Below are 56,818 nucleotides of genomic sequence, written 5' to 3'. Positions count from 1 at the left end.
GCCATGTACGGGGACAAGGCGGCAGGCGTGGCAAAGGGTTCGTCGCTATAGCGGATTTTTTCGTATACATCATCAGCCATCACCCAGACATGCGGATGGCGCAACAGCACTTGCTCCAACGCTTCCAGTTCCTGACGTGAATACACGGCACCACTGGGATTGGATGGAGAATTGAGCATCAGCCATTTGGTACGGGGGGTGATGGCGCGTTCAAGCTGATCGGCTTGCAGCTTGAAACCGGCTTGTGCACTGCAACGCACAATGACCGGCTGGCCACCTGCCAACAAGACCATTTCAGGATAGGAAACCCAGGCAGGGGTAGGGATAATGACCTCATCCCCGTCCTGCACCGTGGCCTGCAAGGCGTTATACAAGGCTTGCTTGGCCCCACAGCCCACCTGGATCTGATCGGGGCTGAAGTGCAGGCCATTGTCACGCTCGAACTTGCGCACCACGGCCTCACGCAGGGCCAGGGTGCCAGCGACCTCGGTATAGCGGGACTCATTACGATCAATTGCTTCTTTAGCCGCCTGACGCACATGCTCGGGGGTCGCAAAGTCCGGCTCGCCTTGACTGAGGGTAATCACAGACTGCCCCTGTTGCCGCATTTGATTGGCCAGACGCGTCATCTCTTTGGTGGCCGATGCCTTGGCTCCCAACACGCGCTGGGCTAGCGCGATCTCTTCCTGACATTGCACAGAGCTCATTGTGTCCATCCTACTTTTACTTTGAAAATGAAACGGGTCAGCAGCAACGGCAAAAATATCGCCATCAACAGCACCAGGCTATATGCACTGGCCTGCGCCAAACGCCCACTGTCCACCAATTGAAAAACCTCGATAGGCAGGGTGCTCATCCCGCCAAAATACAGAACCACCGTGGCGGATAATTCCGACAGAGTCGTGATCCACATCAACACCGTGGCGGCAATTACGGCAGGCCATACCACCGGCAAAACGACCTTCGCAAAGGTTGGCATCGGCGCTACGCCCAGGCTGATGGAAGCCTCTTCGATGGAGCTACGCAAGTTATGTAAAGGTCCCATGGCTGCACGCACACTGGTGGGCACCCGGCGTAAAAAGTAAGCCAGCGCCATAATGACCCAACTGCCGGTCAGCACCAGCCAGCCACTGTTAAACACATTAATCAAGGCAATGCCCAATACGGTGCCCGCAATCGTCAAGGGCAACATGACCAGCACATCCAGACCTGTACTTAGACCGGAAGGACGCTTTACGATCAGATAGGCGGCCACGATGGAAAATACGGCACCGGCACTGGTCGCTGCGGCGCCCAGCAACAAGGAGTTGTACAAAGGCCCGGGTGCCTGCACCAGAGCTTGCTGCATATGGCTCAAGGTAAAGCCGCCATACTTCAGCACCGGTCCAATAGAGGGCGTAAATGCAGTGACAATCACCACCATCACGGGTAGCACCGACAACACAATCAGGATCGATACCAAAGAGGCGCACACAGCGGCCTGCCAGGCACGCAAGGGCACGCGCTCCGGAGCTCGTCCAGACTCCATCTGGTAGGTGCGTCGGGCTACAACCCACTTTTGAATCAGCAGCAAGGCCAGGCCCAGAAACACCAGCAAAGAAGCCATGGTGGTCTGCATTTGCGGGTTACCGCCCATTTCGCTGACAAATTCGTTATAAGTCTTGACCGCCAGCACGGGGGTACGGGCTCCCAAAATGGCCGGAACGCCAAAATCCCCAATAACGTGCATGAAGACCAGCACCGCTGCACCGCATAAAGCCGGCATCATCAAAGGAAAGGTCACCGTGCGCAAGGTGCGAGCCGGGGAGCTACCCAGACTAAGCCCCGCTTCCTCCAGATTACGGTCCATGGACTTCAACCCTACCAGCACAGCGACATAGGCGTACACGTAGTTGTTCAAGGTCATCACAAACACCAGACCCCACCACGAATACAAAGAAGGCAGCTCCAGGCCCAAAGGAGCCAGCACACTATTGAGCACGCCTTGTTTACCCAGCACCACAATCCAGGCTGCTGCAACCACCACGTCCGGAATGACCAAGGTCAGCAAAGGCAAGACGCCCAGGCAAGTAGCCAAGGGGAAGGAAAAACGAGCCGCAGCCAGAGCCAAACCAGCGCCAAGCACCAGGCTAAACACGGTTACGGCCCCACCCAGCCACAAGGTGTTGAACAAACTCTCCCGATAAGCAGGCTCGGAGAAAAACTGCACGTAGCCGTGCAAACCAAACTGACCTTCCTTGTTGAACAGGGAGCTGGTCAGCATGGACAGGACTGGCCATAGCAAAAAGTAGCCCAGCAAAGCCACTGCACCCAGGGCCAGCATCAGCCAAGCTGGATCGCGTCGCAAAGAACCCAGCATCATGTGCGCTCCACCAAGAGAGCCGATTCGGGAACGCGCAATACCACCGCATCGCCCCGGGCCCAACTCTGACTGACACCGGTATTCCAGACCACTGCCCTCAGGAAACCGAACTCCGTGCGCAATTGATAAGCCGTGCTGGGACCCCGGTAATCCACGCTCTCAATCCGCGCCGCAATGTCACCCTCGCCCAGCGGGCGCACAGCATCCACACTCAGAGTTTCAGGCCGCAAGGCCAACATCGTCCGCTCGGTAAAACGTCCGACAGACTGAATACGCACAATGCCCCCCGCCGTACGGAACCGGCGGCAGCCATCTGCAGCCTGGCCGAGCTCCTCCTGCAGCTCGATCAGATTGGCCCCTCCCACAAAATCAGCCACAAAGCTGTTGTCAGGGCAGCGGTAGATCTGCTCGGGCGTCCCGACCTGGCGGACGCAGCCCCGATCCATGACGGCAATGTAATCAGACACGCTCAGCGCTTCTTCCTGATCATGCGTCACAAACACAGTAGTGATGCCGGCTTCCTGCTGCAGGTCCCGCAGCATCTCGCGCAGATCGGTGCGCAGCTTTGCATCCAGGGCAGACAAGGGCTCATCCAGCAAGAGCAGATCGGGCTTGATCACCAAAGCGCGTGCCATGGCCACTCGCTGTCGCTGCCCACCGGACAAGGCGGACGGCAAAGCATCTGACTTGTCCTTCAAGCCCACGCGCGCCAGCATTTCCAAAGCGGGGACACGAGCCTGGGAGCGAGACTGGCCACGCGCCAGCAAACCGTAGCTGACGTTATCCAGCACGCTGCGATCCGGAAACAGCGCGTAATCCTGAAACACCATGCCCACATTGCGTTTGTGCACAGGCACTCGCGTCATGTCTGTTTGGCCGAACAGCACCTTGCCATGATCAGGGCGCACAAACCCGGCCAACATGCGTAGCAAGGTCGTCTTGCCACAGCCCGATGGCCCCAGCAGGGTAAACAAGGAGCCACTGGGGATGTCCAGATCCAAGCCGTGAAACAAAGTCTGTGAACCGTAGCTTTGCTCAATACCTGATAGATGTATCTGCATACCAGTCCCGCCTAGCGCTGGGAAACCAGTGCACGCCAACGTGCCAGGAAGGCTTCACGATCCGCACCCATACGATCATCATCCAGCGCATGCACACGGATCTGATCCATGGCAGGCAAGCTTGTCAGCGTATTGACGGCAATATCGCTGCGTAAAGGGCGGCGGAACGCGCTTTTGAATACCTCTTCCTGCGCAGGGCGGGAGGCAAGGAAGTCATACAGCTTGCGAGCGGATTCGGGGTTACGCCCGCCCTTGATCAAGGCCATGCCTTCCGGCGACAGGAAAGTGCCCTCTTTGGGGTAGACCAGGTCAATCGTATCCAGACCACCGGCCACATATTGATAGGCGGCATATTCCATCGTTACCGCAACCGCGAACTCGCCATTGGCAACGCCTTCGTAGGCACCGGAGGTGGTTCCGACCACCACTGCATTGCGCACAACCTTCTCAAACACCTCCTGGCCCATCAAATCCTGCAGGCCATACAAGGCAACATAAGAAGAGCTGCTGCGCTCCGGATCTGGAATCACGATCTTGCCCTTCCAGGCCGGATCAGCCAGATCCGCCCAGCTGTCAGGCGCCTTGAGTTTGCCCAACTGCCGCTCGTTAAGCATCAACACCGTGACATGGGTATTGGTACCCAACCAACGTTGCTCAGCTCCCTGATACTGGGCACCTACAGCACTGGCCTCGGACGACGAATAGGGCGCCAGGTACTCGGCATACTGCGACAAGGTAGAAAACCCGCCGGACCAGAACAAATCGCCCAGAGGTTGCTCTGCTTCGGCCTTGATACGCTGCATCAGGGCACCGGAACCCGCCCGCACCACAGACACCGATATCTCGGGGTGGACCTGACGGAACTGCTCAATCACCGTGTTCACCACATCGATGTTATTGGAGGAGTACAACACCACTTCATCCGCCTTGGCAGCCCCCGTAGCCAGGCAGGAAAGCATGAGCAAAGCGGATAGATAAGGGAAACGGTTTTGCATGATTATTTCCTGTAATTTCAATAAAATTGCATGAAAATCATGGTATTTATCTTAGATGACCGTTCTGTTACACCCTACACCCACCCCCTGTTAAGCGTGGCCCTATCATGAGTTTTAATCATGCTTGAGAATATTCCTCTGGTCCCCCTGCGCGTATTTGTCGCGGTGGGCCGACAAGGCAATTTCACCCGTGCAGCCCAAAGCCTGGGGATCACCCAAAGCGCAGTCAGCCGGCATATCGCCACCCTGGAAAAAGTCAGCAAGCAGGCCCTGTTCATTCGACGCGGCCCCTATATTGAGCTGACGGCCGCCGGCTTGCAGCTGTATGACACGGTCAAAGATGCCATGGCCACCCTGGAGATGGCCATTCAGCAAATCACCCATCAACAGGATCAGCACGAACGGCTGAGAGTCCGCACCTCCATGCCCAGCTTTTCAATGACGGTGCTGGTGCCCATGCTTGGCCAGTTCACCGCCCAGCACCATATGCAAATTGATCTGATCACCAATCTGTCGCCACCCCGTCCTAATGAAGAGTTTGATGTGTTGATCAGCCGTGACTTGAGCCTGCCCGACAGCGAAAGCTGGGAGCTCATACGCGAAGAGCTGGTATGCGTGGCAGCACCTGCCTTGATCCAGCAGCACAGCGGGCAGGCCTGGGAACACTGGCCTATGGTGACCGCGCGCTCACGACCGGACATGTTGGGTTTATGGGCTTTGGATCAGGGTATTGAGCCTTCGCGGCTACTGATGAGCGCCACCTACGATCACCTGTTTTTCGCGATTGCCGGGGCCATTGCCGGCTCCGGATTTCTGGTTGTGCCGCGTTTACTGGTGATGGACCATCTACGCGATGGCGTCCTGCGGGAAGTCGGCCCTGGCCAAGTGGCCACAGGCGCGACCTACATGGCCTATGTCAACGCACAATCACCCCAGCAAAGTGAGGCCCGCCAGTTTTGCCGATGGTTGAAAAGCAGCTTGCGACAACGCATTGCGCCTTGAGGCCATTCGCGTCATCTCGCTGATTCAGTCAAGCTCTGCGACGTCGCAGCTGACTGATCCAGCTATAGGCGCTGACCAGGGTAATGCCCATCAACACCAGTAAAGCGCCCATCACAAAACGGGGTTCTATGGCCTCGCCCAGCAGGAAAGCGCCGAATAAAACACCGAACAAGGGAGTGGCAAAGGAGAACACCCCCAGCCGCGACGCCTGATACTGACGTAGCAACCAGAACCAGACCAGAAAGCTCAAGAACGCCACCACCACAGACTGGAACACCAGGCTGGCGCCCAACAAGCCTGACCAATGAATATCGGTTTGCCCGGTCACGACAGCGGCCACCATCAAAATCACAAAAGCGCTGAACAGCTGATACAGCAAAGCTTCCGAGGGCGGGACGGCAGACAGGCGCGTGCTACGAATCAGCACGGTGGTAAAGCCCCACAAGGCTCCGGCGGCCAAGGCCATCAAATCCCCGATCAACATGCGGCCCAGATTGGCCCCATCCATACTGGCTGGCCCCAAAAAGGTAATAGCGATACCCGCCACCGCCAGCCCAATCCCCACCCATTGCAAACGGGCCAAACGCTCGGACGGCAAGAGAATATGCAGGCCCAAAGCCGCAAACACGGGCGCGGTATATAAAAACACCACCACGTGCGCTGCGGAGGTAAAACGCAGGCTCTCACCCAGCAGCAAATACTCCAGCGCAAACAGCAAGCCGGCCATCAGCCCCGGCTTCCAGGCCCCTTCTGTAAAGGCCAGCTTGTGCGTGCGCACCAGAACCAGCAAAGCCACCAACACACAAGCCACACCCGAGCGCAAACCGATCTGAAAAATAGGCGCCATGTCATTGGCCGTGGCCTTGAGCAAAATCTGCTGAAAGCTCCAGATCAGGCACAGGACCAGCATGGCGCCGCTGGCCAATGCATCCAGCGGTTTACGTTCTTCGCTCATGGTTTTTTTATCCGAAAAATAGCGTGCTTTCCCCTATGACCGAACAGGGGCAGAGGGGGCGCAAAAAATGATTATCCGTGAAATTTCCCCGAATCAAAACGGGGCAAAACTTTCTTTACCCTCGGATAAGCCTTAATTGATATATCAAAAACCCCTCCCTAGAATCATTTAAGCCTAAAAAACAGGAAAAGGCTTGGGAGACAGACATGACGCTTAGCAATACCGACCGGGTACGAATCGAACTGGAGCACCGCATTGCCAGCGGTGATCTGCCGCCGGGCAGCGCCATTGATGAATCCTTGCTGTGCACTTTTTTCCGGGTATCACGCACGCCGGTACGCGAAGCCTTGTTGCAGTTGGCAGCCACCGGACAAGTGCGCATTGCCCCCCGAGCCGGTATTTTTGTCACCCAGCACACGATTGAAGAGCTGGAAGAAATGCTGGAAACCCTGGCCCTGCTGGAAGGCGCCTGTACCCAGCTGGCGGCCTACCGCATCAGCAATGCCCAGATTCGCGAACTGGAGCGTTTGCAAAAGCGCGGTGCCAAGGCCCTGCAAGAAAAAAGCCTGGCTGATTACGCCACGTACAACGCCGAATTGCACGCCCTGATCCACAGCATTGCCGGCAATACCTTCATGGTGCAGCAAATTGAACACCTGCGCCGTCTGACCAACCCTTACCGCCACCGCCATCTGGATCAGGAAAACCGCATGGAGCAGTCCTGGCATGAACATCAGGCACTGACCCAGGCCCTGGCCCAACGTGACGGCCCCAGCGCCATGCAGGCAGCGGCCAGCCATGTGCTGTCCGGGGCCGAATCCCTGCGTCGTGTCGCCCAGGCCCATCCCGAGAAATGGGAGTTCGACAAGCGCGAGCGCTATAGCTGGCTAAACGCCCAGCTCAACCCTTTAGCCGGGTTTTATATGCGGCACTGAATTAATAATTAGCTAAAAAAACTACCACTCATACCGAGGAGACTTTCTCATGTTTGCAAGCCGTTTCACACGGCGTGCGCTGGCTGCGCTCGCCCTGACATTAAGCCCTGTAGCCGCTTTACACGCTGCCGAACCCATTCGCCTGGTCGTGGGTTTTGCCCCTGGCGGCGGGGTCGACACCCTGGCCCGCGTCACCGCTCAGGCGCTAAGCAAGGAGCTGGACCGCACCGTAATTGTGGAAAACAAATCCGGCGCAGGCGGCACCATTTCTGCCGACTACGTATCCAAATCCCAGGCCGATGGCAACACGCTGCTGTTTGCCGATACCTCCTTGCTGGTCGCCCCCTATATTTACCCGGCTCTGCGCTACGACTTGCAGCGTGACTTCGCCCCTATCGGTATGGTGGGCCAGTCTGATCTGGCGCTGGCCGTTCCGGGCGACAGCCCTGTCAAAACCGTGGCCGAATTGATCGAGGCCATTCGCAAAGCGCCTCCTCAAACAGAAACCTTCGCCTCGGTGGGCGTAGGCTCGGTGCACCATCTGGGTGGTGAACTGTTCGCCTTGCAAACCAAAACCGAACTGGTGCACGTTCCTTACCGCGGTGGCGCTCCCGCCAGTCAGGCTCTGGCCTCCGGTGAAGTGTCCATGTCCTTTGCCAGCCTGGCTTCCTCGATTGGCCTGGCCAACTCCGGCCGCATTCGTCTGCTGGCCACCTTGTCCGAGCGCCGCTTCCCCGGCATGCCCGATCTGCCCAGCGTCTCGGAAACCATTCCTGGCTATAGCGTGACACCGTCACTGTTCATGCTGGCCCCACAAAACGTGGACCCGGCCTTGATCGCCACCGTCAGCAAGGCCTTGGAAAACAGCATGCAGCAAAAGCAAGTACAGGATGCCTTCCTGGCCCAAGGCTCGGTAGCCGGTTATCAAGATGCCCAGGCCACCGAAAAATGGCTAGGTGAAGAAACAGAACGCTGGGCCAATGTCATCAAGACCGCCCAACTCGACTTTAAACAATGAAATAAGCAGCTAAGTTATGACGACTGACAACTCTGATACCAAGCGCCCCGTACTGGGCCTGATCGTGCCACCGGCCGCCGGTCTGGTGCCTCCGGAAGGTCCGGAAATGTACCCGGAAATCGATTTCATCGCCCAAGGTCTGGCGCTCAGTTCGGTGGACAAGGAAGGCTATGACCAGGTTATCGACCAGGTGGTGGAAGCAGCCCAGAAACTGGCTGCCCGTGGCGCCCGGGCCGTGTCCCTGATGGGAACATCGCTGAGCTTTTACCGCGGCTCGGACTTTAACGAAGAGCTGGTGGCACGTCTGCGCGAATCCACCGGCTTGCCATGCTCCACCATGAGCCATGCCATCTTGCGCGGTCTGCGTGTCAGCAGCATCGAACGGGTAGCGGTGGCCTCGTCCTATATTGATGACGTAAACCAGCGCCTGGTCCGATTTCTGGACCAGAACCAGATCCAGGCCGTCTGCGCCTATGGACTGGGCGTTAATGACGTCACGGCCATGTCGAAAATCAGCACGCAGGAGCTGGTAGACCTGTGTCTGAAGACGTGGGACATCGCCCAAGAGCAGGCCCCCGGTCAAGCACAAGGTTTGCTGCTGTCTTGCGGCGGCCTGGTGTCGCTGGAAGCCGTGCGTCAGGTCGAGGACAAGCTGGGCGTCACTGTTGTGTCCAGCTCGCCTGCTGGCTTCTGGGATCTGGTGGCGACGGCTGGGCTGGATTTATTTCCGCAGGGGATGGGACGACTGGCACAAGAGCGTCAAACCGCCTGATCCCTCGATGTAGATAGCCCCTTGTCCGCAAACGCGGATAGGGGCACGTAACACGCTATTTGCGGACACTAACGCCAGGCAGATTGTGCCCGCAGCGCACTCAAGCGCGGTCCGACAAAATACCTTCTCCCGCCCTGGTCGCCGGTCCGCTGACCGCCCCCAAGCAGAGCCGTTTTATCTAGGCTCGACCAGCGGACAAAAAACCCGCACGCGCCTGGGCTCCTTCTACACTGTCGCGACACACCAGCGCCTGATCAGCATCCATATAAATACCCAATCGGTTCATGGCATTGGCGACTTGATTCACCGACTCCTTGGTCATGCGGATAATCGCCGCAGGCGACTCCGAAGCCCGCTTGGCCAAAGACTGCGCCACCGCCACGGCCTGACCGGGTTCGCAGACCTCATCCAGCAGGCCCCAGCCCAGAGCCTGTTCAGCACCGAAGCGTTCGGCCAGCAAAATGGCACGTTTGGTGCGAGCGGCACCCAGCATGTTCACCATGCGTGGAATGGCACCCCAGCCCATGTTCAGGCCCACCTTGGCTTCAGGTAGATACAGAAAGGATGACTGCGATGCCACACGCCAATCACACGCCAGCGCCAGAGCAACCGAACCACCCACGGCGGCGCCTTCAATGGCGGCAATGGTCAGCTGTGGCAGCTCTTCCCACAAACGGCACAAACGCGCACCACGCTGGGCCACATCACGGCGTTCCAGCAAGCCTGCCTGCTCGTCGTTCCACTTTTGCGGGTCTTTCAGATCAATCCCGGCCGAGAAAATGTCCTTGGCCCCGGTCAGCACCACGGTGTGAATCTCCAGCGACAAGGCCAGGTCTTGCGCCACCTGCGTCAGGGCCAGCAAGGTGTCCTGATCAATAGCATTACGGTTCACGCCGCGATCAAAGCGCACCAGCGCATGGTCGCCCGTCACCTTGACCGTCACACTGCGGCCATATTTGCGTTTCATGAATGTCTCCCCAAAGGTTCGGAAAAATCAGCTCTGCGAGCGATGGCTCCCATCACTGCGCGACAAGCGCGTGACGTAGCGGAATTCATAAGGTGGGTAAAAGCTGACGGCCACTTCCATGACCTTGCCCGCCAGATTGCGGAAGGTACGGATAATCAGCAGCGCCGGGTCGGAGTCCTCGTAGCCCAGAAAGCGGGCAACATGCGGGGGAAAGCGCGAGGCGGAGATTTCCATCTCGATGGTTTCCACCACTTCGCCACAGTGCTCCTCCAACAGCGGATACACACCACCGGGCTGGGTGGAAATCAGGTCAGCCACCGCCTGGTATTCCTTGCGCAGATAAATATCTGTCCAAGAAATGCCGCGCTTGCTGCCCGGCACACTACGGTAGGTTTCCACCTTCACCCAATCTGCCGGCTCACCGTCCAGCGCGGTTTCAGGCGGCTGCTTATCCACACAAACCGCCTTTTTATGCACGTGCAAATCGGTAAATTCCAGATAGCGCTGCAACTGGTCCGTGGTGTCCAGCGCCAGACCAAACTGCGGCTTGGGATGCTGGCGTATCACGGTGGTACCGGCACGGCGACGCCGCTCGATCAAACCCAGATCGGTCAGCTTGCGTATGGCTTCACGCGCCGTGTGCCGACCGACCCCGTACATCTCGCACAGCTCCATCTCGGTGGGCAGCTTGGAACCGACGGGGTAATGGCCCGAACGGATCAGCTCCAACAAGCGATCGCTCATGTTCTGATACAGGGTTGGCTTGGCGCTGGACTGGGATTCGGTGTTTGCCATACGGTTTTCAGCTTAAAGAGACAGGCGGCGCATCGCAGCCAGGGTGTCGCGGGTGAACTGCTCAGGACATTCACTTTGGGGAAAATGCCCGATGCCCGGCCATTCTATATATTCCACCGGAACTTTGCCTTCTCGCAGCAAGCGTTCGACCTCTCTGGCGGACTCTGGCGGCACGGACCAGTCCTCGCTGCCTTCCACGATCACCACCGGGCAGCGGATATCGTCCAGAAGCTGTTCCATGCGAAAACCACCAAAAGCGCAGATATCCGCAAAAGCCACCGCCGGAATGCAACGACGGGCATCCGTCACCACTTCCAGCGCACGGGCCGGGTCGGACAAGGTGCCCATCAAGGTGCGGAAGGTCACTTCAAACCAGTCGCCCGGATTGATACGCGCCATCTCCAGAATGCGCGGGTTATAGCCGGAAGATTTCACTACGTTCACCGAAGCGCCATCGACCAGCACCAGGCCACGAATACGCTCGGGCGCCATGGCAGCGGCCTGGGCAACAATGCCCCCGCCCATGGAGTGCCCCATCAAGACCGGATTCTGGATACCTGCCGCATCCAGAAACTGCAGCAAATACTGAGCATTTTGCGGGGTGACAGTATGAGGGCCACCCAATGGCATGCCGCTCTTGCCGTGACCGGGCAAATCCAGGGCATACACCGTATAAAAGGGCGCAAAGTGATCCAGCACATATTGCCAGGACAGACTGTCCTGACTGGCGCCGTGCACCATCACCAAGGCCGGACCGGAACCGGCCAGATCGTAATAGGCGCGGATACCATCCGCGGTTGTCACATAAGGCATGCTCAGACCTCCAGCTCGCCCGTCAGGCGGGTCAGGGCGTACAACAACATCCAGTTCTGCACGCAGGCGCGCAAATCGCCTCCCACAACCAGACGGTGCTGACGCACCAAGCGGTTAAATGGAAAGCCCTGGGCCAGATCCGCAAAAGCAGCACTATCGCCTTCCAGCCAGAACGGCACCTCGCGCGAGCCTGTGCCCGCCTGCACATCCTGTTCTGACACGGCCAGCCAACTATGCTCGCCGGTGTCGGTATTGCGCAGCGCCACGCAAACATCGGCCAGGACACTATGCTGCCGTACAAAATCATCGGCGCGGGCGCGCTTGGCCCAGGCAGCCAGCACGGCAGGGTCAAACAGAGATAAAGACGTCAGCATCAGACATACCTTTGTCGAAGAAGGAACTTCTGCACTTTGCCCGAAGAGGACTGGGGCAGGGAATCCACAATAAAGATGCGTTTGGGTACTTTAAAGCCGGACAGTTTTTCCCGGCAAAACTCGCGCAGGACTTCCACATCCGGCTCACGGCCATTAGCGGGCACAATCGCGGCAACCAGCTCTTCGCCCCAATACTCGTGGGGCAGGCCAAAGGCGGCGGCCTCGCGCACATCGGTGTGGCTGGCCAGACAGTTTTCCACTTCCAGCGCGGCTACGTTCTCGCCACCTGTCTTGATCATATCTTTGCTGCGGCCCATGAAATAGGCAAAGCCTTCATCGTCCACCCGAATCAAATCGCCCGTGTGCAGCCAGCCATCGGCATCCAGCACCTGGGCAGTCAGCTCGGGCTGTCGCCAATAGCCTTTGAACACGGTCGGGCCACGCACCTGCATTTCGCCCGGCCCGCGCTGATCGGGCAGCACCTTCCCGTCGGCATCAACCAGTCGATACTGCACATGCCGCCACAGGTAACCGATGGAACCGGGATGCTCCAGAATCTCCTGCGTGTAGCGATTCTTGATGGTGGTGACACAGCTTTCCGTCATGCCAAAGCCCCAGCTGAATTCAGCATTGGGAAACACGGTTCGGATCAAGTCCTGACGCCACTGGCCCAAAGGCGCAGCCGCAGTTTGCACAAACTGGGCACCGGGCAGGGACAGCTCTTTAAACTCAGGGTGATCGGTCAAGCCTACCCACATAGCCGACAACAGGAACACATGCGTAGGCTGGTACAGACGCAGCGCGTCCATGACGGCATCGGCCTCAAAGCGTGGCACCACGTGCAAGCTGCCACCGGCATACAGAATGGGGCCATTCACCACCCCGAAGCCGCCAATGTGAAACAAGGGTGTCGCCAGCAAGGAGCGGCTGTTGGCATCAATGCCCAGCTCCATGATGTAGTTCACCGCATTGGCCGACAAATTGCCGTGTGTCAGCATGGCTCCCTTGGGGGCCGAGGTCGTACCCGAGGTGTACATGATGATGGCTACATCTTCATCCCCCACACGGCCAAAGCGGTGCTGCACCGGATCATCCGCACGGTGATCGGGCAAGGACTCAGGCAAATGCTCCAGCCACTGCACAGCACTGTTCAAACCACCTTCGGACTCGATCTGCTCGCGCAAAGGACGGTAGGCCGGGTCCACAATGCACACGGTAGGCTGGGCATCATCCAGCAAGTAACGCAGTTCGGTGGCGCCGTAACGAGTGTTCACCGGCACCAGAGAAAAACCGCCTACGGCCGTGGCATGCAGCAAGGCCAGATAATCGATGGAATTGGGCGTCATGATGGCCACCCGATCCCCCGGCTGTACGCCCAAACCTTTCAAGTAAGCCGACAAGGCGCGCGCACGAGCGCAGAACTGGCCAAAGGACAAGGCCTGGCGCTCGTCCGAAACCGCTACCTTGTCGGGGTAGCGCTCGGCATTGAACATGGCGACCTGGTAAATATTAGGCATGATGCGAAGCCTCTGCGGCGTGGCCCAGATAGGCTGCTGCAATTTGTGGGTTATTCATGATGTCTTTGCTGTCGCCCGCCAGACTCAAGCGCCCGGTTTCCAGCACAACGGCGTGATTCGACAACTTCAGCGCCAGGCGAGCGTTCTGCTCCACCAGCACAATCGTGGTGCCGTCCTGGCTGATCTGACGAATCGCACGGGCCACTTCCAAGGTGACCGCCGGGGCCAGACCCAGGGAGGGTTCATCCAGCAAGAGCAGGCGGGGCCGGGACATCAGGGCACGGCCAATCGCGCACATTTGCTGCTCGCCGCCCGAGAGATGACGTCCCTGGCTTTGCTCGCGCTCCAGCAGACGCGGGAAGTAGCCATAAATACGTTCCAGATCCACCGTAATGTCGACCTGATCGCGACGCAGATAGGCCCCCATCAAGAGGTTCTCGCGTACCGTCAGTTCCGGGAACAGGCGACGGCCTTCAGGAGACAGGGCAATACCCAGATTCACACGGCGTTCTGCACTCAAGTTCTGGATAGGCTGGCCTTCCAGCAGGATTTCTCCCCCAGCAACCGGCACCAGACCGCTAATGGCTTTCATCAGGGTCGATTTACCCGCTCCATTGGCTCCGATCACGGCGCACACACTGGCTTCTTCCACCGCAAAACTGACCTTGTCCAAGGCCCGTACTGCGCCATAGGACACGCTCAAGTCCTTGATTTCCAACATGGGCACAGGCTTGCTGACCTTGGCAGCTCCCTGACCAGCTGTAGAGACCGAAGCCGAGTGTCCCGTCCCGTTTTGCGCTGCGCGGGCTTCCACGGCTGGCTCCAGCCCAGGCTCCTTGTCCAGATCCGCACCCAGATAGGCTTCAATCACCCGCGGGTCCTGACGCACTTGTGCGGTCGGGCCTTCGGCCAGCAAACGACCGTTAACCAGCACCACCAGCTTTTGGCACAGGCGCATCACCAGGCCCATATCGTGCTCGACCACCACCACATCAATGCCACTGGCGTGGATGCGTTCAATCAGGTCGGCCATAGCCACGGTTTCCACCGGGTTCAGGCCAGCAGCGGGCTCATCCATTAAAAGAAGGCGGGGCATGGCTGTCAGGGCCATACCCACACCCAAAATCTTCTGTAAGCCATAGGCCAGCGAATCGGCCTGCTCATCGGCTACAGACTCCAGGCCAATCAAGGCCAAGGCTTGTTCTGCCTGTCGCGCGGCCTCTTCGCGGCCACGACGCACACCCCAAGGGTTGAACAGCGACCAGGGCGAAGGAAACTGACGGAACAGAGCCGCGCGATACAGGTTTTCAAATACCGTGTGGCCTGCAAATACATGCGTCATCTGGAAGGTACGCACCAGACCCTGGCGCGCCAAGGACGCGGCCGGGCGACCCGTAATCGCGGCACCATCCATGGTGACAGCACCCGCGCTGGGCTTGGTCGTACCAGCAATCAGATTGAACAGCGTGGTTTTACCGGCGCCGTTGGGGCCGATCACGCCGGTAATCTGACCGGGAGCCGTGCTGAAGGACACCTCGTCCACCGCGCGGATCCCACCAAAATGTCGGCTAAGACCCTGAACATTCAATTGCACGCTCATGCTGCCTCCTTGCGCGCGCCGCGCCACTTACGCCACAGACCCGCCAAACCTTGCGGCATGAACAAGAGCAGCAAAATCAAAGTCAGGCCATAGATCAGGCGCTGATACTGCTGCAAGTCGCGCAGCAACTCGGGCAGGGGGATCAGGATTGCGGCCCCCACCACGGCACCAGCCAGGGCACCCACACCGCCCAGCACATTCATGATGACGGCATTCACCGCTGTCCAGAAACCGAAGGAATCAGGCGAGATATAGCCTTGGTAGTGGGCATACAAGCTGCCTGTCCAGCCGGCAATCAGGGCGCTAAGGACAAACACACTGACCCGAAAGCGCAGCACATTCAAACCACCGGAACGCACCAATTGCTCGTTCTGATGCAGGGAGTCCGCCACCATGCCCCATTCGCGGCGGTAAAGGGCCCGCAGCACGAAATACACCACCAAGGCAAAGCTGACCGTCACCAGATAAACCCCGTAACGCCCTTCAGGAATCGGCAAGCTGGCTTGCAGGGCCGGAATCTGGCCAAAGCCGTTATTGCCGCCAAACAGTTCGTGGAACTCGATAAAGCACAGCACCACGGCTTCGCCCAGGGCGAAGGTCAAGAGCGCGAAATGCACACCCTTGATACGCATAAAAATAGGGCCGGTGACCACAGCTAATGCTGCCGTCAGCACTCCGGCGCCCAAAAACGCGGCTGGAAAGGACCAGCCATAATCTCGACTCAAAATGGCCGAGGCATACGCCCCCAGCCCGAACAAGGCACCATGCGCCAGCGAAAGCTGGCCGATGCGCAAAACCAGATTCATGCTCATGGCCAGGCAGGCGTACAGCGACACCATGATGGCCAGATGCAGGGCAAAGCGAGGCTGTCCGGCCCACACGGGCCAGCCCAGCAGCACCGCGACCACAACGGCATGCCAGACCCATTGCAGGGCGCCATCACGCGGATAGAAAGAAGCAGTTTTGATCGCGCTCATGACGATTTCCCCATCAAACCGCTGGGTTTGACCAGCAACACGGCCATCACGATCAGGAAGGACAACATGGTGGCCACGGTCGCGTTATAGAAGGTGGACGCCACGGCCTCGGTAACGCTCAGAATCAGGGCGGCAACCACCGCACCGGGCAAGCTGCCCAGACCACCCAGAACCACAATAATGAAGGCTTTCACCACCACGGCTTCACCCATATAGGGGTGCACGGTGTAGACCGGCGCCATCAGGGCACCCGACAAACCGGCCAGGCCGCAGCTCAAGGCAAAGGTGAAGGCCATGATCTTCCAGGAACTGACGCCTTGCAGACGTGCCACTTCCCGATCCTGCGCCACCGCACGTATCGTCATGCCGATACGGGTGCGCTCGATCAGAAAATAGAAGGCAGCCAGCGCCAGCACACTCATGCCTACGATCAGCAATTGATCCTTGGCGAAAAAGGCTTGGCCAATTTGCCATGCACCTTCCACCGGACGGCGTACCGATTGCTCGTCCACCGAGAACAGCAGCGAGATCCCCGCCTGCAAGGTAATCGCCAAAGCCAGGGACATGATCATGCCGCCCATCTCGTCGCCCACAAAGCGACGGAACAGGCCGCGTTCAGCCAGTAAGCCCAGAAATCCCACCAGCACGGCAGCGGCCGCGATAGAGGGCAGGTAGGGCCAGCCAAACTGACCATAAAACACATACATGGCGTAAGCGCCCAGCATGTAGAACTCGCCGTGAGCGAAGTTCACCACCCGCAAGATGCCAAACACCAGCGTGAAACCCAGGGCTACCAGGGCGTACACGAACGTGGACATCAGGGCGATGATGGCGATTTGCATTGCGATCTGCATAATTGCTAACCGTATCAAGGTGCACTCCACCGCCGTGGCGGAGTGCGTACTGAAACAAAACCGGTAATTAGCGGGCGTCGAACTTGTTGATGACCTTGGCCTTGCCGCCCTCGATCACACCCAGGTAGGCCGGGGTGGCGATCTGGTGGTTCACGCCATAGACATCCTTGCCGCCCCAGACAATCGCGCCTTGAATACCATCAAAGCTGCTATTGGCTTCAATGCGGGCACGCACAGCATCGGTATCGTCCACGGTGCCAGCTTCGTTAATGGCCTTGAACAGCAGGCGGGTGGCATCGTAGAAGTAGAAAACGAAGTCATCCATGCTGTTGCTGTGGACCTTGGCGTAAGCCTGGCTCAGCTTCTGGTACGGTTCGCTGGACGGATCGGCCGACAAATACACCAAGGTTCCTTCCGCATTGTCCGCACCGGCAGACTTCACGGTTTCAGCCACGTTATTGCCACCAAACTTGGTGAACTGGCCTTTGAAGCCCATTTCACGTGCCTGACGTATCACAATACCGGCCGGGCCAGGCGGCACGGTGTCCAGTTCGATGAAGTCCACGTTCTTGGCCAGAATGCTGGTCAGCAAGGTGCGGAAATCGTTTTGCGAGCGCTCGAAGAACTTGGTTTCAGCCACGTCGTAACCGGCGTCCTTGTATGCAGCGGTCTGGATCTTTTGCGTACTCCAGCCGGTTGCATCGTTAGGCGACAGGATCGCCAGACGCTTCAGCTCGGGGCGTTCCTGCTTCAACCAGCCGATCAGCTGACGGTTGTATTCGTACTGCGTAGGCAGCACGCGGAACATGTATTGCGTATTCGCATCCAGCACTTCGGTCGAGTAGCTGTTGGACAGCATGATGACCTTGTTGCGCTCGGTAATCGGCTTCATGGCCATGACCGAAGCCGAGCCAATCGGGCCGATGATGTATTTCACTTCATCCTGATCGATCAGACGGTTGGTGGCGGTTACTGCATCCGCTGCCTTGTAGTGGTCGTCGTAGGTCAGCACTTCAACCTTGTACTTCTTGTCGCCCACTTCCAGGCCGCCGGCCTGATTGATTTCATCCACGGCGATTTTCACGCCACCATCAATAGCCAGACCCCAGGGCGCGCCTGGACCTGTCATGCCTCCTACCACACCCAGCTTGAGCGTTTGAGCCTGCGCGCCCAGCGCGGCCACCATCCCTGCTGCTGCCAGTACACCCCGTATCCCGTATTTCATGGACCTGCTCCTATTAATTGACCGGACATAATTGTTGTTTGATACGAACAATATAATAAGGAGCCGATACTTGTCTATGGAAATATGGATTGATAATGACCTTATAACCAGCTCCTACAGGGGGATACGCCTGAATTTAAGGGAAAACACCGACGCAGTCTGTCTGTTTATTTGTACGGACGTTAATCTATACATTTATATAAAAAAATCATGGCCTGGGCATGTATTCCGCTAAATAGTGGGGTTGAAACCACCTGCTCCCAGACACAAAAAAAAGCCGCTTTCCATAACAGAAAGCGGCCTCGAGGTCCTGCCAGTTCACCCTATCAAGCGGCGGTTTGGCTGGCCTGAGTTTCCAATTGCGCAAAGAACACCTGCAACCGATCCATGGCCTGCTCGATCTGCTCATACGAGGCAGAACCAAAACACAAGCGCAAGAAGCCTTCCCCTTGGGGGCCGTAGAAGCTGCCTGCCTCCACCACCACGCGGGCCTCGTTCAGCAAGCGCTCGGCCAGTTCCTGCGAAGGCACACCCGTGGCGCGCACATCGGCAAAGGCGTAAATCGTGCCTTCCACATGGGCGCAGCTGACATTCGCCATGGCATTCAGGCGTTGCAGCATCAGGCGGCGCTTGGCGTCGTCGTCCGCAATCATCCCGCGCAGGGCTTCTTGCTGCCCGACCACCGCTTCCAGCGCGCCCGCCTGAATAAAGGTATTCACATGGGTGACATCGTTAGCGGTGATCTTCAACAAGCCGGGCATCAACCAGGCAGGCGCGGCCAGATACCCAATGCGCCAGCCGTCCATGGCGTAGGACTTGGTGAAGGCAAACATGGACACGGTGCGCTCCTGCATGCCGGGCAGGGAGGCAATGCTGATGTGCTCGGCATCGTCGTAGGTAATGTCCTCGTAGACTTCATCAGAGACCACGATCAGATCGTGCTTGATCGCCAATTGCGCCAGAGCTTCCAGCTCGCTACGGCGATACACACGGCCCGTGGGGTTGGCCGGATTCACCAGCACCACCATGCGGGTACGGGGCGTAATCGCCGCTTCGATGGCGTGCGCATCAATGGCAAAACCCTGTTCCTTATTCAGCGGCACCAGCACCGGATGCGCCCCGGCCAGCTCGATTTTGCCTATATGTTGCGGGTAGTGCGGCGAGAGCAAAATCACCTCATCACCCTCGTCCAGAATGGCGAAGAAAGCGGCAAAGGAGGCGTGCGTCAGCCCATTGGTGACCAGCACATCATCCGGCCCGACATCCAGCTTGTTTTGCTTGCGCAGCTTGGCGGCCAAGGCTTCACGCAAGGCGGGCACCCCACGCAGATCGCTGTAATGCACCTCGCCGCGCATCAAGGCATCGGCTGCCGCCTGCTTGATCGCCATTGGCGTATCCGCGTCCGGGCGGCCAACTTCCAGATGAATCAGGTCCGAGATATCGCCTTGCAGGCGAGCCGCCTGCTCGTACATGCCAAAGGATTTTTGGGAGGTGCCGGTAATGCGTTTTGCTAGCTTCATGAAAAAAAATTCCTTCAAAATAAGACAGGCCCCAAGACCTGCCGGAAACCATCCCGCCCTAAGCAGCCAAGGACTGGATCACCTTGCCCAGAAAGGACTCGCACGCGGCCAACTGCTCCAGGCTGACGTACTCATCGGCCTTGTGTGCCACGGTGATGGAGCCAGGCCCGCAGACAATGCTGGGGACACCGGCTTCCTGGAAAAACGAGGCTTCGGTGCCATAGGCCACACGCTGTGCGGCGGACTCACCCAGCAAAGCCAGCGCCATTTTTTTCAGCTCCTGGCTGTCTTCGTCATCCAGGGCAGGAATACTGCCCAGACACTCGAATTCAATGGCCGCGTCGCCATGACGCGCCTGCATGCGCGGCAAGACCTGCTCATAAGCAAAGCGACGCAAATTGCCGATGAAACCATCTGGGTCCACGCCAGGCAGATAGCGGTATTCAAAGGAGAACTCGCAATGGGCCGGGATAATATTCATGCCATTGCCACCGGAAATCGTGTTGGTGGAAATAGTGGAGAAAGGCACATCAAAGCCTTCAATGCGCTTGCCGACCTGGGCCTCTTCATCCGCCAGATGCTGAATGTGCGAAACCAGATTGGCGGCGTACTCGATTGCGTTCAGACCGTGTGGTGTCAAAGAGGAATGGGCGGCGCAGCCTTTGACGCGGCAGCGATAAATGCGGCCGCCTTTATGGGCCGCCACAACGCGCATGCTGGTGGGTTCACCCACAATGCAGCCGCTGGGCTGGATGCCGGCTTTACGCATTTCCTCGATCAGGCCGGGAATGCCCAGACAGCCCACTTCTTCGTCGTAGCTCAAGGCCAGATGCACGGGCTCGCGCAGTGTCATGGAACCCAGGCGTTGCGCCTGCGCCATGGCCACGCCGATAAAGCCTTTCATGTCGCAAGCGCCACGGCCAAACAAGCGGCCATCACGAATCTGGGCTTCAAAAGGATCACTGGACCATACCTGCCCGTCGACCGGCACCACATCGGTGTGGCCAGACAAGACCACGCCCCCCGGCCCCTGACCGAAGGTTGCCAGCAGATTGGCTTTGGAGCGCGATTCGTTGTAATCAAAACGCACTTGTGCGCCCGCCGATTCGAGCCGGTTGGCGGCCCATTCAATCAATGCCAGATTGGAGTTTCTGCTTACCGTATCAAAGCCAATCAGGGACGAAACATGCTCGATCACCTGGGCCGAAGGGGCCTCCTGCCTGCTCATATGCCAGCTCCTTATTGCTATTATTCAAAACTGAATTCAGTTTATAGAGCGGGTATATCGCTGTCAACGAGTCTAGGTGTTTGTACTAGAAATTGGCTTTTTAATTTTTATAAATTCTTTTAATTTCAATATATTAAGTAATTTCTAACTTGTTTTATACCTATAGCACTTATTGACCATCAAGTATGAAAATGAATATATTCACAAAAAATGAGTTCAACTGAATTCACTTACTGCGATTACCAATAAGGACTATCATGAGACAACAATCGCGCCCCGCGGACCCGGCTCCCTCCAAGGCCGAGGATCTGCTTTTCGGCAAAATCCTCTGGCGGCTGATGCCCATCTTGTTCATCAGCTACATCGTTGCCTACATCGACCGCGTCAACGTGGGCTTTGCCAAGCTGCAAATGCTGCAAGACCTGAATTTTTCAGCCGAGGTCTATGGCCTGGGTTCGGGCATCTTCTTTGTGGGCTTTTTGTTGTTCGAGATCCCCAGCAACCTCTTGCTGTACCGCTTTGGTGCCCGCGCCTGGCTGACACGCATCATGGTCACCTGGGGCATCCTGTCCGTGTTGACCATGTTCGTCACCACCCCCACACAGTTCTATATCGTCCGCTTCCTGTTGGGCGTGGCGGAAGCCGGCTTTCTGCCTGGCGTGGTGTATTACCTGGCGCAATGGTTCCCCCCACAACGCCAGGGCCGCGTCATGGCGACCTTGGTTACTGCCGCTGCTGCGGGCGGCATGATCGTAGGCCCGCTCTCGGGCTGGATCATGGATGTGTTTTCAGAGTCCCAACACCTGCATAACTGGCAATGGCTGTTCCTCTTGCAGGGGCTGCCCGCTGTCTTTGTAGCGGCCTTGCTGTGGGCGACCTTGCCCAACCGTCCTGAAGACGCCAAATGGTTGAGCCAGGAAGAAAAAACCTTGCTGCACACCCTGAACCAGGACGCGCAACGCGAGCTGCCGCGCAAGGACAAAATTGCTGAAGTGCTGGGCAAACCCAATGTGTGGTGGCTGGCCTGCGTGCTGCTATCCCTGAACCTGGGCATTTATGCGGTGATCTTCTGGACGCCCACCATCATTCAGGAAGCCGGTATCAAGAACCTGACCCACATTGGCTATATTGCCGCCTTGCCCTATGCTGCCTCGGCTCTGGCCATGCTGATTCTGGGCCGCTCATCCGACTACTTTGGGGAACGTCGCTGGCACTTGGCCATTGCCTGCGCCGGTGGTGCTATCGGCCTGCTGATGACTGCCCTGGCACCGGACCCGACCGTGCGCATTATTGGCGTCATCATCGCCACGGCCATGTTCATTGGCGGCACACCCCTGGTCTGGGCCTTGGGCGGTAATTTCATGAGTGGCCGCGCCGCTGCAACCGGCTATGCCCTGATCAATGCGGTTGCAGCATTGGGCGGCTTGTTTGGCCCCTACGCCATTGGGCTGGCACAAGAAATGAGCGGCAGCACCAGCACCGCTGTATTGACCATTGCCGGTCTGGCCGTACTGGGTGGTTTGTGTGTCTTTGCCCTGCCATCTGCCCGCCAGCAAAACGCCCTGGATCAGGCTGCCAAACTGCACGCTGTCCCCAGCAAAGGCGGTGCCCAATGATGCGCCGTCACGTCAAAATCGCCTTGGCTGGCTGTGTTGGACTGGCTACGCTGATCGCCAGCTCCAGCGCCACGGCACAAACCGGCGACAACGTCACCTTGTACGGCATTCTGGATGCAGGCCTGACCTGGATCAGCAATGCCAACGGCCCCTCCAAAACCACGCTGGATACCGGCGTCATGCAAGGCAACCGATTGGGTCTGCGTGGCTCCGAGTCGATGGGCAATGGTTTGACCGCCATCTTTCAACTGGAAAACGGCTTTTCCGTGGCGACTGGGGAAGCAGGGCAAGGCGGCGCCCTGTGGGGCCGACAAGCCTGGGTGGGCCTGAAATCCGATTATCTGGGCAGCATCAAGCTGGGCAGACAATACGATTTCTTCACCGACACCTTGCAGGCCTTTTACACCCCCACCTGGTCGGCAGGCGGCTATTCCAACAGCCCTCTGGACAACGACCGCATGAGCGGCCAGCGGGTCAATCAATCGGTGAAATACGTAACGCCTTCCTTTGCCGGTGTTGAACTGGGTGCCATGTACGGCTTCCCGGAACGACGCGAAGGGCAGGCACAAACCGGGCGCACCATCAGCTTTACGGCCAACTACAAGAACGGCAACTTTGCGACCGGTGCCGCTTATACCGAAGTACAGGAAGCCAGCCTGGACATCAGCCCGCTGACCGGCGGTGGCGCGCCTCATCGCGTCGGCGGCCGTTACCTGCGCGACTGGGGCATAGGAGCAAACTACGCCTTCGACAAAGTGACCATCTACGGTGTGTTTTCACAAGCCCTGTACGTGGCTCCCGATGGCCAGCAAAAAAACCATACCTTCCGCAACTATCAGCTGGGTTTTGCCTGGCGCGCCGCACCCAATCTGGTACTGGGACCGGGCTATGGGCTGACCACCCTGGGATCGAACAAATACCACCAACTAAACCTGACGGCCGACTACTTCCTGTCCAAGCGCACGGATATTTATACCCAGGCCATCATCCAGCACGCGCAAGGCGAGGGCGCGACGGCCAACGTAATCAGCATGCCCAGCTCCACGGGGCGTAATCAGACCTTGTTCCGGGTGGGGATACGAACCAAGTTCTAGGCACAAACCCGATCAGCGCAGCGGGGTCTGTACGATACAATCATCCATTCTTTTCTGATCGGTTTCGTATGGCGACTTCGACTGGTAAATCCACACAGGCAAGCAAGGCAGAAACGCTGGTAGACACCATTTACCGGGACACCCGCAAGCGTTTGAATGCAGGCGACTGGCACCCCGGCGACCGCCTGCTGGATTACGAATTGGCCGAGCGCTTTGGTTGCACCCGCATGCCCGTGCGCCAGGCCCTGCTACGACTGGTCAACGAAGGTTTATTGAACAGCACCACACGGGGATTTCAGGTCCCCGTGCTGACCGACGCCATGGTGCGCGACATCTTTGAGTTGCGCCGCATTCTGGAACCGGCTGCCGCCGCCCTGGCCGTCAACATTGCCGACCGCGATCAGTTAAATGCCGGTCTTAGCAAAGCCATTGATCTGGCTAAAGTAGCCATGGTGCACAAAGACGCCGCCCTGATGTTCAGCGCTAACGCCAGCTTTCGTCAGGCCTGGCTGCAATGCGTACACAACGAGCGCCTGCTGGACGCCATCGCCATGTCCGCCGACCACGCCAACCAGGTGCGCTTTGCCAATACCAGCGATACCGATAACTACCAGGCCACGGTAGAGGCGCTGGAAAAGCTGGGCAAAGCCCTGACCAGCGGGGATCCGGAGTATGCGCGTACCGAGATGGTGGGATTCTTGAAACTGGCGGAGGCTTCGTATTTCTTGCGTAGGCAGCAAATCGATTCAGCCCCCGCCTTCGGATCATAAAGACACGGACTGCATGTACTGATCAAAGCGCGCTTCCGCGAAGCGGAACCACAGCAGCTCATCCTTCTGGAACGCACGGTAATCCGCATAAATCGTTCGCCATTGCGGATTGCTGGCATTCAGTTCGGCATACAGTTCCTCGCTCGCCTTGAATGAGGCATCCAGCACTTCCTTGGAGAAAGGCAGGACCTTGGCTCCCTGACCAACCAGTTCCTTCAAGGCGCCTGGGTTACGGGCATCGTATTTCGCCTGCATATCCAGATGCGCATACGTGCTGGCTGCCGCGACAATATCTTTGTAGTGCTGCGACAAACCGTCATACGCTTTCTTGTTGACCAGCAGATCCAGCCCTACTGAACCTTCCCACCAGCCTGGGTAATAGTAATAGGGCGCAACCTTGTGAAAGCCCAGTCGCAAATCATCATACGGCCCCACCCACTCGGCGGCATCAATAACGCCTTTTTCCAGTGCCTGGTACACCTCGCCACCGGCGATGTTTTGCGGAATACCGCCCAGCTTCTCGATAACTTTGCCTGGCAAACCACCGATACGAATCTTCAGGCCCCGTATGTCCTCCGGGGTATTGATCTGCTTGCGAAACCAGCCGCCCATCTGCACACCACTGTTGCCACAGGGGAAGTTGACGATGTTGTAGTTGGCATAAAAATCACGTGTCAGCTTCAAGCCATTGCCGTGATACATCCAGGCCGTCAGCTGGCGAGAGTTCATGCCAAATGGAATGGCACAGCTCAAGGCAAACGCCTCATTCTTGCCAAAGAAATAGTAGGGCGCCGTGTGAGCCGCTTCCACCGAGTTCTGTTCCAGCGCATCGACTACACCCATGGCCGGCATCAACTCCCCACCCGCATGCACGGAGATATTGAACTTGCCATCGCTTAGCTCGCGCACTTTCTGCGCAAAAACTTCTCCTCCGCCATAAATCGTATCCAGGTGCTTGGGAAAGCTCGATGCCAGTCGCCAGCGCAAATTCTCTTGCGCCTTGACGACCGCAGGGGCCATGCCACTGGCCACAATGCCGGCCAGGCCGGTCAATTTCAGCATTGCTCGTCGTTCCACGCTTGTGTCTCCTCGTTTTATTTATGCAAAGTCAGCAGCTTGCCCCCAACGGATCAAGCTGCTTGCGGGACGGATCAATCAAACATATCGGGCTGGGTGCGCAACAGGTTTTCCCAGATCGGCTGAAAGTGCAGCCAGCCAATGTATTCGCTCCCTACGTGCTCACGGCTGTAACGGGCACGTTCGGGGGTCACCAGTGTTGGCGTCATGCCGGTTGCAGCAATCATCAATTGCTGCTGGCAGCAGCGTTCCAGCGCAATGAACCAGAAGGCGGCGGCTTCAATGCTGTGACGGCTGGCCGTCAGCAAACCATGGTTCTGGTGAATGGCTGCCTTGACGCCCGCAAAGGCATTAGCCACTTTGTGACCAGCCTTGGTTTCCACGGCAACCTGACCCGCTTCTTCGCGAATGACAACATGGTCTTCAAAAAAGGCGGCGGCATCCTGCGTAATAGGCAGGATTTCCTGGCCCAGTGAGGCAAACGCAGTGCCATAAACCGTATGGGCATGGCACATGGCAACGATGTCGGGATGTGCTTCGTGAACCGCAGCATGCAGGACAAAGCCGGCACGGTTCACCGCGTAATCGCCTTCCACCACTTTGCCTTCGTGGTCCGCCAGAATCAGGTTCGAGACCTTCACATCGGCAAAGTGCACGGCCATGGGATTGGTCCAGTACAGGCTGGGATGCTCGGGGTCGCGAATGGTCAGATGGCCTGCAAAACCATAGTCCAGACCATGCAGGGCAAAGGCACGGCAGGCGGCCACCAGGCGCTGCTTCAAATGCGTGCGCGCTTCTTCAAAAGACTCAAACTGGGGCTCTTCGGGATAGATCAGGCCCTGCTGCTCGGGCTGGTAAATGGACTTTCGGCCCGTCATGGCCAAAATTTCATTGATATCGGGTTTAGCGTTCATGGGAAGGTCTCCTTCGGGTTCGGCAAGATGTTGCGTTGCCCGCACGCCAGCCCATCCAGCGCAGCGTACGGGTGAAACGTAAAACCATGGTAGAGGTCGAAAACCATGAATGACAAACGAAGCTTTTTCAGCTATTGATTAAAAATATTCACCTGTTTAAGGCACCCTAATGCGAGCCATCCCTAATTTCGCCTGGCTACGAGCCTTTGAATCGGCCGCCCGGCTGGAGAGTTTCAGCCTGGCGGCCGATGAGCTGCACCTGACTCCTTCCGCGATCAGCCATCAGGTCAAAAGCCTGGAGACTCATCTGGGACGCAGCCTGTTCGTCCGTCACAACCGGCGTGTCAGCTTGAACAGCCAAGGCCAGGAGTTCTATCGGGAACTGACTCCCTTGCTGGACAAGCTGGCCCGGCTTTGCGAGGACACACAGGGAGAAAATGCCAGTACGCACGCCTTGACCGTGCATTGTGCACCCAGCCTGGCCGTGAAATGGCTGGGGCCACGTCTGCATGCTTTCATGCGGGAGCATCCCGGCTTGGCCATCCATCTGCGTACGGACGCCACACCGCCCGATCTGCACCAGTCCACCGACATTGACTGCGTGATCAGCTACGGACATGCCCCCAGCCACGACCCTAGGCTGGTGGTGGAGTCGCTGCACCCTGAACCGCTATTACCCTTATGCTCGCCCAAGCTCTATGCCAGTCTGGCTCTGCATCAGCCCTGGTACCTGCATTTGCCCTTGATCGATTCCACCATCAGTCCGGTCAGCTGGGCTGACTGGTTTGGCAGCAATGGCATGGCCGCCTCCCCCGGTCCACGTCTGTCCTTTGACCGCGGTGCCATGGCAGTTGCAGCAGCGGTGGATCAGTTGGGTGTCTGCCTGGAAACACAGCGCTTTGCCGAACGCGAACTGGACAATCGAGAACTAATCGTCTTGCCCGCGCCCAATGGTCGCAGCCTGCAACGCGAGATGCATTTTCTCTACTACCGCAATCACCGCGACACGCTCAAACGCGTGGAACACCTGCGTGAATGGCTGCTGCGCGAGGCCAGCCTGACCCCGATGCGCTAAGCAAAATTTCCGTCCTAGGGATTTCCCCCGACCTGCCAATTTTTCCTTGACACCTCGAATATCGCTCCACAATACTGAACTCTGTATACAGAACACAGAACTCACAAAAAGGAGGCAGTATGAAGGTGTTTTATGACAAGGACGGCGATCTGGCCCTGGTGCAGCAACGCCGGGTTGCCATCATCGGCTACGGCTCTCAAGGCCATGCTCACGCATTGAATCTGCGTGATTCTGGCGTGGAAGTGGTCGTGGGTTTGCGCCCCAACAGTGCCTCGCGTCAAAAGGCCGCCATTGCCCGTCTGGCTGTGGCCGACATCGCGTCTGCCGTTCAACAAGCCGACATCGTGATGATGCTGCTGCCTGACGAGGACATTGCCCGCGTCTACGAGCAGGAAGTCGCCCCCCATATCCGCCCCGGCGCCACGCTGGGCTTTGCCCACGGTTTCAACATCCATTACGGCCAGATCCAGCCCCGCGACGACCTGGACGTCATCATGGTCGCCCCCAAGGCACCCGGCCACACGGTGCGCTCCACCTACGTGGAAGGCGGCGGTGTCCCCCACCTGATCGCCATTCATACCGACCGCTCCGGTCAGGCTCGTGACTTGGCCTTGTCCTACGCCATCGCCAATGGCGGCGGGCGCTCCGGCGTTATCGAAACCGATTTTCGTGAAGAAACCGAAACGGATTTGTTTGGCGAGCAGGCGGTGCTCTGTGGCGGCATGGTGGATCTGGTCAAGTGTGGCTTCGAAACCTTGGTTGAGGCGGGCTATGCCGAAGAAATGGCCTATTTCGAATGCCTGCATGAACTGAAGCTGATTGTGGATCTGCTGTACGAGGGTGGCATCGCCAACCTGAACTACAGCATCTCCAACAATGCCGAGTTTGGCGAATACCAGGCCGGTCCACGCATCGTGACCGAAGACACGCGTCAAGCCATGAAAGCCTTGCTGCGCGACATCCAGGACGGCACCTATGCCAAGAATTTCATCCTGGAAAGCCGTGCCGGCCAACCTTCCTTGAATGCCCATCGACGCCTGAACCAGCGCCACCGCCTTGAAATCGTCGGCGAGCAGCTGCGCGCCATGATGCCCTGGATCAGTGCCCAGGCGCTGGTCGACCGAAAAGTTGCCTGACCCTTTCCACCATTGATCTGTACACGAGGACGACATGACCGAAAAGAAACTGATTCCCTACGGCGGCTATTACACCAACCGCATTCCTGATCACGACCCTGAGTTGACCGAAGTTGGCCCTGGCACGCCCATGGGCGAGTACATGCGCCGCTTCTGGCATCCCGTCTGCATGGCCGCGGAACTGACTGATACCCCGCGTTTTCTGAAAATCATGGGAGAAGAGCTGGTCGCCTTTCGCGACAAAAGCGGCCAGATCGGGCTGCTGCACGCCCATTGCGCCCACCGTGGCGCTTCTCTGGAGTACGGTGCCATCCAGGAAAAGGGCATTATGTGCTGCTACCACGGCATGGTGTTCGACGTAGACGGAACCTGTCTGCATGTCCCTTACCCCAAAGGCGAAGAGGCCGAGGGCGAAAAATACGCCTGCTCCATCCGCCAGGGTGCTTACAAGGCCTTCGAGCGCCATGGCCTGATTTTTGCCTATATGGGCCCACCCGATGCCGAACCTCCTTTCCCAGAATGGGAGGAAAACTTCACCGTCATGCCCGGTGATGAACTAGTGGCTTTCAGCAACTTCCAGCACTGCAACTGGCTGCAAGTACAGGACAACGCCGCTGACAACTTCCACCCCACCGCACTGCACGCTGCCAAGAACGTGGTAGGCGGCAACTACCAGGGCACCACGTTTGATGAGGTGGGCGCGGCCTCCATGGAAGTAGCCCCCGACATGCAGTTCATCCCGGTACACAATGGCCGCAGCCTGGCCTGCGCGGGTGCCCGTCGTGCCAGCAAGGACAATCTATTTATACGTGTTCAGCACCAGGTCCTGCCCAATCTGAGCCTGCATGCCTACACCTCCGAAGACGGTGCCCAGCAAAAGTTTTTCAGCCGCTTTCACATCGTGCGCTGGACCGTTCCCGTGGACGACCAGAACAGCAAGATGATTGGCTGGCGCGTCATGGGCCCTGGTATTGATACACGCGGAGTGGGCAACAAGGATATGGTGGGCTACGAGACCATCGACTTTCTGGAAGGGCAGGTTGCGATGCGCCGTCCCGAGCGCTTTGGACAATACAAGCTGGAAGATCTGCCACCCATCCCGTCCGACCACCGTGCCCGTCACAACTACAAGGAATGCCAGCAGGCACCGGGCGATTACGAGGCCATCATCAGCCAGCGCCCGATTGCGGTCCATGCTCTGGAGAACCCCACCAAGTTCGACGCCGGGCTGTACATGTTCCGCAAGATGTTGCGCGATGCCTTGCGTGGCTCCAACCCTGCCGCGACCCCCGAAGGCTTTGCCCAATGGCTGAAAGACTGTGGGGGTGCCCCCAACAGCTATTGCTCGGGCAATGTCCTGGCGATTCCCGAGTCCGAGGATTTGGCCCAGGAAGTCGCACGCCGCCGACATGCCACGCGCGAAATCGTGCGCATCCTGACCTCGGCCGACAATCTGAAAGGCTCGGAACGCGAGGCTTTCGTCAAAAAGAGCATGCAGGAACTTCAACAATCGCTCAGCGCTGTCGCTGCTGAATCCTGATCGCCTGACGCACCCGCTCCAAAGGGGGCGGGTGCCCCCATACGGAGAGCGCCATGAACGCCATTGCAGAACCCGCCACTCCCGTCCAGGCGGCTACCAACCCGGACGGGCTGCTGTCGCTGCGGATCCGGCAAATCCGCTACGAAGCGCAAGGCATCAATTCTTATGAACTCAGCTGTCCTCAGGGTGGCGAATTGCCTGCCTTCGAGGCCGGTTCCCATATAGACGTACATATTCAACCCGGCCTGATCCGCCAATACTCGCTGTGCAACCCGCCTCATGAGCGTCATCGTTACGTCATTGCTGTCCTGCGCGATGCCAATGGACGAGGCGGCTCACGCACCTTGCACGACGTCTTGCAAGTCCAGCAGCAAGTAACTGTCAGCACGCCCCGAAATCATTTCCGACTGGACCCGAATGCACGCCGCTCGATCTTGCTGGCCGGGGGTATAGGTATCACGCCCATCAAGGCGATGGCCCACTTTCTGGAATCGCAGGGCCAGCCCTTTGAATTGCACTACTGCACTCGCAGCCACGACACGGCCGCCTTTGGCTCCGAACTGCTCACATGGCAAGAGCAAGGCCGCCTGCATCTGCATCTGGACAACGGCAATCCCGCACAAGGTCTGAACCTGCAGGACTTGCTTGCCAATGCAGCTGAAGGCACCCACGTGTATTACTGCGGCCCAGCCGGTTTCATGCAAGCCTGTGCGCAGGCCAGCTCGCACTGGCCTGCCGGTTCCGTGCATTGCGAACACTTCAAGGCGCCTGAACCCGCCCCCAGTGCCAATACCCTGCCTCCCGGTGCCTTCGTGGCGCAGATTGCCAGTACCGGCCAGTGCATTGAAGTTGCACCCGATCAATCCCTGAGTGATGCCTTGACGCAAGCCGGTGTGCCGATTGCCACCTCCTGCGTATCGGGCCTGTGCGGCACATGCCGCATCAACTATCTGCAAGGCGATGTGGATCACCAGGACTACATCCTCAGTCCCGACGAGCAAAGCCATTGCCTGACCGCCTGCGTGTCACGCGCACGTTCGGGCGTACTGGTTCTGGACCTGTAAGGCCATCTCCTGGTCCTGGCTCCCGCCAGGGCACACCCCATTTACTTCGGGCACGCTCGTAGCCCAAGGAGTCAACACAGCACCTGCTACAGAGCGGCTTGCACACGGCCGCCATCAAACACTCCCCGGCAGCACAACGACGAACACAACAATATTCGCGGAGACAACAATGACTGCATTGAAAACCATGGTGGGGGGAATAGACCACCTGAACCGCTGTATCGGATTCATCATCAAATGGCTATTGCTGGCCACCACCATTCTGAGCGCCAGCAACGCCATCACTCGCAAGGCTTTTGACCTGAGCTCCAACGGCATGCTGGAAGCTCAGTGGTACCTGTATGCGGCTGTCTTTCTCTTGGGAGGAGGCTACGCATTTCTGCATAACAGCCATGTTCGTATCGACTTCGTTTCCACCCGCCTGGGGGCGCGGGGACGCAACCTGGTGGACATCGCCGGGATTGTTGTCGTCCTGATCCCGTTCTGTATTTTTGTCATCAACCTGAGCTGGGGATTTTTCACCGCCGCCTGGCATTCGGGTGAAATGTCCGGCAACGCCGGCGGGCTGGTGCGCTGGCCCGCCTACCTGCTGATTCCTGCCGGCTTTAGCCTGCTGTTGCTTCAGGGCTTGGCCGAGCTGGTCAAACGCATCCTGTTCCTGACAGGGAAAGGGCCGGACTGCATTGCCGAAGAAGGTTCCCAGGACACGCCTATTCATGTGCCTGCCGAAGCGCTATCGGCTGCACGGGAGGGCGCACGATGATTGCCACCTTTATCACGGACTACTTCGTCCCCATCATGTTCCTGAGCCTGATTGTGCTCTTGCTGACCGGCTTTCCTGTGGCCTTCGGACTGGCCGCCACCGGCCTGGTATTTGGCGTACTAGGCATTGCACTGGACCTGTTTCCGACCAATCTGTTCCAGGTTTTGCCGCTACGCATCTTTGGCATCATGCAAAACGAAACCATGCTGGCCATCCCCTTTTTCACCTTGATGGGCATCATTCTGGAACGCTCGGGCATGGCCGAAGACCTGCTTGAAACCATGGGCCAGCTCTTTGGGGCTGTCCGTGGTGGCTTGGCCGTTTCGGTTGTCCTGGTAGGGGCCCTTCTGGCCGCCTCCACTGGCGTCACATCGGCGGTGGTGATCTCCATGGGCCTGATCTCCTTGCCCGTCATGCTGCGCTACGGCTACAAACCGGAAATTGCTACGGGCGTCATCACCGCCTCAGGAGCACTGGTACAGGCATTGCCGCCGTCTCTGGTCCTGATTGTGATGGCCGATCAATTGGGCCGCTCAGTCGGAGACATGTACGCAGCGGCACTGGGCCCTGGTCTCCTGCTGCTGGTGATCTACATTACATTCGTCATTGTTCTGGCCTTGTTCCGTCCCTCCTGGATGCCCGCACTGCCAGAACAGGCCAGAAGTCAGGTGACGGCCACAGGCGCAAGTGGACGACGGTCGCTGGGCATGTTGGTCCTGCTGTGCGCCTTCATCGGGTTTACCTGGGCAGGCCTGCACAACGAAGTCATGGCCCAGGTCTTTTCCCAGCCGGCTCAGGCCCCCACGGATCAAGTGGCCATCACCGCCCTGGTTGTCGCCTCCCTGAGTGCGCTGCTGTTTGCGACGGTAAATCGCGTGACAGGATGGGGACTGCTCTCGCAACTGGCCGAACGCTTCGTCTTCGCCCTGATCCCGCCAGTCATCCTGATCTTTCTGGTCCTTGGCACCATATTCCTGGGAATTGCTACACCAACAGAAGGCGGGGCCATGGGTGCAATTGGCGCACTGATACTGGCCCTGATACGCAAACGCCTGAACTGGTCCTTGCTCAATCAAGCTCTGGAAAATACTGCCAAGCTGGCTATTTTCGTGATGTTCATCCTGATCGGCTCCACCGTCTTCAGCTTCACATTCAGTGCCGCAGACGGCCACCTGTGGGTAGAGCACCTGTTTGATGCCATTCCCGGCGGCGAACTGGGTTTTGTCATTGCCGTCAGCGCCATCATCTTTGTGCTGGGCATGTTCCTGGACTTTTTTGAAATTGCATTCATTGTGGTGCCCTTACTGGCACCCGTCGCCAACAGTCTGGGCATTGATCTGATCTGGTTCGGGATTGTCATCGCCCTGGTCCTGCAAACCTCCTTTCTGACACCCCCGTTCGGTTTTGCCTTGTTGTATTTGCGCAGCGTGGCACCCCGATCCGACTATGTGGATTCCGTTAGCCAGCAAACTATTCCAAGGGTTCGTACCCAGCAGATCTGGAAGGGCTCAGCCTACTTCGTCGTACTACAATTGCTGGTGGTAGGAATCGTCATCGCCTATCCGCAACTGGTAACGGGAGGCTTGCACAAGACAGTCAGCCTGAGCGAAGAAGAAATCCTGCTCCAGCTGAACCGTCCCGCCCCCATGCTCAGCCCAGATGCGACACAGGCAGACGATCCGCTAAGCAACCCGTTCGAGGTACAAGCGACGTCAGACCAGGACCCCATGGCTGCGCTCTTGCAATCCATGCGGACCACGCCCTGATGTAAACCCAGGGCCGCAGCCAGGCTGCGGCCTTAACTTGTTTTTTGTTTGTAGCGGAGTTCCAGACCTCATGCATGCCAAGCTTTCCGGTAAGTTGCAGGCCCGTCCACACTATGTTGACGAGGTCTATCGCATCCTGCTCGATGCCATCAGCGACGGCTCCCTGGCCCCCGGCTCGCGCATCACTCAGGAAGACATTGCCGAGCAGCTCAACGTGTCCCGCTCGCCCGTGTTGCAGGCCATCCAGTTGCTGAAAAAAGATGGGCTGCTGCAAGACGCCGAAGGGCGGGGCGTCATGGTGGCCCCGCTGGATCTGGAACATATCGGGCATCTGTACCAGGTGCGGGGTGCCCTGGAAGCGTTGGCAACCAAGCTGGCGGCACGTCAAAGTGCCGTACTGGACCCGGACCTGATCCGTCTGGGCCGCAAGGTTGCTCGCGGTCACGACGTACGCGCCATGATCGAAGCCGACGAAGCCTTTCACAAAGCGATTTACGAAGCGTCGGGCAACCCCATGATCGCCGAGAGCGCACAGGTTCATTGGGTACACCTGCGGCGTGTCATGGGGGCTGTACTGCAATCAGCAGAACAGCGTCTGTCCATCTGGGACGAACATGAAGAACTGGCTGCCGCCATTGCGTCGGGCGACGAAGCAGGCGCCCTTGCCATCTGCGAACGGCATATGCACAACGCCAGCGACAAGCTGCTGACTCGCCTGCAGGAAATACTGGAACAGCCGGTGTAAGAACAATACAAAACCAAGGACAAAGCGCCCCTGTAAAAAAAGGGGCGTTCTTCATTGCACTGTACGTCCTGTGTTAGAAGCCCCTCTTACTCCATATGCGCCAACGCCGCGACCGGCACAGGCTTCACTGGCGCTTGAGCCTTGTAAATTCCCACTTGATCTATGCCCCGGCCCAAACGACTGGCCAGCATCTGCGCCACGGTGTGTTGGCAGTAGCGCCCCTGGCACATGCCCATTCCGGTACGACAGGCCAATTTGATGCTATTGATATCCGTCACATAAGGATGAGCGTCCAGAAACTGATTCACCTCCTGTGCCGTGACTTCCTCGCAGCGGCACACCACTGTATCCGGGGTGATTGCCTGGGCCAGTGCCTCCAGCTTGGGGGCAAACAAGGCAATAACGGTGTCGGTAAAACGACGATTACGACCCAGGCGCAGTTGCAGGTCGGCAATGGTTTTTGCTATCTCTGTCACGGCCGCTGGCGGCTGCAATTCCAGCACACATTGCCACGCCGCCAGCTCACCTTGCAGATGGGCGTTGAATGCTCCTGCAATACCCGTCTGCTCTCCAGCAACCAGTACGCCTGACTGAGTACTGTGCAGCCTATCATCATGCTGCACCAGCCAGCCGCCAGCGGCACTGTCCCACCGCACGGCACAGCCTGTCTGGCGCGCCAATTCCGTACTGGCGAGCAGGCCATAACCCACGACCACCGTATCTGCCTCTACACGTCTTTGTGTGCCCGCGATGGCGTGCCAGTTTTGATCCACTTTACATAGCGTGGCAGCCTGAACGGACTCGTCACCATGGACACGCTCTATACCCGTTGCAAAGCGCAAAGGCACACCATGACGACGCAGTTTCAACAAGATCGCCAGCAGCTGTTTAACCAGCCGGGACTGTCCCGGTAGAGCACGTGTAGCGCGCAGCATTTCCTTCATGGACGGCAAACTGCGGGCGATGGCAACTTCGGCAATCTGTGCACCGGCATCCAGCAACAACTCAGCAACCAGAAGCAGCAGGGGATGGCCGCCCACCAACAGAAAACGCTGTCCCGGCATCAGGCTTTGGCTCTTGATCATGGTTTGCCCCCCACCGGCGCTCAGCACGCCCGGCAAGGTCCAACCCGGAAAGGCCACGGGCAAGTCATAGGCCCCGGTCGCAATCAACACCCGGCGGGCTTTCAGCACGGAGGCGCCCTGTGGGCCAGCAGTGCCGATCTGACGCATATGCTCATCCTGCGGGTCGTCAAAAATCCCCCACACCAGGGTACTGAAATGCCACTGCACAGCCGTGGTGGCCCGCGCCCAGGCAAACAAGCTGTGTGAAAAAGGATAGGTGTGCATGGAGTCCGGGTCCGCTGCCGCAAACTCCTCGGGTGCCTGCCGGAATACCTGTCCGCCAAAGCGCGGCTGCTCGTCCAGCACGGCCACGCTTAAACCCTGCGAGCTGGCGACTCGAGCCGCAGACAGTCCTGCCGGACCTGCCCCCACAATCAATAAATCCAGAATGTCAGACATCGTCGGCTACCTCGATCTGCATACCGCTACGTACCGTAGTCATGCAACTGCGCTGCCCCTGCACCCCGTCAATGGTCACGATGCAGTCAAAGCACACGCCCATATTGCACACCGGACGACGTGGCGCACCACTGGCGGTGCGACGAAAAGCGCCGACTCCGGCCGCCAGCAAAACCGTCGCCACGGTTTCACCGAGATAACAGGCTGTCTCATGACCATTGATTGTCACCACAGCTGGCTCGAAGCGCTGGCGTTTATGCAGCAAGCGTTGTGCGTCAGGCAAAGGTCAAACTCCTAAAACGATCAGGATCGTAGGCAGAGATATCCAGGCTGGGCGGCTGGCCCAGCATCTGCGCTACCAGCAAATGAGCGTAGGTCAAACCCAGGGTGAAGGCGGCTCCACCAGTGGCAATGAACAAACCGGGGCGGTGCGGCACTTGGCCCAGCAACGGCAGTTGATCCGACACCAAAGAGGTCACCCCGGTCCAGGAGCGCAAGACAGGCAAGGAGGCCAGTTGGGGGACGACACTGCAGGCGGTCTGTACGCTGCGTTGCAAAGAATCCAGGTTCAGACTGGGCTTGCGTTCCAGATCTGCAATCCCATTACGGTGATGCAGTGTGGAAGGCCAGCCGCCGCCAATCAGCACCGTGCCTTCAGCCGTTTGCTTCAAGGACAGACGTCGTCCCACGTGCTGGAACAGGTAATCCATAAAGGGCGCGGTGCGTGCGGTGGCCGTCATGGTCAGGGCAATCGGGCTGACAGGTAACTGCGAGCCGGTCATTTGCGCAATACGCCCGGACCAGACACCGGCCGCAATCAGAACCTGCTTGCTGCGACATTGCTCGCCACTGAGCACCTTGGCTTGCCAGTCAGAACCCACTCGCTTCAAGTCCACCACCTGGCATTGGCTAAGGATCTGCGCACCCAAAGCCCGCGCGGCGGCTGCCAGGGCCAGACTGGCGCGGCGAGGGTCGGCTTTGCCTTCATCAGCACAAAAAGCCCCCATCAGCACGGAGTCCGACAAATAGGGCGCTTTGGCTTGTAAAGCGGCCCGGTCCAGTAGCTCGACCTTCAGGCCGGCCTGGTTTTCCAGACGGCTTTTTTGTTCCAGAACCTGGGCTTGCTGTGCCGTTTCCGCCAGCATGAAGCCGCCTTTCTGACGCACGCCCACTGACACACCCAACTGATCTTCCAGGGCCCGCCAGCGGGCAATGGCGTCCACATGCAAGGGCATGGCTTGCAAGGCGCGTTTGCTGGCCTCCAGCCCCGCCTCGATCATGCGGTATTCCATCTGAAAATGCAGGCTACCCGCATTCTGGCTGGATGCCTGCAGGCCCAGCTCACCTTGTTCGATCAAGGTGACGGGCACTCCCGCCAGGCTCAAATAGTAGGCAGCGGCGCAGCCCAGCAGCCCGCCGCCAATGATCAGGACATCCGTCCGGGCGGGCAGGGTGCCGGGGGCACAGGCAGGAGGGGGGGAAAGAGAATCAGGCTTGGGGCTCATAGTGTAGTGATGCGATACACCGTTCGCCCCGGATCAAGACCAATCAGGGGACGGGCGGGGTAATCGACATGATGATTTCCGCTTCCTCCGTTCCCCGGTTCAGGTAACGGTGGCTTTGGCGTGCATCAAAGCTGATGTTCTCGCCAGCTTTGACGTCAAAACTTACCTTATCAATCTCTGCAGTAATGACACCCCGGACCACATACACACTTTCCAGGGACGGGTGCGACATATCGTCCATGGACTGTTGACCGACTTCGTAAACAGCCCGGAACACTTCCATCTCGCCATTGCCCCGGGTGAGCCGTTCATAGACGACGCCCCCACGCGGGCCACGCAACAACATGCGTTCACCAGGGCGGCTGATCCATACCGACGGCCCCTTGCTGGTATCCATGAACAAGGAAGACATGGATTCCCCAAAGATCCCGCTGAGCTTGCGCAGGGTCGTCAAACTGGGTGTGGTGACACCGCGTTCTACCTGACTGAGCAGCGTGGGCGAGAGCTTGACCATCTGACCCAACTCCCGCAGGGACAGACCCTTGGCCACGCGCAGCTCATGAAGTCGTTTGCCTATCATTCTGAAGTCCTATGTTCGTGTAGTTATGTGTAGCCGAACTTCACGAATTATAGGGTAAGAGAGGCAGCCTAATGGTGTGCAAATGCATGTTCCGAAACTGCACAAACCGTGCAGTTTCAGTGCTGAATTCTTCCAGACTTTACACGTGTGCACAAGCACTTTACACGTCACATCGATATCGACGTCACAGGCATAAATCACAAACCATTGTTTATAAACAATATTTTACCTAGGGAAAATACGTAGTCTGGTTTTTCAACAAAAAACTACAGGCCTAAAGTATTATTTAACCGTAAATTATGTGCAGTTTTATTGCACAATCTTGTATACAGCCCCCGTACGGGCATAAACGGAGACTTCATGACATCGCCTGTTTTGCCATTGGCTATTGAACAAATTGATCACGCCGCCTGGACCGTACCCGATCTGGATGCGGCCATTGCTTTTTATGAACGCCTGTTTGGTGCCCGCCAACTCTACCGTCTGGGGCCCATCAACAGTGCTGACCTGCCCCGTTCTGCGCAAGGCAAAGACTGGACCCACGCCCACCTGGACGTACCCGATGCCAATCTGGAACTGGCCTTTATGGTGCTGCCCAATGGCTTTCATATCGAGCTGTTTTCCTACGCACAACCTGCCAGCGACACCCAAAAGGCCCTGAAGTCCAACCATGTGGGTGCACATCACCTGGGTTTTCTGGTGGCCGATCTGGATCAGGCGGTTGCACAACTTGAACAGCACGGCTGCACAGTGCTGGATCGAATCGCCTTCGATTCAGGCCCCACTGCGGGAGCCCAGTTTCAATACTTCACCGACCCCTGGGGCAATATTTTTGAGCTGGTACAGCGCCGTGCGCCACTGAACGTCCCCCAGGGCCGTGAATGCGTGAATCCAGCCTCGCTGTACAACAGCACCAACTTCGGTTTTTCGCACGCTGTTGTGCAGGACAACAGCCGCACCGTGCATCTGGCCGGACAAGTCGCCTGGAATGGCGAAGGACAATTAGTAGGCGCGGGCGATCGCATCGCACAAACCCGCCAGGCTCTGCAAAACCTGAAAACCGTGCTGAAAGAAGCCGGTGCCAGCCCGCGCGATGTCGTACGTTTGCGCACCTATCTGGTCGGCCACACACCTGAAGAGCTGGGCCCGATCTGCGCACTGATCAACGAGTTTTACGAGGGGGCCGAACCGGCTGCCAACACCTTGCTGGGAGTGGCCAATCTGGCGCTGCCAGACATGCTGGTCGAGATCGAAGCCACGGCACGTCTGCCCTGAGCCAGAGGCCTCCTCTTTTCTTCAACCCATACAAGTGACACACATGAGCAAGAAACACCGGGTGAACTGGAAGGGCTATATCCCAACCATCATCACCCCTTTTGATGAAGCACGACAGCTGGATGTACCGGCACTGCACAGCATGCTGGAATGGCTGCATGCCGAGGGCATGCACGGTCTGTTTATAGGCGGCACCACCAGCGAATGGACCAGCCTGTCCAACCAGGAACGGGTAGAGCTGTTCCGCGCCAGTGCCGAGGCCATGCGCGGCAAGCTGCCTTTGCTGGCGGGCTGTACCGGCTACACACCCGCCGAAGTAGTCGCTCTTGCTCAAGAGGCCCAGGCACTGGGCTATGAAGGGGTCGTGATTGCGCCGCCCCCCTATGTACGCCCCAACGACAAGGAAATCCTGGCCTTTTACCAGCAGATCGCCAAAGAAATCACCCTGCCTATCGTGATTTACAACTGGCCTGCCGGGACCGGAATCGATTTATCGGTGGATTTGCTGGAGCAGCTGACAGATATCGATGGTGTCGTCGGCATCAAGCAATCCAGCCCCAGCATTGAGCAATTTATCAAGACGCTGTTCCGCCTGAAAGACAAGGTCCGTGTGTACGGCTTTCGCATGGATGAGCACGGCCTGTCCCTGCTGCAAAGTGTGGACGGCGACGGCACGATTGGCGCAGGCGGTGTGCTGGGCCGTTATCAGCCTGATTTTTACAACCACATCTGGCGCGGCGATATAGACGCCGCCCGTGCCTGCGGCCAGAAAGACATACAGATTCTGCAACGCTGGTACACCCCCGAGCTGATCGGCCGCTACGGCTCTTCACCCTCGGTGCTGAAAGTTGCATTCAAGATGCGCGGCGTACCCGTGCAGCCCTATGTACGCCGCCCCATTCTGGAGGTCGAGGACACCGAGATAGACGTCATACGCCAAACTTTGGTCGATCTTGAACTGATCTAAGACCCCTGCCGCGAGTACCGCCGGTACTCGCCCCACACCCCCTTCGCTGGTACACGGCGCAGGCACTTTGCCCTGCCTGCTTTGTTGCGCCTGTTTCTTGCTGCATCACTTGCGGTAGGGGGATTGCTGCACGCTTTTTTTATCTACCACGAAGGAGAAGAGGAATTGAAAACAAGAAATAAAACCGCGGTCAGTACGGCCCTGTTTTTACTGATGGCCAGCTCGGCAGCCCACGCATCCATCACCCTGTACGGGATTCTGGACACGGGTGTTGGTTACGACATGAACAAAGGCAATAGCAGCTACAGCCGGGACCGAACCGATGCTACCGAGTTCAAGACCTCGCGTCTGGGCCCCAACAGCGGGGTGCACTTTGGCAGCCGCTGGGGTATCCGTGGCACGGAAGATCTGGGCAACGGGCTGCAAGCCAAGTTTGTGCTGGAAAGCGGCTTTGATGTGCCCACCGGCCAATCCATTCAAGGTGGTCGCCTGTTCGGCCGTCAGGCCACACTGGGTCTGGCCGGCGAGGACTGGGGTCAGGTGGATTTCGGTCTGAAGAACAATATGCCTACCGAATACTTCAGCATGGCTCACCCCTTGGGTGGCGGTGGCGGGATTGTGGGCTTTGGATCGACCTTCAGCGTGGCCAACACGGTGCGTTACGACAACCAGATCCAATACCAATCGCCCACGCTGAACGGCTTTCAGTTCGGTATTGGCTATTCCTTCAACATCAACGGCAAGCAGCACTGGGATAGCGAGCGCCCGGATGGCACCAACAGCAAGGACAACAACATCCGTGCAGTGACCACCGGCCTGCGCTACAACAACGGTCCCTTGAGCGCCGCTCTGGTGTACGACCAACTGCACATCAATAAACAGTCTGCCAGCGGTGCACGTCCTGCTGCCGACTCTACCCGTGTCAGCGCCTGGGCAGGGGCGGCCAGCTACGACTTTGATGTGGTCAAAGTGTTTGCCGGCATCGGCCAGACTCGCGACGGCCTGTTCGCCACCCAGGTCTTTGGCCTGAGCAACGTCACCAACCCGCTGCCTTCCTTTGCAGCAGTGCCAGGCCTGCGGATCAACTCCTACTCTTTTGGTGTGACCACACCATTGGCAGGCGGCCGCTTCTCGCTGGGCTGGAACATGGCAGATCCACGCAACTTGCCAGAGAGCATTACCGGCCCCAATGCGCAGACCAAACGTCAGCATGTGTACTCGGTGGGTTATCAGTACGACCTGTCCAAGCGCACCATGGTGTACGTGTACGGCGGCTATGCACAGAACCTGACCTTCCTGCCAGACGCACGCGCCACACAGCTGTACGTAGCCTTTAACCACAAGTTCTAAAGCGGGACGCCCCTTCGGGGGCCACACCCTGACTCGCTGTACTGTTTTTCCGTAGATACGCGATTCTGTTCCGCGCTATCTGTTTTTATACGCCCCTCTACGCTAGCCGTAAGGGGCGTTTTTTTAACCACCGGGCACGCAACGTCAGTCGTCCTGCGCCTGGGGATTTGCCTGATAACGCAACCAGCCAGCAATCACACTGCCACCGCCCGGACGATCCTTGGGATGACTACGGCCTTCATTAACCGGTACTTCTTCAAAGTCGAAGGGGCTCATGCCCTCAATACAGGCTACGTTCACTCCATACTGCTCCGGGTTGGAACGGCGCTGATGGAAGGTATAAATCCCGCAATGCGAACAGAAATAATGCCGGGCCTGCCCGGTGTTGAACTGATAAAGCGTCAGTGCATCCTGCCCTTGCTCCACCTGAATATCGGCCAGGTTAGCCGACACCGCCACCGCGCCACGCATGCGGCAATAGGAGCAATTGCAACGGCGCGCCGAACGCAGACCATCGGTCAGCTTCACATTGAAACGAACGGCTCCGCAATGGCAGGCCGCTTTATGCACAGGGCGAGTATCAGGGGTGTTTTCAGTCATGAATGGCTTTGAATCACAATAAGTCCAGGGCGGGAAATGTCATGCTAAATCATGATCCGCCAGAAGCCTACAAAGGCTGCACCGCAAGACGCAGGCCCATTGCCTTCAAAATGGCCGTCAGGCTGCTCAAGGCCGGATTCCCCTTGGGGGACAAGGTCCTGTAAAGCTGCGTCGGATTTAACTGCGCCTGCTCGGCAACTGCCTGCACACCACCAAAAACCTGTGCCAATTGACGCAACACGATCAGGAGTTCGGCCTGATCCCCGTCCTCCAAAATCTGATTGATAGTCTCTAATGCCAAGGCCGGATCACTGCGATACAGATCGGCCATAGCCTCATCATGTGATCTGCTTCTCATGGTCTTTTCTCTCCTGCCAGTCCTGCCAATAAATAAGCGCCCCATGCGGTCTTTCTGCGTTAATTTTCGTTTAAAGACGAATTATTAACAATGAACAAAGTTAAAGAGAATCAAGCAGGCACAAAAAAACCGGGCCAAAGGCCCGGTAAAAGTGGTGTGTCTAATGAAAGACAGAGATAACTCAATTCCTTGCCAGCGCAACCAGACGCGCTGACAGTACGGATTCTTTATCGGCCAAGGCCGCGATCACGTTGTAGTGATTTGTTCCCGGCAGGCTGCGGTACACCGCATCCACTCCTTGCCTGGACCAGGCCTTGGCCAGTTCCTGGCTTTGACGATGAAATTCCGAGGTTTCGTCACCGCCTACCCAGGCCTCGAAAGGCTGTCCATTGGCAGGGGCAGGCCAGAACAAGGGGCTGGAGGCTCGGGCGGTATCGGCATTGAGCTGCAAGGCATCATTGATGCCGATATGCGTCAGCGGTTCCAGGTCATACAAGCCGGACAAACCCAGGCCCGCCTGCAACATGTCGTGGGGCAGGTCCGGTGCAAAACCGGGCCAATCCGTAGCCAGCAGGCAAGCTGCCAAGTGGCCCCCTGCCGAGTGTCCTGCCACCACGATCGGACGCTTGAAACGTCGCCAGACCGTCGCGCAAGCCAGGCGCAGCTCATCAATGATCTGCGCCACGCTCGCCTGCGGGCACAAGGTATAGGTAGGCAATACCGTAATCAGGCCGTTATCCACGCTGCCTTGTGCCAGATGGCTGAAACGACGCTGGTCCATGGACTGCCAATAGCCACCATGAATGAACATCAGCACCGCCGCATCCGGGCGCTCCACAACCGGAAAGTGAATGTCCATGACATTACGCGTTTCCGGGCCGTAAGGCTGATTGGCTTCATGACGCGAACCAGCCCGAAACTGCTCGGCCAACCCCGACCACGAGGCCACAATCTCCTTGTGATCGGGCACATGCCAACTGGCGTTGTATTCACTTTCCAGATGCTGTGTCATGACGGGCTTAGTCCTTGGGAACGCCCAATTCAGCAGCCACGCGATCCAGCTCGGCACGGTAGAAGTTCAGCGCTTCCTGAGCCTCCACACCCTTGGCCTCGCTTAACCATTGCTGCTCAATCACCGCCAGCTTGGTCTTCATGGCTTCCAGCTGCTCGCCTTCAATACGGTGCACCTTGATGCCTTCAGCGCTCAAGCGATCAAAAGCCGCCATATTGTTCTTTTGCCAGATACCCGAGAAACGCTTGACCAGTACTTCACCCGACAAGGCATCAATCGCGGCACGGTCGGCCTCGCTGATACGCTGCCAGCTGCGCTCGTTAACCACCATGAACTGACTGGAGGCAGAGAAACCACCGGGCAAGACGAACAAGTTCGGCATGAAGCGCGCCAGATTGAAGTCGATCACCGTGGTGTAGTTCTGGAACATGCCATCAATAATGCCGCGCGAAATCTGGTCATAGGCTTCGGTCAGCGTCGAGGAAATCGACACCAGGCCCAGCAGCTTGGCGATACGCTCCACCAGCACACCGGGAATACGGATCTTGGTGCCATCCAGCTTGTCCAGGCTGTCTACCTTGGCGGCTGTCCACAACTGGTACGAGCCAGGAACCCACGCGCCCAGCAATTTGGTGCCGGCGTGCTCGTTCTTGCCCATGAAGTACTTCTGATAAGTACGCCAGTAGGCCAGCGAGTTCACCTGAGCGTTCTCGGCCGTCATGGGCAACTCCACCATTTCCGTCAACTTGAAACGCTCCGGGGTGTAGGAGTGCACACCAATGGTCATGTCCGCCACACCATTACGCACCAGATCGTAGTGCGAAGCCGGGGTGCCCAGAGGCGGCAAAACCTGAATCTTCACCCGTCCTTCCGTTGCCTGTTCCACATCCTTGGCCCAAGGGTTCAACATCTCGGTCACCATGGGATGGGTGGGTGGCAACCAATTGGAAAAACGCAGCGTGACGTTTTGTGCCTGAACGCTGGTGCTGGCTGCCAGGGCGACTGCCGCTACCCCCACCCATTTGCTAACTTGCTTAATCATGCTTATTCCTTCGAGAAAATCAGATTCAATAAAAATGGCTTACATCAATGAGGGCAGAAACAAAGCAATGCCGGGAATGCCAATCAAAAGCGCCAGGCGCAGCAGATCAGCAAAGACAAAATAGATAACGCCGCGGTAAATAGTGCTGAGCGACATGGACGGCACCACGGAATTGAGCACAAACACGTTCATCCCCAAGGGCGGTGTGATCAGACCCACTTCGATCAAGGTGACCACCAGAATGCCGAACCAGATCGGGTCCAGACCCTGGTTGATGATTAGCGGGTAAACAATGGGCAAGGTCAGCAAGAGCATGGACATACCTTCCAGCATGCAGCCCAGGACCAGGTACAGCACCACAATGCCCAGCAAAATGCCCCAGCCCGGCAAGTCCCATTGCTGGACCGCATCGGACAACAGGGCGGTAAAGCCGGCCACGTTCACAAAGGTGGTGAAGATCTGTGCCCCCACCATAATCACGAAGATGGCGGCACTGGTCATGGCGGTTTCACGCAAGGCACCCATCAAGCTCTGCCAGGAGAACTTGCGACGCCAGATCATGATGAGCAGGGCACCGACCGCACCAATACCGGCCGCTTCAGTCGGCGTGAACAAGTTGCCGTAAATCCCGCCAATCACCAGCAGGAACAGCAGCAAGACCGAACCCACACTCTTCAAGCCGCGAATACGTTCGATCCAGGAGCTGCGCTCGCCCGCGCCAGCCAGGCCGGGTGTCATGCGAGTGGCCACCATAACCGCGCCTATGTACAGCACCATGCCCAGGATGCCCGGCAATACAGCCGCAATGAACAGCTTGCCGATGTCATTGCTGGTCAGCACGCCATAGACAATCAGGGGCACGCTGGGCGGGATCATGGCACCCAAAGTACCGGCCGAGGCAATAGCGCCGCCTGCCAGGGAATCGGCATAGCCGTAGCGCTTCATGGAGGGATAGGCGACCCGGGCCATGGTGGCCGTCGTCGCAAAGCTGGAACCGCATACGGCCGAGAACATGCCGCCCGACAGCACTGTGGCAATGGCCAGACCGCCACGACGATGACCGACAAAGCGATAGGCCAGATCGAACAGGTCTTTGGAGACATCCGCCCGTGTCACCAGATTGCCCATCAGGATGAACAGCGGGATGACGGACAAGTTGTAGTTATGAACCAGGCGATACGAGGTTTCCGCAGCCATATAGGCGGCCGGGCCCCAATCGACCACGTAAGCAAAGCCACCAATACCAACCAGAGCCATCGCCACCGCGATGGGTACTTCCAGGACCATGAGCACGATCAGGATGATCATGCCAGTGACAACGACAGTCATTATTTTTCCTCAGCGAGCTCGTCGCCGTCGGCACTGAACAGTGCGGCCAGCGTGGATAGGGCGCACATTGCCGCTGCAAAATAGGCAAAAGGCGCCAGGGGCAGGTCCGCAAAAACCGCGCGCGAATTGGTCTGTGCAAACTGCACACCCAGGGCCCACAGGTGGTAAGCCAGAAAGGCCATCAGCACGCCTGTCGCCACGCGACTGCACCAACGCAACAGACCTTGCACCAGCACGTTCTTGCCCACCAGAGAGCGCAGCAGGGACACTTTGACGTGCTTGCCACTCAAGGTGACAAAGGGCAGGGCGGCAAACACCATCACCCCGACCAGCACCTCGGTTAATTCAAAAGCGCCTGACAGCGGCCGCACGAAGCTGCGCATCATGACATCGGCAAAGGCCACCGCCATCAAGGCCAGAATGGCCAGTGCGGACAGCCCGAACATCCAACTACAAACATGACGCAAGAAACGGGTCTGCATCAATCTCCTCCCCTCTATAGGCATTGCGTGTAAATTTCAGTGCCTCGTGTAAATTTCGTGCATTAAATGTACACAAAATTTGCCCAAAAACAGTGTGATATTACTTTAAACCTCTAGTTTTTTGAAAAAAACAAGCTTGGGGTTTTCCATTAAATATTTATAAAAAACCTGAATGCACAAGGGTTTCAGAGCCTCATTCTGAAACCCGGGAAAAGAGCTTGCAGGAAAAAGACGGTCGTAAAGTACGTGCACAAATACTTTACAAAAACAGGGATAAATGTACAGAAGCGGCTCTCAGGCGGAAAAGGTGTACAGGGAACGAAGCCGGACCCAAGCTTCAGGCCTGCATGAAAGCGGATTACCCCTTGTTATTGAAGGGATATTCTGAACAGAAGATTTGCCTCCTCCCCGTGCCCGGCCTACCATCAAGACGCTTCTGTTTTCGCTTCCGCTTTATTACTGACCAAGAGCCCCAACCATGCCCACCCTACGTCCCGCCCAACTTGCTGACATTGGCACGATTGGAGATATGTACGCCGAGCTATTCGCCCACATGCATCATTTGCAACCGCACTACTACCTGCAAGCACGGCAGGACGAGGGCTTTATCCAGTCCATGATCGAGTCGGACCAGGCAGCCTTGTTTGTGGCCGAGAAGGACGATCAGGCGCTGGGTTTTATTATTGTTCAGCAGCAAAAGACCCCGCCGTACAACTGCATCACGCCGCATGACTTTGCCTATGTGATTGATCTTGTCGTGACGGAATCGGCACGAGGCATGGGACTGGGCAAACTGCTGATGCAGACCGCCCAGGAGTGGGCACAAGTGCGTGGACTGGACTACATCGAGCTGGGAGTCTTGAGCAATAATCGGGGCGCTATCGCGCTATATGAGCAACTAGGCTATGAACACAACACCAGCATCATGCGCAAGGCGCTTAAATAAGGCAGGACACCGCGCCACCAGACCCTTTGATGATTGAGCAGGTACAAAAAAGCGCTCAAACACATTCTGTTTGAGCGCTTTTTTTTGACTGGTTTCCCAAAGTCAGGACATCAAAGCCTTGGCCTTGATACACCTTTGACTTATCAAAGCCAGAACCAAGGGCCAGGAGTTCAGCCTTCTTCTACAAACTGCTGCACCTCGGCAGGCGTTAAGTAGCGCGACTCGCCTGGCTCCAGGCTGTCGTCCAGGGACAGAGAGCCAATACGCTCGCGATGCAAGGTCTGAACCAGATTCCCCAGGGAAGCAAACATACGCTTCACCTGATGGTATTTCCCTTCCTGGATGGTTAGCCTTGCGGTACGTTCATCAATGCGTTCCAGCACGGCTGGCAGCGTCGGCTTGTCCTCGCCATTCAACAAGATACCAGCCTTGAACAGTTCTTCTGCATTATCAGGCAAAGGCTCTGCCAAGGTCGCCACGTAGACCTTATCGCATTGATGGCGGGGCGAGATAATACGATGCGTCCACTGGCCATCATCCGTAATCAAAATCAAGCCGGTGGTATCCACATCCAATCGACCAACGGTGTGCAAGCGCTCACGCTTATCCACATCGATCAGCATCATCACGGACGGGTAAGCACTATTTTTAAGGCTGCACTCGTAACCAGCGGGCTTATTGAGCATGATGTAACGCAGGCCAATCAGGGCAAGCGGCTCATCATCCCAGCACACTACATCACCCTCTTGTACAACGTGAGTGCCTTTGGTCACTACCTCGCCATTGACGGTGATTTCTCCGCTTTTAAGCACTTTACGCGCGTCTGAGCGACTCAGATCCGTGCTCTCACCAAGAAACTTGTCCAGTCGCATTCCATTTCCAAACAAAGAATTATTGAATAATTTACAGCGTCTTTACGATCGATCAAGAGGCCTTGCAAGGCCGACGCCAGGTACCACCATCAGATCCCCACGCCCCTTCTTTTAGTTCGTTCTGAAGCAGGGTGTATCACTGCAAGTAGACCACATCAGCTTGATTCCGCACCTTTCCATTCCTGGCGCGTGACGCCATTGCCACCAACCCACCAGGCAATTGATCAGTCCGTGTCTACTGACAAAAATTAATTGAGCCTGCCCAAAGACGCTGAATCTTCAAGACTCAGAGCTCATCAGTCATCACCAAAAAAATGAGCCCCAGCAGGAACGCCGGAGCCCATTTTTCTTATCCGCATCACTGCGAGGTTTTCACGAATTTCTGAGATCAGTTTTCATCAAACCGAACAGCTTTCAGGAACTGTGAACACCGACAGCCTTAAATATCCAGGTTCCCCGCCTGCAAGGCATGGGACTCGATAAAGGCACGACGTGGCTCAACGTGATCACCCATCAGTGTGGTGAAGATCTGATCCGCATCGATAGCATCAGCAATCTGCACACGCAGCAAACGACGTACAGTGGGGTCCATGGTCGTTTCCCACAGCTGGCTAGGGTTCATCTCACCCAGACCTTTGTAGCGCTGCTTGCTAAGCCCGCGTTCGGCTTCGGTCAACAGCCATTGCATGACTTCACGGAAGTCATCCACGGCGGTTTCACGACGCTTCTCGCCTTCACCACGAGCCACCATGGCGCCATCACCGATCAGACCGGCAAAGGTCTCGCCAGCGCGGGCCAGAGTTTGGTGATCGCCACCACGCACGAAGTTGCGGTCAAACACCGTGACACGGATGTTGCCATGGTGCAGACGCTGCACCACCACACGCCAGGACTCGCTACCTTCATCAAAGGCGGCAAAGACTTTGACGACGGTGGGGGCAGCTTCGTCGAACAGGGCCTTCTCCAAATCCTTAGCAGTTTGTTCGGCGGCTTCCTGTGTATCCAAGTTCAACTTCACGCCTTCAGCCAATGCTGACAGGGCATCGCCGTCCATATGACGCGACAGGCGCTCAATCACGGCCTTGGCCTTCACGTAGCGATGAGCGTAGTCGGACAAGGCTTCGCCTGTGATGGGAGCTGCACCTTCAGCTGGCGTCAGCACTGCATCGCGCAGGGCCAGCTTCAACATGAATTCCGCTTCCTCGGCCTCGTCCTTCAGGTACATCTCTTCACGCCCAACCTTAACCTTGAACAAGGGCGGCTGCGCGATGTACACATAGCCACGTTCGATCAGCTCGGGCATCTGACGATACAGCAGTGTCAGCAGCAGGGTACGAATGTGAGCACCGTCCACGTCCGCGTCAGTCATGATGATGATGCGGTGGTAGCGCAGTTTGTCGATATCAAAGTCCGGACCGATGCTGGTACCCAGGGCGGTGATCAGGGTGGTGATCTGCTCGCTGGAAATCAGACGATCGAAACGGGCTTTTTCTACGTTCAGCACCTTGCCGCGCAACGGCAGAATGGCCTGGAATTTACGGTCCCGGCCTTGCTTGGCCGAGCCGCCTGCGGAGTCACCCTCCACAATGTACAGTTCGCACAGGGCGGGATCTTTTTCCTGACAGTCGGCCAGCTTGCCGGGCAGGCCAGCGCCTTCCAGCACGCTCTTGCGACGGGTCATTTCGCGGGCTTTACGGGCCGCTTCACGGGCACGGGCTGCTTCCACGATCTTGCCGCACAAGGCCTTGGCGTCGTTCGGATTTTCCAACAGCCAAGTTTCCAGGGTGCGGGCCACGGCTTCTTCCACGGCGGGACGCACTTCGCTGGACACCAGCTTGTCTTTGGTCTGGCTGCTGAACTTGGGCTCGGGCACCTTCACCGACAGCACGCAGACCAGGCCTTCGCGCATGTCGTCACCGGAGGTGTCGACCTTGGCTTTCTTGGCCAGTTCGTTGTCGGCAATGTACTTGTTCAGCACGCGGGTCATGGCCGCACGCAGACCGGTCAGGTGGGAACCACCGTCGCGCTGGGGAATATTGTTGGTGAAACACAGCACGGTTTCGGCGTAGCTGTCGTTCCACTGCATGGCCACTTCAACCGATACTGGCGTACCACCGGCATTGGACTCGGTTGCGACGCTGAACACGTTAGGGTGCAGCGGGGTCTTGTTGCGGTTGATGAAGTCCACAAAGCCTTTGACGCCGCCCAGGAAGGCAAAGTCTTCTTCCTTGCCCTGAATCTCGTCAACCAGGCGAATCTTCACGCCATTGTTCAGGAAGGACAGCTCGCGCAGGCGCTTGGCCAGGATCTCGTGGTGGTATTCGATATTGCTGAAAATTTCCACGTCGGCCAGGTAACGCACGCAGGTACCCGTGCGGCCTTCTGCAGGACCGGTCACCGCCAGGGGAGCAGTGCGCTCGCCACGGCGGAACTCGACCTGGTGTTCGTTGCCATTGCGCCAGATGGTCAGCAACAGCCATTCGGACAGGGCGTTCACACAAGACACACCCACACCGTGCAAACCGCCAGACACCTTGTAGGAGTTCTGGTCGAATTTACCGCCGGCGTGCAGTTCGGTCATGACGATTTCAGCGGCGCTGCGCTGGTGTTCGTCGTCCTTGTGGATATCGGTTGGAATACCGCGGCCGTTATCGCACACCGAAATGCTGTTGTCGGAGTGGATGGTGACGACGATATCGTCGCAATGACCGGCCAAGGCCTCATCAATCGCGTTATCCACCACCTCGAAAACCATGTGGTGCAGGCCGGTGCCATCGGAGGTGTCCCCGATGTACATGCCTGGACGCTTGCGCACGGCCTCCAGGCCTTTGAGCATTTTGATGGAATCAGCGCCGTAATCGGCTGGCTGGGTGGTCGTGGTTTGATCGGTCATAGCATAAAACCTTGTAATAGCCTGTCTGCTTCAAGCGGGTATGGCCCGGCGGGCCATACCGGTCAAACATGCTGCATTAAATGCGCATCGGCATGACCACGTACTTGAAGTCTTCTTGCTCGGGCAGCGTCATCAACACAGAGGCGTTGGCATCGGGCTGCACAGACCAGCGGACTGTTTCGTCCTTGATGCTGGCCAACACATCGAGCAGGTAGCTGACGTTAAAGCCAACGTCCAGACTTTCGTGTTCATAATCAATATCCAGCTCTTCGACGGCTTCTTCCTGTTCAGCGTTGGAAGCAGAAATCTTCAGCTGGTTTTGCGACAGTTGCAGTCGCACGCCACGCAGTTTGTCGGTGGTCAGAATGGCAGCACGTTGCAAACTGCCTTGCAGCACTTCACGGCTGACATCGAAGTGGCGGGTGTAGTTGGAAGGAATCACACGAGCAAAGTCGGGGAATTTGCCTTCAACCAGTTTGGAGACCAACTCCACATCGCCAAAGCGGAAACGAATCTGACGGCTGGACACATCAATGTTGACCAGATCGTCGGTATCGCCCAGCAAACGCTGCATTTCCAGCACCGTCTTGCGCGGCACGATGATGTCGTGACGTTCCTGCACGCCGTCAATTGCGGTGGCATTATGAGCCAGACGGTGACCGTCCGTGGTAACCGTACGTACCAGGCCGGGTTCAAACACCAGCAACATACCGTTCAGGTAGTAGCGAATGTCTTGCTGCGCCATGGCAAAGTGCACCGTATTGAACAGGTGCTTCAAAGTGCGCTGGGGCATGCTCAAGGACACGTCCCACTGCTCTGGCAGGTTCAGCACTGGAAAATCAGCAGCTTCCAGAGTCTGCAACTGAAAGCGGCTCTTGCCGGACTGGATGGTCAGCTTGCCGCTGTCCAGACCCAGGCGCACATCGCCAAAGTCGGGCAGGGCTTTCAGAATGTCCAGCAGCTTGCGGGCCGCCACCGTGGTGGCTGCATTGTCCTCACCCACGCCAAAATCGGCATTGGTGGTGATCTGCACTTCCAGGTCGGTTGCCAGGAAAGAGACATCAGAGCCGTTTTTACGCAGCAGGATGTTGGCCAGAATCGGCAAAGTATGGCGGCGCTCCACAATGCCAACTACTGTGGATAAGGGCTTTAGCAATGCGTCGCGGGTAGCTTGAACGAGTTGCATGGTCATCCTTTGAGAGTTTGTTCCAGTACGTGTAATGCGTGATTCAGTTCGGCTTGCTTGGTGCGTGCATCCGAGATTTTGCGCACCGCGTGCAGCACCGTAGTGTGGTCCCTACCACCGAAAAGATCGCCAATTTCCGGCAAACTCTTTTGGGTCAGTTCCTTGGCCAGATACATGGCCACCTGGCGCGGCATGGCGATATTGGCGGGGCGGCGCTTGGAGTACATATCCGCGACCTTGATTTTATAAAAATCGGCCACGGTTTTCTGAATATTTTCCACTGTGATCTGCCCATTGGAGACCGACAGCAAATCCTTCAGTGCATCCTTGCACACTTCCACCGTCAAGACATCGCGGCCATGGAAACGCGCGTAGGCCGAAACCTTGCGCAGCGCCCCTTCCAGCTCGCGCACGTTGCTGCGCAGATGCTTGGCAATGAAGAAGGCCACTTCTTCGGGCATGGCAATGCCTTCGGCCTGAGCCTTGCGCAACAAGATAGCCACGCGCATTTCGAGCTCGGGCGGCTCGATGGCCACGGTCAGGCCGGAGTCAAAGCGCGAGATCAGGCGGCTATCAATATTGGCCAGCTCTTTGGGATAGGTATCCGAGGTGATGATGATCTGCTTGCGCTGAGCCACCATCGCTTCAAAGGCGTAGAAAAACTCTTCCTGCGTACGGTTCTTGCCGGCGAAAAACTGAATATCGTCAATCAGCAGCAAGTCCAGCGAATGGTAGTAGCGCTTGAACTCGTCAAACGCCTTGCGCTGATACGCCTTGACCACGTCCGACACGTATTGGTCGGCATGGACGTAACGTACCCGCACACCATTGCCATTGGCGACCAGCGCATTGCCGATCGCGTGAATCAGGTGGGTCTTGCCCAAACCCACACCGCCATACAGAAAGAGTGGGTTATAGGAGACACCGGGGTTCTCGGCCACCTGCAAGGCCGCTGCGCGTGCCAGCTGGTTGGCTTTACCCGTCACGAAGTTGTCGAAAGTCAGTTCGGCGTTCAGGCGCGAACGATCCTGTACCGCATCCACCACCGCCGTCATGGCCGGGTTGGCAACAGGAGGGGCCAGGTTTTCACCGGCGGGGCTGCCTGCAGGCGCAGGAGCAGCACGATCGGCCAGGGCGCGACGAGGCGCCGCGCTGGCCGAAGGCAGCTCGAACTGAACCGTTACGGGACATTCGTAGAAATCCGAAGCCAGTTCCTCTATGCGAGTGGCGAAATTCTTGCGGACCCAATCCAGTTTGAAACGATTAGGAGCAGAAACGCGCAACACCCCGGCTTCGCTGTCGAAGTCCAGGGGAACCAGTGGACGTATCCACGCACTTATTTGTTGGGGGGGAAGCTCCTGCTCCAATTTCTGAACGCAGGACTGCCAGAATTCATTCATCGGTCATCACTTCTGTAAACCTCGATTCTACCCTGAGCTGTGCCAAGTTATCCACAGGCTAACAAATTTAGTTGCGTAATATCGGGCTAAATAATTGACACAACAGAAAGAATTTGCTGAAATGACGGGCTTAACACGATTTTCTGTTGCCAGATCCCAAGCGTTTGCGCTGTCGGGGTGGAGATTTTCTGCGATTTCTGGCGGCTCATTTTTTTGGATACACCATGAAACGCACCTACCAACCCTCTGTTACCCGTCGCAAGCGTACCCACGGTTTTCGCGTTCGCATGAAAACTCGCGGTGGCCGCGCTGTTTTGAACGCACGTCGCGCTAAAGGTCGCAAACGTCTGGCTGTATAAGCCATGTCGGGATGCGGGGCCCAGGGTGATGGATCTATTATCTAAAGCCCGACTCCCACGATACGCATCATGCGTGCCTCCTTTCCAGCTACGGCTCGCTTACATAGCCCCACCGAATACGCACAGTCTCTTAAAGGGCAACGCGTAGGTCGCGGGGCTTTGTTCGTGGTCACTCGCTCTCGTGGCGAAGATCCACACCAGACCGAAGGCGCCCGTCTGGGACTGATCGTCCCCAAGCGCTTTGCCAACCGCGCCGTCACCCGCAATACCATCAAGCGTATCTTGCGCGAAACCTTCCGCCACAAACGTGAAGGCTTGCCCAATGCCGCCTATGTCTTTAGGCTGCACAGCAAGGTACCCCAGGTGTCGCTGACTGCCCTGAAGCAACTGGTTCGCACCGAGGCCGACACCTTGTTCTCCAAGGTACGGCCATGATGCGCAAACTGGCTTCGGCACCGATCCGCTTTTACCAGTTTTTTCTGAGTCCCTGGATCGGTAGAAACTGCCGCTTTACTCCCAGCTGCTCCAACTATGCCTTGCAGGCCATTGACATTCATGGCCCGCTCAAAGGGCTATGGCTTGGTGGTGTACGCATCTGCCGCTGCAATCCCTGGTGCAAGGGAGGGCATGATCCTGTGCCCGCTCGCACGCCCGAAGACCGCAACACTTTCTAAAATCGTCCTGGTCTGCGCCTTGTTTTTCAAGGCAACCCCCTGTTTGCTGACCAGCTACGTTAAACTGCTAAGCTTTTGCTCAGCTTTATAAATGTGATACAGGCGCTATGGATATCCGACGCACCATCCTATGGATGATCTTCTCCTTTGCACTGCTGCTGCTGTGGAACAACTGGCAGGAATATAACGGCAAACCATCGCTGTTCGCTTCCACCCCAGCCACCACACAAGCGCCAGCAGCCTCCGACGAACCTGCCGCAAACGGTGGTGTTCCCGCTGCTCAAGAGCCGACTGCGTCTGCTGCCTTGCCTTCGAGCAACAGCGCGGTGTCTGCCACAGCGCAAACTATCGACATCACCACAGACGTCTACAAGCTGGGCTTTAGCACCGAAGGTGCCCAGCTGATCAAGGCCGAGCTGTTGAAGTACGGTTCGCCCGAGAACCCCGAGCAGCCCATGGTGCTGCTGGATAACTCGCCTGCCTCCACCTACCTGGCTCAGTCCGGTATTGTGGGTGCCTCTGGCCAGAACCTGCCCAACCACCTGACCCCGTTCACCCTGGTCTCCAGCCAGCGCAGCATGACGGGCGATACGCTGGACGTGGTGTTCGAAGCTACTGCGGACGACGTGAAAGTCACCAAGACCTACACGCTGCACAAGGGTCGCTACGACATCCAGGTTCGTCACGACATCCAGAACAATACCGGCGCCGCGATTGACCCACGCCTGTACCTGCAACTGACTCGCGACGGCAACAATCCGCCCGACTCTTCCCGCCTGTACAGCACCTTTACCGGTCCTGTGGTTTACTCCAGCGGCGACAAGTTCCAGAAGATCACCTTCTCGGATATCGACAAGAACAAGGCCACCTACGCGCGCAGCGTGGATAACGGCTGGATCGGCATGGTGCAGCACTACTTTGCAACCGCCTGGGTTCCTGCCCAGGATCTGCAACGCACCAACGAAATCCTGAAGCTGGGCAACAATCTGTACGCCGTGCGCACGCTGGAATCGGTCGGTTCGATCGCCGCTGGCCAAAGCAAGGCTGTGGACGCATCCCTGTGGGTAGGCCCGCAAGACCAGAAAGCCATGTCGCAACTGGCAACGGGCCTGGACCTGGTGGTGGACTACGGCTGGCTGACCATCATCTCCAAGCCGCTGTTCAAGCTGCTGACCTGGTTGCACTCCCTGCTGGGTAACTGGGGCTGGGCCATTGTGGCGCTGACCGTGCTGATCAAGCTGGTGTTCTTCCCGCTGTCGGCCGCCAGCTACCGCTCCATGGCCAAGATGAAGCAATTTGCGCCACGCATGCAAGCCCTGCGCGAGAAGTTCGGCGACGACAAGGCCAAGCTGAACGCCGCCATGATGGAGATGTACCGCACCGAGAAGATCAACCCGCTGGGTGGCTGTTTGCCCATGCTGGTTCAGATCCCTGTGTTCATTGCGCTGTACTGGGTGCTGCTGGGCAGCGTCGAGATGCGCGGTGCACCCTGGATTCTGTGGATTCACGACTTGGCCGCACGCGACCCATGGATGATTCTGCCCGCCATCATGATGGGTACCATGTTCCTGCAGATCAAGCTGAACCCCACTCCGCCTGATCCAATGCAAGCCAAAGTCATGATGCTGATGCCTCTGGTCTTTGGTGGCATGATGTTCTTCTTCCCCGCCGGTCTGGTTCTGTACTGGTGCGTGAACAACATCCTGTCCATTGCCCAGCAGCGCTACATCATGGTGCAGATCGAAAAGAACAGCGCGAAAGCAGCCAACAGCTAATTCGCTCTGACACAAAAAACCCCGCTACGTTTAGCGGGGTTTTTTTTGCCCATCTCCACACTACGTCCATCATCCATCAACGGTCAGTCCAACTTGCCTTCGTACATTGAGGTGGCACTCTTTTCAGGAGCACTCTCTCAATGTCCCTCGACATCAAAAA

The 56,818-nt window shown here is 57.5% G+C and carries 55 protein-coding genes (2 of these 55 only partly in view); 23 read left to right on the top strand and 32 right to left on the bottom strand.

Features of this window, described 5'->3' with window-relative positions:
- The 4 genes in view from ACFPDR_RS17575 to ACFPDR_RS17560 are tightly spaced (at most 11 nt apart) and all read right to left on the bottom strand, a layout consistent with a single transcriptional unit that may run on beyond the window.
- A protein-coding gene (locus ACFPDR_RS17575; RefSeq protein WP_239054942.1) for a pyridoxal phosphate-dependent aminotransferase crosses the window boundary here: on the bottom strand, window positions 1-707 show its 5' portion. 520 nt of this gene lie to the left of the window's left edge; 707 of the gene's 1,227 nt are visible here — the first part of the coding sequence; its start codon is at window positions 705-707; its stop codon lies beyond the left edge, outside the window.
- Window positions 704-2,362, bottom strand: a complete 1,659-nt coding sequence (locus tag ACFPDR_RS17570; RefSeq protein ID WP_060186762.1) for an ABC transporter permease — start codon at window positions 2,360-2,362, stop codon at window positions 704-706. Before ACFPDR_RS17570 ends, ACFPDR_RS17575 begins: the two co-directional genes overlap by 4 nt.
- On the bottom strand, window positions 2,359-3,423 hold the full coding sequence (locus ACFPDR_RS17565) for an ABC transporter ATP-binding protein (RefSeq protein ID WP_060186763.1): 1,065 nt from the start codon (window positions 3,421-3,423) through the stop codon (window positions 2,359-2,361). The genes ACFPDR_RS17570 and ACFPDR_RS17565 overlap by 4 nt, the downstream gene beginning before the upstream one ends.
- An 11-nt stretch (window positions 3,424-3,434) precedes the next feature.
- Window positions 3,435-4,418, bottom strand: a complete 984-nt coding sequence (locus tag ACFPDR_RS17560; RefSeq protein WP_115634703.1) for an ABC transporter substrate-binding protein — start codon at window positions 4,416-4,418, stop codon at window positions 3,435-3,437.
- Between the two features lie 120 nt (window positions 4,419-4,538).
- Between ACFPDR_RS17560 and ACFPDR_RS17555 the strand changes: the two genes are divergently transcribed.
- Window positions 4,539-5,420, top strand: coding sequence for a LysR family transcriptional regulator (locus ACFPDR_RS17555; RefSeq protein ID WP_060186764.1), 882 nt, complete (start codon window positions 4,539-4,541; stop codon window positions 5,418-5,420).
- A gap of 28 nt (window positions 5,421-5,448) precedes the next feature.
- Here the strand turns inward: ACFPDR_RS17555 and ACFPDR_RS17550 are convergent, their stop codons facing one another.
- On the bottom strand, window positions 5,449-6,375 hold the full coding sequence (locus ACFPDR_RS17550; RefSeq protein WP_060186765.1) for a DMT family transporter: 927 nt from the start codon (window positions 6,373-6,375) through the stop codon (window positions 5,449-5,451).
- 206 nt (window positions 6,376-6,581) lie between these two features.
- Between ACFPDR_RS17550 and ACFPDR_RS17545 the strand changes: the two genes are divergently transcribed.
- The 3 genes from ACFPDR_RS17545 to ACFPDR_RS17535 are packed head-to-tail and all read left to right on the top strand — an operon-like array spanning window position 6,582 to window position 9,100.
- A complete protein-coding gene (locus ACFPDR_RS17545; protein ID WP_026483950.1) occupies window positions 6,582-7,310 on the top strand; it encodes a GntR family transcriptional regulator in 729 nt (242 codons plus the stop codon).
- Window positions 7,311-7,359: 49 nt separating this feature from the next.
- Window positions 7,360-8,328, top strand: a complete 969-nt coding sequence (locus tag ACFPDR_RS17540; protein WP_009461472.1) for a Bug family tripartite tricarboxylate transporter substrate binding protein — start codon at window positions 7,360-7,362, stop codon at window positions 8,326-8,328.
- Window positions 8,329-8,344: 16 nt separating this feature from the next.
- The gene (locus ACFPDR_RS17535; protein WP_035269392.1) at window positions 8,345-9,100 is read left to right on the top strand and encodes an arylmalonate decarboxylase; all 756 of its coding nucleotides are present in this window, start codon (window positions 8,345-8,347) and stop codon (window positions 9,098-9,100) included.
- 178 nt (window positions 9,101-9,278) lie between these two features.
- On the opposite strand, the gene ACFPDR_RS17530 is transcribed toward ACFPDR_RS17535, so the two are convergent.
- From ACFPDR_RS17530 to argE, 11 genes are all read right to left on the bottom strand, one after another.
- Window positions 9,279-10,067, bottom strand: coding sequence for an enoyl-CoA hydratase/isomerase family protein (locus ACFPDR_RS17530; protein WP_239054939.1), 789 nt, complete (start codon window positions 10,065-10,067; stop codon window positions 9,279-9,281).
- A gap of 27 nt (window positions 10,068-10,094) precedes the next feature.
- Complete coding sequence (locus ACFPDR_RS17525; RefSeq protein ID WP_009461466.1) at window positions 10,095-10,862, bottom strand: GntR family transcriptional regulator; 768 nt, start codon at window positions 10,860-10,862, stop codon at window positions 10,095-10,097.
- A 12-nt stretch (window positions 10,863-10,874) separates the two neighbouring features.
- Window positions 10,875-11,675 (bottom strand): alpha/beta fold hydrolase, encoded by an 801-nt coding sequence (locus ACFPDR_RS17520; RefSeq protein WP_376911638.1) that lies wholly within the window; start codon window positions 11,673-11,675, stop codon window positions 10,875-10,877.
- 2 nt (window positions 11,676-11,677) lie between these two features.
- Window positions 11,678-12,049, bottom strand: a complete 372-nt coding sequence (locus ACFPDR_RS17515; protein WP_376911636.1) for a hypothetical protein — start codon at window positions 12,047-12,049, stop codon at window positions 11,678-11,680.
- Window positions 12,049-13,566: a class I adenylate-forming enzyme family protein gene (locus tag ACFPDR_RS17510; protein ID WP_137431106.1), complete on the bottom strand. Its 1,518-nt coding sequence runs from the start codon at window positions 13,564-13,566 to the stop codon at window positions 12,049-12,051. The genes ACFPDR_RS17515 and ACFPDR_RS17510 overlap by 1 nt, the downstream gene beginning before the upstream one ends.
- On the bottom strand, window positions 13,559-15,166 hold the full coding sequence (locus ACFPDR_RS17505; RefSeq protein WP_239054938.1) for an ATP-binding cassette domain-containing protein: 1,608 nt from the start codon (window positions 15,164-15,166) through the stop codon (window positions 13,559-13,561). Before ACFPDR_RS17505 ends, ACFPDR_RS17510 begins: the two co-directional genes overlap by 8 nt.
- Window positions 15,163-16,143 (bottom strand): branched-chain amino acid ABC transporter permease, encoded by a 981-nt coding sequence (locus tag ACFPDR_RS17500; protein ID WP_115634695.1) that lies wholly within the window; start codon window positions 16,141-16,143, stop codon window positions 15,163-15,165. Before ACFPDR_RS17500 ends, ACFPDR_RS17505 begins: the two co-directional genes overlap by 4 nt.
- Window positions 16,140-16,985: a branched-chain amino acid ABC transporter permease gene (locus ACFPDR_RS17495; RefSeq protein WP_021447158.1), complete on the bottom strand. Its 846-nt coding sequence runs from the start codon at window positions 16,983-16,985 to the stop codon at window positions 16,140-16,142. The genes ACFPDR_RS17500 and ACFPDR_RS17495 overlap by 4 nt, the downstream gene beginning before the upstream one ends.
- Before the next feature lie 79 nt (window positions 16,986-17,064).
- On the bottom strand, window positions 17,065-18,222 hold the full coding sequence (locus ACFPDR_RS17490; protein WP_035269405.1) for an ABC transporter substrate-binding protein: 1,158 nt from the start codon (window positions 18,220-18,222) through the stop codon (window positions 17,065-17,067).
- A 326-nt stretch (window positions 18,223-18,548) separates the two neighbouring features.
- Entirely contained in the window at window positions 18,549-19,742 is a 1,194-nt protein-coding gene (locus ACFPDR_RS17485; protein WP_203145259.1) for a pyridoxal phosphate-dependent aminotransferase, read from the bottom strand.
- 58 nt (window positions 19,743-19,800) lie between these two features.
- Window positions 19,801-20,970, bottom strand: a complete 1,170-nt coding sequence (gene argE / locus ACFPDR_RS17480) for an acetylornithine deacetylase (RefSeq protein ID WP_060186772.1) — start codon at window positions 20,968-20,970, stop codon at window positions 19,801-19,803.
- 257 nt (window positions 20,971-21,227) lie between these two features.
- On the opposite strand from argE, the gene ACFPDR_RS17475 reads away from it, so the two are divergent.
- The 3 genes from ACFPDR_RS17475 to ACFPDR_RS17465 all read left to right on the top strand — a co-directional run bounded on the left by ACFPDR_RS17475 (window position 21,228) and on the right by ACFPDR_RS17465 (window position 24,450).
- Window positions 21,228-22,586 (top strand): MFS transporter, encoded by a 1,359-nt coding sequence (locus ACFPDR_RS17475; protein ID WP_376911633.1) that lies wholly within the window; start codon window positions 21,228-21,230, stop codon window positions 22,584-22,586.
- Window positions 22,583-23,680: a porin gene (locus ACFPDR_RS17470; protein ID WP_376911631.1), complete on the top strand. Its 1,098-nt coding sequence runs from the start codon at window positions 22,583-22,585 to the stop codon at window positions 23,678-23,680. The genes ACFPDR_RS17475 and ACFPDR_RS17470 overlap by 4 nt, the downstream gene beginning before the upstream one ends.
- Window positions 23,681-23,748: 68 nt before the next feature.
- On the top strand, window positions 23,749-24,450 hold the full coding sequence (locus ACFPDR_RS17465; protein WP_060186775.1) for a GntR family transcriptional regulator: 702 nt from the start codon (window positions 23,749-23,751) through the stop codon (window positions 24,448-24,450).
- Here ACFPDR_RS17465 and ACFPDR_RS17460 read toward each other — a convergent pair.
- Entirely contained in the window at window positions 24,445-25,527 is a 1,083-nt protein-coding gene (locus tag ACFPDR_RS17460; RefSeq protein WP_035269413.1) for a TRAP transporter substrate-binding protein, read from the bottom strand. The two genes, ACFPDR_RS17465 and ACFPDR_RS17460, sit on opposite strands and share 6 nt — an antisense overlap.
- Window positions 25,528-25,601: 74 nt before the next feature.
- Window positions 25,602-26,441 (bottom strand): class II aldolase/adducin family protein, encoded by an 840-nt coding sequence (locus ACFPDR_RS17455; RefSeq protein WP_060186776.1) that lies wholly within the window; start codon window positions 26,439-26,441, stop codon window positions 25,602-25,604.
- A 169-nt stretch (window positions 26,442-26,610) separates the two neighbouring features.
- On the opposite strand from ACFPDR_RS17455, the gene ACFPDR_RS17450 reads away from it, so the two are divergent.
- The 7 genes from ACFPDR_RS17450 to ACFPDR_RS17420 all read left to right on the top strand — a co-directional run bounded on the left by ACFPDR_RS17450 (window position 26,611) and on the right by ACFPDR_RS17420 (window position 34,530).
- Complete coding sequence (locus ACFPDR_RS17450; protein WP_045930481.1) at window positions 26,611-27,516, top strand: LysR substrate-binding domain-containing protein; 906 nt, start codon at window positions 26,611-26,613, stop codon at window positions 27,514-27,516.
- A 74-nt stretch (window positions 27,517-27,590) separates the two neighbouring features.
- Complete coding sequence (gene ilvC, locus ACFPDR_RS17445) at window positions 27,591-28,652, top strand: ketol-acid reductoisomerase (RefSeq protein ID WP_269139297.1); 1,062 nt, start codon at window positions 27,591-27,593, stop codon at window positions 28,650-28,652.
- A 34-nt stretch (window positions 28,653-28,686) separates the two neighbouring features.
- Window positions 28,687-30,192, top strand: a complete 1,506-nt coding sequence (locus ACFPDR_RS17440; protein WP_376911628.1) for a Rieske 2Fe-2S domain-containing protein — start codon at window positions 28,687-28,689, stop codon at window positions 30,190-30,192.
- Between the two features lie 53 nt (window positions 30,193-30,245).
- Window positions 30,246-31,256 carry a PDR/VanB family oxidoreductase gene (locus ACFPDR_RS17435; protein WP_376911626.1) on the top strand — a complete coding sequence of 337 codons (1,011 nt, stop codon included), beginning with the start codon at window positions 30,246-30,248 and terminating at the stop codon, window positions 31,254-31,256.
- A gap of 169 nt (window positions 31,257-31,425) precedes the next feature.
- Window positions 31,426-32,019 carry a TRAP transporter small permease subunit gene (locus tag ACFPDR_RS17430; RefSeq protein ID WP_268378714.1) on the top strand — a complete coding sequence of 198 codons (594 nt, stop codon included), beginning with the start codon at window positions 31,426-31,428 and terminating at the stop codon, window positions 32,017-32,019.
- Window positions 32,016-33,785, top strand: coding sequence for a TRAP transporter large permease (locus ACFPDR_RS17425; RefSeq protein WP_376911624.1), 1,770 nt, complete (start codon window positions 32,016-32,018; stop codon window positions 33,783-33,785). The genes ACFPDR_RS17430 and ACFPDR_RS17425 overlap by 4 nt, the downstream gene beginning before the upstream one ends.
- 70 nt (window positions 33,786-33,855) lie before the next feature.
- Entirely contained in the window at window positions 33,856-34,530 is a 675-nt protein-coding gene (locus tag ACFPDR_RS17420; RefSeq protein ID WP_026483969.1) for a GntR family transcriptional regulator, read from the top strand.
- Between the two features lie 86 nt (window positions 34,531-34,616).
- Here the strand turns inward: ACFPDR_RS17420 and ACFPDR_RS17415 are convergent, their stop codons facing one another.
- Genes ACFPDR_RS17415 through ACFPDR_RS17400 form a run of 4 tightly spaced genes read right to left on the bottom strand, consistent with a single transcriptional unit; the run spans window position 34,617 to window position 38,138 of the window.
- Window positions 34,617-36,053, bottom strand: coding sequence for an FAD-dependent oxidoreductase (locus tag ACFPDR_RS17415; RefSeq protein WP_376911621.1), 1,437 nt, complete (start codon window positions 36,051-36,053; stop codon window positions 34,617-34,619).
- Window positions 36,046-36,336: a (2Fe-2S)-binding protein gene (locus ACFPDR_RS17410; RefSeq protein WP_080655528.1), complete on the bottom strand. Its 291-nt coding sequence runs from the start codon at window positions 36,334-36,336 to the stop codon at window positions 36,046-36,048. Before ACFPDR_RS17410 ends, ACFPDR_RS17415 begins: the two co-directional genes overlap by 8 nt.
- A complete protein-coding gene (locus ACFPDR_RS17405; protein WP_376911619.1) occupies window positions 36,329-37,558 on the bottom strand; it encodes an NAD(P)/FAD-dependent oxidoreductase in 1,230 nt (409 codons plus the stop codon). The genes ACFPDR_RS17410 and ACFPDR_RS17405 overlap by 8 nt, the downstream gene beginning before the upstream one ends.
- Window positions 37,559-37,601: 43 nt before the next feature.
- The gene (locus ACFPDR_RS17400) at window positions 37,602-38,138 is read right to left on the bottom strand and encodes a helix-turn-helix domain-containing protein (protein WP_026483973.1); all 537 of its coding nucleotides are present in this window, start codon (window positions 38,136-38,138) and stop codon (window positions 37,602-37,604) included.
- 360 nt (window positions 38,139-38,498) lie between these two features.
- Here ACFPDR_RS17400 and ACFPDR_RS17395 point away from each other — a divergent pair, with 360 nt between their 5' ends.
- From ACFPDR_RS17395 to ACFPDR_RS17385, 3 genes are all read left to right on the top strand, one after another.
- Window positions 38,499-39,413, top strand: coding sequence for a Rid family hydrolase (locus ACFPDR_RS17395; protein ID WP_268378727.1), 915 nt, complete (start codon window positions 38,499-38,501; stop codon window positions 39,411-39,413).
- 43 nt (window positions 39,414-39,456) lie between these two features.
- A complete protein-coding gene (locus ACFPDR_RS17390; RefSeq protein ID WP_268378730.1) occupies window positions 39,457-40,380 on the top strand; it encodes a dihydrodipicolinate synthase family protein in 924 nt (307 codons plus the stop codon).
- A 165-nt stretch (window positions 40,381-40,545) separates the two neighbouring features.
- Window positions 40,546-41,730, top strand: a complete 1,185-nt coding sequence (locus tag ACFPDR_RS17385) for a porin (RefSeq protein WP_268378731.1) — start codon at window positions 40,546-40,548, stop codon at window positions 41,728-41,730.
- Between the two features lie 144 nt (window positions 41,731-41,874).
- Here ACFPDR_RS17385 and ACFPDR_RS17380 read toward each other — a convergent pair whose 3' ends face one another.
- From ACFPDR_RS17380 to ACFPDR_RS17355, 6 genes are all read right to left on the bottom strand, one after another.
- Entirely contained in the window at window positions 41,875-42,330 is a 456-nt protein-coding gene (locus ACFPDR_RS17380; RefSeq protein WP_060186784.1) for a GFA family protein, read from the bottom strand.
- A 67-nt stretch (window positions 42,331-42,397) separates the two neighbouring features.
- Window positions 42,398-42,688, bottom strand: coding sequence for a DNA-binding protein (locus ACFPDR_RS17375; protein ID WP_239054931.1), 291 nt, complete (start codon window positions 42,686-42,688; stop codon window positions 42,398-42,400).
- Window positions 42,689-42,869: 181 nt separating this feature from the next.
- Entirely contained in the window at window positions 42,870-43,700 is an 831-nt protein-coding gene (locus ACFPDR_RS17370) for an alpha/beta hydrolase (RefSeq protein WP_376911614.1), read from the bottom strand.
- A 7-nt stretch (window positions 43,701-43,707) separates the two neighbouring features.
- Entirely contained in the window at window positions 43,708-44,742 is a 1,035-nt protein-coding gene (locus ACFPDR_RS17365; protein WP_336973769.1) for a TRAP transporter substrate-binding protein, read from the bottom strand.
- A 39-nt stretch (window positions 44,743-44,781) separates the two neighbouring features.
- On the bottom strand, window positions 44,782-46,071 hold the full coding sequence (locus ACFPDR_RS17360) for a TRAP transporter large permease (RefSeq protein ID WP_083055131.1): 1,290 nt from the start codon (window positions 46,069-46,071) through the stop codon (window positions 44,782-44,784).
- Window positions 46,071-46,553 (bottom strand): TRAP transporter small permease, encoded by a 483-nt coding sequence (locus ACFPDR_RS17355; protein WP_035269473.1) that lies wholly within the window; start codon window positions 46,551-46,553, stop codon window positions 46,071-46,073. The genes ACFPDR_RS17360 and ACFPDR_RS17355 overlap by 1 nt, the downstream gene beginning before the upstream one ends.
- A gap of 478 nt (window positions 46,554-47,031) precedes the next feature.
- On the opposite strand from ACFPDR_RS17355, the gene ACFPDR_RS17350 reads away from it, so the two are divergent.
- Window positions 47,032-47,499, top strand: coding sequence for a GNAT family N-acetyltransferase (locus ACFPDR_RS17350; protein WP_060186788.1), 468 nt, complete (start codon window positions 47,032-47,034; stop codon window positions 47,497-47,499).
- A 170-nt stretch (window positions 47,500-47,669) separates the two neighbouring features.
- On the opposite strand, the gene ACFPDR_RS17345 is transcribed toward ACFPDR_RS17350, so the two are convergent.
- From ACFPDR_RS17345 to dnaA, 4 genes are all read right to left on the bottom strand, one after another.
- Complete coding sequence (locus ACFPDR_RS17345) at window positions 47,670-48,371, bottom strand: pseudouridine synthase (protein WP_060186789.1); 702 nt, start codon at window positions 48,369-48,371, stop codon at window positions 47,670-47,672.
- Between the two features lie 439 nt (window positions 48,372-48,810).
- A complete protein-coding gene (gene gyrB / locus ACFPDR_RS17340; protein ID WP_083055118.1) occupies window positions 48,811-51,264 on the bottom strand; it encodes a DNA topoisomerase (ATP-hydrolyzing) subunit B in 2,454 nt (817 codons plus the stop codon).
- Between the two features lie 76 nt (window positions 51,265-51,340).
- Window positions 51,341-52,450: a DNA polymerase III subunit beta gene (gene dnaN, locus ACFPDR_RS17335; RefSeq protein ID WP_009461439.1), complete on the bottom strand. Its 1,110-nt coding sequence runs from the start codon at window positions 52,448-52,450 to the stop codon at window positions 51,341-51,343.
- Between the two features lie 2 nt (window positions 52,451-52,452).
- Window positions 52,453-53,850 carry a chromosomal replication initiator protein DnaA gene (gene dnaA, locus ACFPDR_RS17330; RefSeq protein WP_009461437.1) on the bottom strand — a complete coding sequence of 466 codons (1,398 nt, stop codon included), beginning with the start codon at window positions 53,848-53,850 and terminating at the stop codon, window positions 52,453-52,455.
- Window positions 53,851-54,074: 224 nt separating this feature from the next.
- On the opposite strand from dnaA, the gene rpmH reads away from it, so the two are divergent.
- The 5 genes from rpmH to ACFPDR_RS17305 form a co-directional block, all read left to right on the top strand.
- A complete protein-coding gene (rpmH, locus tag ACFPDR_RS17325) occupies window positions 54,075-54,209 on the top strand; it encodes a 50S ribosomal protein L34 (protein WP_003800771.1) in 135 nt (44 codons plus the stop codon).
- A gap of 69 nt (window positions 54,210-54,278) precedes the next feature.
- Window positions 54,279-54,644, top strand: coding sequence for a ribonuclease P protein component (gene rnpA / locus ACFPDR_RS17320; protein WP_009461433.1), 366 nt, complete (start codon window positions 54,279-54,281; stop codon window positions 54,642-54,644).
- On the top strand, window positions 54,641-54,883 hold the full coding sequence (gene yidD / locus ACFPDR_RS17315) for a membrane protein insertion efficiency factor YidD (protein WP_035269485.1): 243 nt from the start codon (window positions 54,641-54,643) through the stop codon (window positions 54,881-54,883). The genes rnpA and yidD overlap by 4 nt, the downstream gene beginning before the upstream one ends.
- A 107-nt stretch (window positions 54,884-54,990) precedes the next feature.
- The gene (yidC, locus tag ACFPDR_RS17310; protein WP_060186791.1) at window positions 54,991-56,658 is read left to right on the top strand and encodes a membrane protein insertase YidC; all 1,668 of its coding nucleotides are present in this window, start codon (window positions 54,991-54,993) and stop codon (window positions 56,656-56,658) included.
- Window positions 56,659-56,798: 140 nt separating this feature from the next.
- Window positions 56,799-56,818 carry the 5' portion of an aspartate aminotransferase family protein gene (locus ACFPDR_RS17305; protein WP_035269489.1) on the top strand. The gene runs 1,360 nt beyond the window's last position, so 20 of the gene's 1,380 nt are visible here — the first part of the coding sequence; the start codon lies at window positions 56,799-56,801; the stop codon falls past the right edge of the window.

Source organism: Alcaligenes sp. GCM10023179, from assembly GCF_042653705.1.
GTDB lineage: Bacteria > Pseudomonadota > Gammaproteobacteria > Burkholderiales > Burkholderiaceae_B > Alcaligenes > Alcaligenes phenolicus.
Note: the sequence above shows the minus strand (reverse complement) of the source record. Positions and strands in the feature narration are given on the sequence as shown.

Coding starts and splice junctions, on each gene's coding strand:
- ACFPDR_RS17505 (WP_239054938.1), bottom strand. CDS start 15,166: ATGAGCGTGCAATTGAATGTTCAGGGTCTTAGCCGACATTTTGGTGGG.
- ACFPDR_RS17475 (WP_376911633.1), top strand. CDS start 21,228: ATGAGACAACAATCGCGCCCCGCGGACCCGGCTCCCTCCAAGGCCGAG.
- ACFPDR_RS17545 (WP_026483950.1), top strand. CDS start 6,582: ATGACGCTTAGCAATACCGACCGGGTACGAATCGAACTGGAGCACCGC.
- ACFPDR_RS17510 (WP_137431106.1), bottom strand. CDS start 13,566: ATGCCTAATATTTACCAGGTCGCCATGTTCAATGCCGAGCGCTACCCC.
- ACFPDR_RS17345 (WP_060186789.1), bottom strand. CDS start 48,371: ATGCGACTGGACAAGTTTCTTGGTGAGAGCACGGATCTGAGTCGCTCA.
- ACFPDR_RS17450 (WP_045930481.1), top strand. CDS start 26,611: ATGCGAGCCATCCCTAATTTCGCCTGGCTACGAGCCTTTGAATCGGCC.
- ACFPDR_RS17430 (WP_268378714.1), top strand. CDS start 31,426: ATGACTGCATTGAAAACCATGGTGGGGGGAATAGACCACCTGAACCGC.
- ACFPDR_RS17370 (WP_376911614.1), bottom strand. CDS start 43,700: ATGACACAGCATCTGGAAAGTGAATACAACGCCAGTTGGCATGTGCCC.
- ACFPDR_RS17490 (WP_035269405.1), bottom strand. CDS start 18,222: ATGAAATACGGGATACGGGGTGTACTGGCAGCAGCAGGGATGGTGGCC.
- yidC (WP_060186791.1), top strand. CDS start 54,991: ATGGATATCCGACGCACCATCCTATGGATGATCTTCTCCTTTGCACTG.
- ACFPDR_RS17485 (WP_203145259.1), bottom strand. CDS start 19,742: ATGAAGCTAGCAAAACGCATTACCGGCACCTCCCAAAAATCCTTTGGC.
- ACFPDR_RS17470 (WP_376911631.1), top strand. CDS start 22,583: ATGATGCGCCGTCACGTCAAAATCGCCTTGGCTGGCTGTGTTGGACTG.
- ACFPDR_RS17425 (WP_376911624.1), top strand. CDS start 32,016: ATGATTGCCACCTTTATCACGGACTACTTCGTCCCCATCATGTTCCTG.
- gyrB (WP_083055118.1), bottom strand. CDS start 51,264: ATGACCGATCAAACCACGACCACCCAGCCAGCCGATTACGGCGCTGAT.
- ACFPDR_RS17530 (WP_239054939.1), bottom strand. CDS start 10,067: ATGAAACGCAAATATGGCCGCAGTGTGACGGTCAAGGTGACGGGCGAC.
- dnaN (WP_009461439.1), bottom strand. CDS start 52,450: ATGCAACTCGTTCAAGCTACCCGCGACGCATTGCTAAAGCCCTTATCC.
- ACFPDR_RS17415 (WP_376911621.1), bottom strand. CDS start 36,053: ATGTCTGACATTCTGGATTTATTGATTGTGGGGGCAGGTCCGGCAGGA.
- ACFPDR_RS17540 (WP_009461472.1), top strand. CDS start 7,360: ATGTTTGCAAGCCGTTTCACACGGCGTGCGCTGGCTGCGCTCGCCCTG.
- ACFPDR_RS17420 (WP_026483969.1), top strand. CDS start 33,856: ATGCATGCCAAGCTTTCCGGTAAGTTGCAGGCCCGTCCACACTATGTT.
- ACFPDR_RS17380 (WP_060186784.1), bottom strand. CDS start 42,330: ATGACTGAAAACACCCCTGATACTCGCCCTGTGCATAAAGCGGCCTGC.
- ACFPDR_RS17520 (WP_376911638.1), bottom strand. CDS start 11,675: ATGCCTTATGTGACAACCGCGGATGGTATCCGCGCCTATTACGATCTG.
- ACFPDR_RS17400 (WP_026483973.1), bottom strand. CDS start 38,138: ATGATAGGCAAACGACTTCATGAGCTGCGCGTGGCCAAGGGTCTGTCC.
- rnpA (WP_009461433.1), top strand. CDS start 54,279: ATGCGTGCCTCCTTTCCAGCTACGGCTCGCTTACATAGCCCCACCGAA.
- ACFPDR_RS17395 (WP_268378727.1), top strand. CDS start 38,499: ATGACATCGCCTGTTTTGCCATTGGCTATTGAACAAATTGATCACGCC.
- ACFPDR_RS17360 (WP_083055131.1), bottom strand. CDS start 46,071: ATGACTGTCGTTGTCACTGGCATGATCATCCTGATCGTGCTCATGGTC.
- ACFPDR_RS17525 (WP_009461466.1), bottom strand. CDS start 10,862: ATGGCAAACACCGAATCCCAGTCCAGCGCCAAGCCAACCCTGTATCAG.
- ACFPDR_RS17560 (WP_115634703.1), bottom strand. CDS start 4,418: ATGCAAAACCGTTTCCCTTATCTATCCGCTTTGCTCATGCTTTCCTGC.
- ACFPDR_RS17440 (WP_376911628.1), top strand. CDS start 28,687: ATGACCGAAAAGAAACTGATTCCCTACGGCGGCTATTACACCAACCGC.
- rpmH (WP_003800771.1), top strand. CDS start 54,075: ATGAAACGCACCTACCAACCCTCTGTTACCCGTCGCAAGCGTACCCAC.
- ACFPDR_RS17515 (WP_376911636.1), bottom strand. CDS start 12,049: ATGCTGACGTCTTTATCTCTGTTTGACCCTGCCGTGCTGGCTGCCTGG.
- ACFPDR_RS17565 (WP_060186763.1), bottom strand. CDS start 3,423: ATGCAGATACATCTATCAGGTATTGAGCAAAGCTACGGTTCACAGACT.
- argE (WP_060186772.1), bottom strand. CDS start 20,970: ATGAGCAGGCAGGAGGCCCCTTCGGCCCAGGTGATCGAGCATGTTTCG.
- ACFPDR_RS17550 (WP_060186765.1), bottom strand. CDS start 6,375: ATGAGCGAAGAACGTAAACCGCTGGATGCATTGGCCAGCGGCGCCATG.
- ACFPDR_RS17455 (WP_060186776.1), bottom strand. CDS start 26,441: ATGAACGCTAAACCCGATATCAATGAAATTTTGGCCATGACGGGCCGA.
- ACFPDR_RS17365 (WP_336973769.1), bottom strand. CDS start 44,742: ATGATTAAGCAAGTTAGCAAATGGGTGGGGGTAGCGGCAGTCGCCCTG.
- ACFPDR_RS17355 (WP_035269473.1), bottom strand. CDS start 46,553: ATGCAGACCCGTTTCTTGCGTCATGTTTGTAGTTGGATGTTCGGGCTG.
- dnaA (WP_009461437.1), bottom strand. CDS start 53,850: ATGAATGAATTCTGGCAGTCCTGCGTTCAGAAATTGGAGCAGGAGCTT.
- ACFPDR_RS17375 (WP_239054931.1), bottom strand. CDS start 42,688: ATGAGAAGCAGATCACATGATGAGGCTATGGCCGATCTGTATCGCAGT.
- yidD (WP_035269485.1), top strand. CDS start 54,641: ATGATGCGCAAACTGGCTTCGGCACCGATCCGCTTTTACCAGTTTTTT.
- ACFPDR_RS17350 (WP_060186788.1), top strand. CDS start 47,032: ATGCCCACCCTACGTCCCGCCCAACTTGCTGACATTGGCACGATTGGA.
- ACFPDR_RS17535 (WP_035269392.1), top strand. CDS start 8,345: ATGACGACTGACAACTCTGATACCAAGCGCCCCGTACTGGGCCTGATC.
- ACFPDR_RS17465 (WP_060186775.1), top strand. CDS start 23,749: ATGGCGACTTCGACTGGTAAATCCACACAGGCAAGCAAGGCAGAAACG.
- ACFPDR_RS17390 (WP_268378730.1), top strand. CDS start 39,457: ATGAGCAAGAAACACCGGGTGAACTGGAAGGGCTATATCCCAACCATC.
- ACFPDR_RS17405 (WP_376911619.1), bottom strand. CDS start 37,558: ATGAGCCCCAAGCCTGATTCTCTTTCCCCCCCTCCTGCCTGTGCCCCC.
- ACFPDR_RS17495 (WP_021447158.1), bottom strand. CDS start 16,985: ATGCAAATCGCCATCATCGCCCTGATGTCCACGTTCGTGTACGCCCTG.
- ACFPDR_RS17570 (WP_060186762.1), bottom strand. CDS start 2,362: ATGATGCTGGGTTCTTTGCGACGCGATCCAGCTTGGCTGATGCTGGCC.
- ACFPDR_RS17435 (WP_376911626.1), top strand. CDS start 30,246: ATGAACGCCATTGCAGAACCCGCCACTCCCGTCCAGGCGGCTACCAAC.
- ACFPDR_RS17500 (WP_115634695.1), bottom strand. CDS start 16,143: ATGAGCGCGATCAAAACTGCTTCTTTCTATCCGCGTGATGGCGCCCTG.
- ACFPDR_RS17555 (WP_060186764.1), top strand. CDS start 4,539: ATGCTTGAGAATATTCCTCTGGTCCCCCTGCGCGTATTTGTCGCGGTG.